This is a genomic window from uncultured Marinobacter sp. (assembly GCF_913055835.1).
GTDB lineage: Bacteria > Pseudomonadota > Gammaproteobacteria > Pseudomonadales > Oleiphilaceae > Marinobacter.
On record NZ_CAJXKQ010000014.1, the window covers coordinates 1 to 57,671 of the forward strand.

General features: G+C 57.9%; 53 protein-coding genes (1 of these 53 running past the window's edge). 16 read left to right on the forward strand and 37 right to left on the reverse strand.

What is annotated here, in order from left to right; translation table 11 throughout:
- The 3 genes from QZ534_RS09515 to cysM all read right to left on the reverse strand — a co-directional run.
- Positions 1-991 (reverse strand): HD domain-containing protein (locus QZ534_RS09515; RefSeq protein ID WP_296934005.1); only part of this gene is annotated, 991 nt, incomplete at its 3' end.
- A 57-nt stretch (positions 992-1,048) separates the two neighbouring features.
- Positions 1,049-2,398: a 23S rRNA (uracil(1939)-C(5))-methyltransferase RlmD gene (gene rlmD / locus QZ534_RS09520; RefSeq protein ID WP_296934007.1), complete on the reverse strand. Its 1,350-nt coding sequence runs from the start codon at positions 2,396-2,398 to the stop codon at positions 1,049-1,051.
- 26 nt (positions 2,399-2,424) lie between these two features.
- Positions 2,425-3,318 (reverse strand): cysteine synthase CysM, encoded by an 894-nt coding sequence (gene cysM, locus QZ534_RS09525; protein WP_296934009.1) that lies wholly within the window; start codon positions 3,316-3,318, stop codon positions 2,425-2,427.
- 225 nt (positions 3,319-3,543) lie between these two features.
- On the opposite strand from cysM, the gene QZ534_RS09530 reads away from it, so the two are divergent.
- On the forward strand, positions 3,544-6,417 hold the full coding sequence (locus QZ534_RS09530) for an ATP-binding protein (protein WP_296934011.1): 2,874 nt from the start codon (positions 3,544-3,546) through the stop codon (positions 6,415-6,417).
- 12 nt (positions 6,418-6,429) lie between these two features.
- Here QZ534_RS09530 and pdxJ read toward each other — a convergent pair whose 3' ends face one another.
- From pdxJ to rpoE, 13 genes are all read right to left on the reverse strand, one after another.
- A complete protein-coding gene (pdxJ, locus tag QZ534_RS09535; protein WP_296934013.1) occupies positions 6,430-7,170 on the reverse strand; it encodes a pyridoxine 5'-phosphate synthase in 741 nt (246 codons plus the stop codon).
- Positions 7,160-7,888 carry a DNA repair protein RecO gene (gene recO / locus QZ534_RS09540; protein ID WP_296934015.1) on the reverse strand — a complete coding sequence of 243 codons (729 nt, stop codon included), beginning with the start codon at positions 7,886-7,888 and terminating at the stop codon, positions 7,160-7,162. The genes pdxJ and recO overlap by 11 nt, the downstream gene beginning before the upstream one ends.
- Positions 7,889-7,895: 7 nt before the next feature.
- Positions 7,896-8,813, reverse strand: a complete 918-nt coding sequence (gene era / locus QZ534_RS09545) for a GTPase Era (RefSeq protein WP_296934017.1) — start codon at positions 8,811-8,813, stop codon at positions 7,896-7,898.
- Complete coding sequence (rnc, locus tag QZ534_RS09550; RefSeq protein ID WP_148608060.1) at positions 8,813-9,502, reverse strand: ribonuclease III; 690 nt, start codon at positions 9,500-9,502, stop codon at positions 8,813-8,815. The genes era and rnc overlap by 1 nt, the downstream gene beginning before the upstream one ends.
- On the reverse strand, positions 9,499-9,888 hold the full coding sequence (locus QZ534_RS09555; protein WP_296934021.1) for a DUF4845 domain-containing protein: 390 nt from the start codon (positions 9,886-9,888) through the stop codon (positions 9,499-9,501). Before QZ534_RS09555 ends, rnc begins: the two co-directional genes overlap by 4 nt.
- Positions 9,889-9,914: 26 nt before the next feature.
- Positions 9,915-10,721: a signal peptidase I gene (gene lepB, locus QZ534_RS09560; RefSeq protein ID WP_296934022.1), complete on the reverse strand. Its 807-nt coding sequence runs from the start codon at positions 10,719-10,721 to the stop codon at positions 9,915-9,917.
- A gap of 12 nt (positions 10,722-10,733) precedes the next feature.
- Entirely contained in the window at positions 10,734-12,536 is a 1,803-nt protein-coding gene (lepA, locus tag QZ534_RS09565) for a translation elongation factor 4 (RefSeq protein WP_296934024.1), read from the reverse strand.
- 104 nt (positions 12,537-12,640) lie between these two features.
- Positions 12,641-15,367, reverse strand: coding sequence for an EAL domain-containing protein (locus QZ534_RS09570; RefSeq protein WP_296934026.1), 2,727 nt, complete (start codon positions 15,365-15,367; stop codon positions 12,641-12,643).
- Positions 15,368-15,494: 127 nt separating this feature from the next.
- Entirely contained in the window at positions 15,495-16,919 is a 1,425-nt protein-coding gene (locus QZ534_RS09575) for a DegQ family serine endoprotease (RefSeq protein ID WP_296934123.1), read from the reverse strand.
- A gap of 136 nt (positions 16,920-17,055) precedes the next feature.
- Positions 17,056-17,505 carry a SoxR reducing system RseC family protein gene (locus tag QZ534_RS09580; RefSeq protein WP_296934027.1) on the reverse strand — a complete coding sequence of 150 codons (450 nt, stop codon included), beginning with the start codon at positions 17,503-17,505 and terminating at the stop codon, positions 17,056-17,058.
- Positions 17,502-18,476 carry a MucB/RseB C-terminal domain-containing protein gene (locus QZ534_RS09585; protein ID WP_296934124.1) on the reverse strand — a complete coding sequence of 325 codons (975 nt, stop codon included), beginning with the start codon at positions 18,474-18,476 and terminating at the stop codon, positions 17,502-17,504. The genes QZ534_RS09580 and QZ534_RS09585 overlap by 4 nt, the downstream gene beginning before the upstream one ends.
- 65 nt (positions 18,477-18,541) lie before the next feature.
- Complete coding sequence (locus tag QZ534_RS09590) at positions 18,542-19,102, reverse strand: sigma-E factor negative regulatory protein (protein ID WP_296934029.1); 561 nt, start codon at positions 19,100-19,102, stop codon at positions 18,542-18,544.
- Between the two features lie 15 nt (positions 19,103-19,117).
- The gene (rpoE, locus tag QZ534_RS09595) at positions 19,118-19,804 is read right to left on the reverse strand and encodes an RNA polymerase sigma factor RpoE (protein ID WP_296934031.1); all 687 of its coding nucleotides are present in this window, start codon (positions 19,802-19,804) and stop codon (positions 19,118-19,120) included.
- Between the two features lie 134 nt (positions 19,805-19,938).
- Between rpoE and nadB the strand changes: the two genes are divergently transcribed.
- The 5 genes from nadB to QZ534_RS09620 all read left to right on the forward strand — a co-directional run bounded on the left by nadB (position 19,939) and on the right by QZ534_RS09620 (position 24,279).
- Complete coding sequence (gene nadB / locus QZ534_RS09600) at positions 19,939-21,543, forward strand: L-aspartate oxidase (protein WP_296934032.1); 1,605 nt, start codon at positions 19,939-19,941, stop codon at positions 21,541-21,543.
- A 40-nt stretch (positions 21,544-21,583) separates the two neighbouring features.
- Complete coding sequence (locus QZ534_RS09605) at positions 21,584-21,856, forward strand: succinate dehydrogenase assembly factor 2 (RefSeq protein ID WP_296934033.1); 273 nt, start codon at positions 21,584-21,586, stop codon at positions 21,854-21,856.
- Complete coding sequence (locus tag QZ534_RS09610) at positions 21,840-22,304, forward strand: hypothetical protein (protein ID WP_296934035.1); 465 nt, start codon at positions 21,840-21,842, stop codon at positions 22,302-22,304. The genes QZ534_RS09605 and QZ534_RS09610 overlap by 17 nt, the downstream gene beginning before the upstream one ends.
- A 21-nt stretch (positions 22,305-22,325) precedes the next feature.
- Positions 22,326-23,321 (forward strand): folate-binding protein, encoded by a 996-nt coding sequence (locus QZ534_RS09615; protein ID WP_296934037.1) that lies wholly within the window; start codon positions 22,326-22,328, stop codon positions 23,319-23,321.
- Positions 23,322-23,445: 124 nt separating this feature from the next.
- Positions 23,446-24,279, forward strand: a complete 834-nt coding sequence (locus tag QZ534_RS09620; RefSeq protein ID WP_296934038.1) for an HDOD domain-containing protein — start codon at positions 23,446-23,448, stop codon at positions 24,277-24,279.
- 164 nt (positions 24,280-24,443) lie between these two features.
- Here the strand turns inward: QZ534_RS09620 and ung are convergent, their stop codons facing one another.
- The 13 genes from ung to ffh form a co-directional block, all read right to left on the reverse strand.
- Positions 24,444-25,178, reverse strand: a complete 735-nt coding sequence (gene ung, locus QZ534_RS09625) for a uracil-DNA glycosylase (RefSeq protein WP_296934039.1) — start codon at positions 25,176-25,178, stop codon at positions 24,444-24,446.
- A 3-nt stretch (positions 25,179-25,181) separates the two neighbouring features.
- On the reverse strand, positions 25,182-26,717 hold the full coding sequence (gene lysS, locus QZ534_RS09630) for a lysine--tRNA ligase (RefSeq protein ID WP_296934040.1): 1,536 nt from the start codon (positions 26,715-26,717) through the stop codon (positions 25,182-25,184).
- 51 nt (positions 26,718-26,768) lie between these two features.
- Positions 26,769-27,864, reverse strand: a protein-coding gene (gene prfB / locus QZ534_RS09635; protein ID WP_099045589.1) for a peptide chain release factor 2 whose coding sequence is annotated in 2 segments (ribosomal slippage) — positions 26,769-27,791 and positions 27,793-27,864 — 1,095 coding nt in all. Because the reading frame shifts where the segments join, the coding sequence is not laid out codon by codon here.
- A 457-nt stretch (positions 27,865-28,321) separates the two neighbouring features.
- Complete coding sequence (gene recJ / locus QZ534_RS09640) at positions 28,322-30,055, reverse strand: single-stranded-DNA-specific exonuclease RecJ (RefSeq protein ID WP_296934041.1); 1,734 nt, start codon at positions 30,053-30,055, stop codon at positions 28,322-28,324.
- 6 nt (positions 30,056-30,061) lie between these two features.
- Positions 30,062-31,462 (reverse strand): threonine synthase, encoded by a 1,401-nt coding sequence (gene thrC, locus QZ534_RS09645; protein ID WP_296934042.1) that lies wholly within the window; start codon positions 31,460-31,462, stop codon positions 30,062-30,064.
- A gap of 11 nt (positions 31,463-31,473) precedes the next feature.
- Positions 31,474-32,775, reverse strand: coding sequence for a homoserine dehydrogenase (locus tag QZ534_RS09650; RefSeq protein WP_296934043.1), 1,302 nt, complete (start codon positions 32,773-32,775; stop codon positions 31,474-31,476).
- A 145-nt stretch (positions 32,776-32,920) separates the two neighbouring features.
- Positions 32,921-33,652: a DsbC family protein gene (locus QZ534_RS09655; RefSeq protein ID WP_296934044.1), complete on the reverse strand. Its 732-nt coding sequence runs from the start codon at positions 33,650-33,652 to the stop codon at positions 32,921-32,923.
- Between the two features lie 128 nt (positions 33,653-33,780).
- The gene (xerD, locus tag QZ534_RS09660; protein WP_296934045.1) at positions 33,781-34,683 is read right to left on the reverse strand and encodes a site-specific tyrosine recombinase XerD; all 903 of its coding nucleotides are present in this window, start codon (positions 34,681-34,683) and stop codon (positions 33,781-33,783) included.
- A 109-nt stretch (positions 34,684-34,792) separates the two neighbouring features.
- The gene (gene rplS / locus QZ534_RS09665) at positions 34,793-35,149 is read right to left on the reverse strand and encodes a 50S ribosomal protein L19 (RefSeq protein ID WP_048495327.1); all 357 of its coding nucleotides are present in this window, start codon (positions 35,147-35,149) and stop codon (positions 34,793-34,795) included.
- Positions 35,150-35,186: 37 nt separating this feature from the next.
- Positions 35,187-35,933 (reverse strand): tRNA (guanosine(37)-N1)-methyltransferase TrmD, encoded by a 747-nt coding sequence (trmD, locus tag QZ534_RS09670; RefSeq protein ID WP_296934046.1) that lies wholly within the window; start codon positions 35,931-35,933, stop codon positions 35,187-35,189.
- A 3-nt stretch (positions 35,934-35,936) separates the two neighbouring features.
- The gene (gene rimM, locus QZ534_RS09675; protein ID WP_296934047.1) at positions 35,937-36,464 is read right to left on the reverse strand and encodes a ribosome maturation factor RimM; all 528 of its coding nucleotides are present in this window, start codon (positions 36,462-36,464) and stop codon (positions 35,937-35,939) included.
- A gap of 27 nt (positions 36,465-36,491) precedes the next feature.
- Positions 36,492-36,731, reverse strand: a complete 240-nt coding sequence (gene rpsP / locus QZ534_RS09680) for a 30S ribosomal protein S16 (protein WP_069184097.1) — start codon at positions 36,729-36,731, stop codon at positions 36,492-36,494.
- A 163-nt stretch (positions 36,732-36,894) separates the two neighbouring features.
- Complete coding sequence (gene ffh, locus QZ534_RS09685) at positions 36,895-38,286, reverse strand: signal recognition particle protein (RefSeq protein WP_296934048.1); 1,392 nt, start codon at positions 38,284-38,286, stop codon at positions 36,895-36,897.
- 182 nt (positions 38,287-38,468) lie between these two features.
- Here ffh and ccsA point away from each other — a divergent pair, with 182 nt between their 5' ends.
- The 5 genes from ccsA (at position 38,469) to QZ534_RS09710 (ending at position 44,596) form a co-directional block, all read left to right on the forward strand.
- A complete protein-coding gene (gene ccsA / locus QZ534_RS09690) occupies positions 38,469-39,275 on the forward strand; it encodes a cytochrome c biogenesis protein CcsA (RefSeq protein WP_296934049.1) in 807 nt (268 codons plus the stop codon).
- Positions 39,276-39,362: 87 nt separating this feature from the next.
- Positions 39,363-40,649: an HlyC/CorC family transporter gene (locus QZ534_RS09695; protein ID WP_296934050.1), complete on the forward strand. Its 1,287-nt coding sequence runs from the start codon at positions 39,363-39,365 to the stop codon at positions 40,647-40,649.
- 159 nt (positions 40,650-40,808) lie between these two features.
- Positions 40,809-41,411 (forward strand): Yip1 family protein, encoded by a 603-nt coding sequence (locus tag QZ534_RS09700; RefSeq protein ID WP_296934051.1) that lies wholly within the window; start codon positions 40,809-40,811, stop codon positions 41,409-41,411.
- Positions 41,412-41,606: 195 nt separating this feature from the next.
- The gene (locus QZ534_RS09705) at positions 41,607-43,838 is read left to right on the forward strand and encodes a DUF1631 domain-containing protein (protein ID WP_296934052.1); all 2,232 of its coding nucleotides are present in this window, start codon (positions 41,607-41,609) and stop codon (positions 43,836-43,838) included.
- Between the two features lie 5 nt (positions 43,839-43,843).
- Positions 43,844-44,596 carry an energy transducer TonB gene (locus tag QZ534_RS09710; protein ID WP_296934053.1) on the forward strand — a complete coding sequence of 251 codons (753 nt, stop codon included), beginning with the start codon at positions 43,844-43,846 and terminating at the stop codon, positions 44,594-44,596.
- Between the two features lie 12 nt (positions 44,597-44,608).
- Here the strand turns inward: QZ534_RS09710 and grxD are convergent, their stop codons facing one another.
- On the reverse strand, positions 44,609-44,935 hold the full coding sequence (gene grxD / locus QZ534_RS09715) for a Grx4 family monothiol glutaredoxin (RefSeq protein WP_008176261.1): 327 nt from the start codon (positions 44,933-44,935) through the stop codon (positions 44,609-44,611).
- Between the two features lie 237 nt (positions 44,936-45,172).
- Between grxD and argF the strand changes: the two genes are divergently transcribed.
- A complete protein-coding gene (gene argF, locus QZ534_RS09720; protein ID WP_296934054.1) occupies positions 45,173-46,087 on the forward strand; it encodes an ornithine carbamoyltransferase in 915 nt (304 codons plus the stop codon).
- A gap of 4 nt (positions 46,088-46,091) precedes the next feature.
- Positions 46,092-47,165, forward strand: coding sequence for an ABC transporter ATP-binding protein (locus QZ534_RS09725; protein ID WP_296934055.1), 1,074 nt, complete (start codon positions 46,092-46,094; stop codon positions 47,163-47,165).
- Between the two features lie 2 nt (positions 47,166-47,167).
- Here QZ534_RS09725 and glpK read toward each other — a convergent pair whose 3' ends face one another.
- The 3 genes from glpK to QZ534_RS09740 all read right to left on the reverse strand — a co-directional run bounded on the left by glpK (position 47,168) and on the right by QZ534_RS09740 (position 51,283).
- Complete coding sequence (gene glpK, locus QZ534_RS09730) at positions 47,168-48,646, reverse strand: glycerol kinase GlpK (RefSeq protein ID WP_296934056.1); 1,479 nt, start codon at positions 48,644-48,646, stop codon at positions 47,168-47,170.
- A gap of 257 nt (positions 48,647-48,903) precedes the next feature.
- On the reverse strand, positions 48,904-50,538 hold the full coding sequence (locus QZ534_RS09735) for an ATP-binding protein (RefSeq protein ID WP_366935816.1): 1,635 nt from the start codon (positions 50,536-50,538) through the stop codon (positions 48,904-48,906).
- 7 nt (positions 50,539-50,545) lie between these two features.
- Positions 50,546-51,283 (reverse strand): response regulator, encoded by a 738-nt coding sequence (locus QZ534_RS09740; RefSeq protein ID WP_088829104.1) that lies wholly within the window; start codon positions 51,281-51,283, stop codon positions 50,546-50,548.
- A 247-nt stretch (positions 51,284-51,530) separates the two neighbouring features.
- Here QZ534_RS09740 and QZ534_RS09745 point away from each other — a divergent pair, with 247 nt between their 5' ends.
- Together QZ534_RS09745 and QZ534_RS09750 are read left to right on the forward strand one after the other, a co-directional pair.
- Entirely contained in the window at positions 51,531-52,292 is a 762-nt protein-coding gene (locus QZ534_RS09745) for a GNAT family N-acyltransferase (RefSeq protein ID WP_296934058.1), read from the forward strand.
- 17 nt (positions 52,293-52,309) lie between these two features.
- Positions 52,310-53,170: a 1-acyl-sn-glycerol-3-phosphate acyltransferase gene (locus tag QZ534_RS09750; protein WP_296934059.1), complete on the forward strand. Its 861-nt coding sequence runs from the start codon at positions 52,310-52,312 to the stop codon at positions 53,168-53,170.
- On the opposite strand, the gene QZ534_RS09755 is transcribed toward QZ534_RS09750, so the two are convergent.
- The 4 genes from QZ534_RS09755 to QZ534_RS09770 form a co-directional block, all read right to left on the reverse strand.
- Positions 53,088-53,558, reverse strand: coding sequence for a peptidylprolyl isomerase (locus tag QZ534_RS09755; protein ID WP_008176279.1), 471 nt, complete (start codon positions 53,556-53,558; stop codon positions 53,088-53,090). The genes QZ534_RS09750 and QZ534_RS09755 overlap by 83 nt on opposite strands.
- Entirely contained in the window at positions 53,558-55,768 is a 2,211-nt protein-coding gene (locus QZ534_RS09760; RefSeq protein ID WP_296934062.1) for an acetyl-CoA hydrolase/transferase C-terminal domain-containing protein, read from the reverse strand. Before QZ534_RS09760 ends, QZ534_RS09755 begins: the two co-directional genes overlap by 1 nt.
- A 133-nt stretch (positions 55,769-55,901) precedes the next feature.
- Positions 55,902-56,225: a hypothetical protein gene (locus QZ534_RS09765; protein WP_296934063.1), complete on the reverse strand. Its 324-nt coding sequence runs from the start codon at positions 56,223-56,225 to the stop codon at positions 55,902-55,904.
- A gap of 224 nt (positions 56,226-56,449) precedes the next feature.
- The gene (locus QZ534_RS09770; RefSeq protein WP_296934064.1) at positions 56,450-57,487 is read right to left on the reverse strand and encodes an NADP(H)-dependent aldo-keto reductase; all 1,038 of its coding nucleotides are present in this window, start codon (positions 57,485-57,487) and stop codon (positions 56,450-56,452) included.
- 114 nt (positions 57,488-57,601) lie between these two features.
- On the opposite strand from QZ534_RS09770, the gene QZ534_RS09775 reads away from it, so the two are divergent.
- A protein-coding gene (locus QZ534_RS09775; RefSeq protein WP_296934066.1) for a glycosyltransferase family 1 protein crosses the window boundary here: on the forward strand, positions 57,602-57,671 show its start. It continues 1,151 nt past the right edge of the window; the window shows 70 of its 1,221 coding nt (coding positions 1-70); the start codon lies at positions 57,602-57,604; its stop codon lies off the right edge, out of view.

Here is a 57,671-nt window from a genome sequence, read left to right on the forward strand (position 1 = left end):
AACCGTTTTCCTTGGGGTTGGCTATGTAGTCGTCGAATTCGTTCGGAATATGGCGCCATAACGTGTGGACGATACCCAGGGCGGCGTAACAGTCGCGCACTTCCGGGACCAGAATTCTCACAGCACGGACATCGTAGACCTGGGAGAAATCGATGCCCTTGCGCCGCATTTTCCGCCAGATACTGTAGATGTGCTTGGCGCGGCCGGATAGCTCACCTTCAATGCCGTAGGCTTTCAATTCGGTCTGCAGGGTTTCAATGACCCGCTTGATGTAGCTGTCGCGGTCCAGGCGTTTTTCGTCCAGCAGCTTGGCAATCTTTTTATAGGCGGACTCATGCAGGTAGCGGAAGGAAAGATCCTCCAGCTCCCACTTGATATGACCAATGCCAAGCCGATGGGCCAGAGGCGCATAAATGTCGAACACTTCCCGGGCCACACGCATGCGCTTTTCTTCCGGAGCGTCCTTGACCGCCCGAATGGCGCAGGTCCGCTCGGCCAGCTTGATCAGGGCAACCCGGACGTCGTCAATCATGGTGACGAGCATCTTGCGGACGTTGTCCAGCTGGCCTTCGCTCTGCCCGAGGACGTTCCCTTTCAGCGGGTGGTGGATGGACGAAATCGCCGCCATCTGCTGCACCCCGTTGATCAGGCCCGCCACCTCGTCGCCAAACTCCTTGCGGATCGTCTCCAGCGGAACGCGCTCTTCACGTACTGCCCGGTAAAGAATCGCTGCCACCAGGCTGGCCTGATCCAGGTGCAGCTCCGCCAGCACCTGGGCCATTTCAATGCCGATCCGGAAGCTGCTGGAACCGGGGGCCCACTGCCGATCCTGCCGGAACGCCTGGAGATCGATCTCCGCCGCCTTTTCGCAGGCCTGCCGGAACTGGTCCGGGTCTTCCAGGTGGGTCTGCGAGGCTATCTGCTGTACCCAGCCCTCGATATCCACCTGGCCATCGCCGGTCATTGCGTAGTCTTCGCGAACTTTTACCATATCAGTCTTGTTATTCCTGATGGTTTCCGCAGCCATCCCTGACTGCCCACAACATCGTCAGCCGGAATCCCGCTCGAACAGGGCGATGGATTCCACATGAGTGGTGTGGGGAAACATATCCATCACACCCGCGCGCACCAGGCGATAGCCGTTGCGCACCATAACGCCTGCATCACGTGCCAAGGTGGCCGGGTTACAGGAGACATAAACGATCTTCCGCGCACCGAAGGCGGTGAGGTACTTGCAGATTTCCTCGGCACCGGAGCGAGGCGGATCGATCAGGATCTTGTCGAACCCTTCCTTCGCCCAACTCTGGCCGGTGAAATCCCCGTGCAGATCGGCACCGTGAAAATCGACATTATCCAGGCCATTCAGTTCCGCATTTTCCCGACCGCGGACGACCATGGTCTCATCACCTTCCACGCCAACAACCTGTCCTCCCCTCCGGGCCAGGGGCAGCGTAAAGTTGCCCAGACCGCAGAATAGATCCAGCACGCGCTCACCCGGCTGGATATCCAGCCATTCCACGGCCCTGTGTACCATCGCCCGGTTAATGCCTGCATTGACCTGGGTAAAGTCCATGGGATGAAATTTCATGGTCAGGTCGAATTCTTCCAGCCTGTAGCTCAGCCGCTCATCATCCCAACCAGAGGATTCCGGCCATATCCGATGCACCGTATCGGGGCCTTTTGGCTGCAGGTAGATATGCAAATCGTGGGCCTGGCCAAAGGCAATAAGCTTTTCCCGGTCACCGTCCGACAGGTCATCCATGTTCCGGAACACCATCACGGCTACATCGTCGCCACAGGCAACTTCTACCTGGGCAATCCGGCTATACGCGTCCAGATCATGCAGCATGTTGCGCAGGGGCAATATGCGCTCACCAATGCGAGGATCCAGTACCACGCAACGATCAATGTCGGTCAGGAAACTGTTGCGCTTTTCCCGGAAGCCGACCAGAACCGACTCCCGGGCCTTAACGTAACGAACGCCCAAACGAGCCTTGCGACGATAACCAAGGCTCTCCTCGGAGCGCAGTGGCTCAATCCACTCCTCAGGCTCAATGCCCCCAAAATGGGCAAAATGCTCCCGCAGGGTGTTCTCCTTGAACGCGATCTGGGCATCCCCGCTCATATGCTGGAGGCTACAGCCACCGCACAGGTCGGCAAATTCGCAGGGTGGCGTCTGCCGTTCCGGCACGGCTTCCAGAACCTCTTCGGCGCGCAATTCGTCGAACTTGCTTCGGCTGGACACCACTTTCGCCATGACCGTTTCGCCCGGCAAGGCACCATCTACAAACTGGGTCTTGCCATCCTGACGGGCGATGCCCCGGCCGTCGTGGCTCAAGGTCTCAATCTCACAGCGCACGGGCTCTTTTGGAAGAACCTTCCTGCGTCGTCTGCTCATACCAGGGTCTCTCGATAGAATCGTGTTCAGGCGCCGGGGAATACACCGGTGGAAAGATAGCGGTCGCCGCGGTCACAGATAATGGCCACGATGATGGCGTTTTCAACCTGCTCCGAGAGTTTGAGCGCCGCCGCAATCGAACCGCCGGAGGAAACGCCACAGAAAATGCCTTCCTCGGAAGCCAGGGCCCTCATGGTGTTCTCGGCCTCTTCCTGACCGATATCCAATACCTCGTCTACCCGGGCGGCATCGTAAATTTTCGGCAGGTAGGCTTCGGGCCAGCGCCGGATCCCGGGTATAGCCGCACCCTCTTTGGGCTGGAGCCCGATAATACGAATATCCGGATTGCGCTCCTTGAGGTAACGGGACACGCCCATGATAGTGCCAGTCGTACCCATGGAGCTGACAAAGTGGGTAACGCGTCCCCCGGTCTGTTCCCAGATCTCGGGACCGGTCGTGCGATAGTGCGCCAATGGGTTGTCCTGGTTGCTGAACTGGTCCAACACCCTGCCCTTGCCCTCCGCTTGCATCTTGAGCGCCAGGTCCCGGGCGGTTTCCATGCCCTCTTCCTTGGTGACCGTGACAATCTCCGCACCGTAGGCGCGCATGGATGCCCGACGCTCCTCACTCATGTTCGCGGGCATGATCAGCACCATGCGGTAACCCTTGATCGCAGCCGCCATGGCCAGGGCAATACCGGTGTTGCCGCTGGTCGCCTCAATCAGGGTGTCGCCCGGTTTGATATCGCCCCGACGCTCCGCCTCCTGGATCATGCTGATGGCCGGGCGGTCCTTCACCGAGCCTGCGGGATTATTCCCCTCCAGCTTGGCCAGAATCACGTTACTCGTCTCACCGGGGAGTCGCTGCAGGCGAACCAGAGGGGTGTGCCCGACATAATCTTCAATGGTGGGAAAATGCATATGATAACCCTGTGGTACACTTTTGGCTTCGCATGATACGCGTTATCGCCCCGGTCTCCCAATACAGCTTCTCGCTATATCCATGACCGGCGGCTATATCCGACACGGGATTTTCCGGCACGGCCGGGACTGATACCACAGTTATCCCGTTCCGGATCAGCTATTCTTAACACGGACGTTTTCCGCCCTGCGGTGCGGACAAAAGCAATAATTCAGGAACACGGTATGCGACGTTGGGGCATTCGCAAGAAAGTTTTGGTGGTCACGCTGGTTCCCACCCTGCTGACGACCCTGATGCTGGGGCTGTTCTTCACCTACAGCTGGGTTAACAATATAGAAAGCCTGCTGAAGGATCGGGGCGAATCACTTTCCCGCCAGCTCGCTGCCGGTTCCGAGTATGGCCTGTTTACCGCCAACCGCAGCCTGCTCAGCAGCCTCTCCAATGCCCTGCTGGAAGAGCAGGACGTGCGCTCGATTACCTTCTTTGGCAGCGACGGCTCACGCCTTCTCCATACCGGGCCGGGAAGCTCCGAAACCGTGCAGTCCGGAGAGCTCACAGCCGAACACGCAACCCGGATTTCCAGGGAGAACAGTACCCGCTTCATCACCCCCGTTTTTCTCCAGGACCTGATGATCGAGAGCATGCTCGACCCGGATGCCCGCCAGTCCATGTCGAACCTGCGGGAGCCTCTGGGCTGGGTAGTTGTGGAAATGTCCCACATCCGCACCGAAAAGGAGACCTACAAAGCCCTGCTGATCTCCCTGCTGCTGATTCTCGGCGGCGTCATTCTCAGCATGGCCATTGCACTGCGCCTGAGCCGCGCGTTCACCAGCCCGGTATTCGAACTCAACGAGGCGGTTGCCAGGCTCAAGGAAGGCAAGCTGGATACCCGGGTCTACACCGGCGCCGGGCCGGAATTCGAACAGCTGGAATCCGGGCTCAACGCCATGGCCGAGGAACTGAGCAAAGCCCAGGCAGAAATGCAGCAGAACATCGACCAGGCCACTGAAGATCTCCGGGAAACCCTGGAGACCATCGAAATCCAGAACATTGAGCTGGATTTCGCCCGGAAAGAGGCGCTGGAGGCCAGCAGGATAAAGTCCGAGTTCCTGGCCAACATGTCCCACGAAATCCGCACCCCGCTGAACGGCATCATCGGCTTCACCGAACTGCTCCTGAAAAGCCCCCTGCCAAGGCAACAGCGGGATCACCTGAGCACCATCAGGAAATCATCGGAGATCCTGCTCACCATCATCAACGACATCCTGGACTTCTCGAAGATTGAGGCCGGAAAGCTGATCCTCGACCGTGTGCCCTTCCAGTTGCGGGATATTGTCGAGGAAGTCATGGTTATGCTGGCGCCGGCTGCCCATGCCAAAAACCTGGACCTGGTGCCTCTGGTCTACAACGATGTGCCGGATAACATTATGGGTGACCCCTTGCGGGTGAAACAGGTGATCACCAACCTGGTCAACAACGCCATCAAGTTCACCCAGACCGGCGAAGTGGTGCTACGGGCGAGCCTGGAAGAGGAAGAGACCGATAACAACCGGGTAACTCTGCGCCTTAGCATTACGGATTCCGGGGTGGGCCTCTCCCGGGCCCAGCAGCAATCCCTGTTCAATGCCTTCAGCCAGGCTGACGCATCCACGGCCCGGCAATACGGTGGCACAGGACTCGGACTGGCCATCTCGAAGCGGCTGGTCGAGGAGATGGGCGGCAAGATCGGGCTCGAAAGCGAACTGGGCAAGGGCTCGACCTTCTGGTTTACCCTCACTTCGGAACTTGCCACCACCGGTGAGGCCATCGCCCCCCGGGATGCCCTGCGGGGCGAACGGGTCATCTACCTGGAACAGCAGAAAACCACCGGCCTGGCCGTAGAACACCTGTTGCGGGACTGGGGCATGGTGGTGGACCGGGTGGCCTCACCCGGTGCACTGCAGGAACAGATCGAGGAAGCCCAGAAAAGCCAGGCCGGGTATGCCGTGGCTATTGTCGGCATTACCCGGCACCTGCTCAATTCAAGCCAGTACTGCAGCCTTGTCCGTACCCTGGAGATCGAACGGGATTGCAGGACACTCTTGCTGACCCCCACCCTCGAAACCCACGACACACCACTTTCGGGGCTCGCCAGCGGCCATCTCACCAAACCGGTGTGTCGCGATTCCCTGTACGATGAGCTTCTGCTGCTGGTGCACGGTATCAATTCCAGCGGGCGTGCCCCCGAATACGAAATTTCAGCCAACCGCGTGACCACCACCAATGTCCCCCGGGTACTGGCAGTGGATGACAATGACGCCAACCTGAAGCTTGTTATGACACTGCTGGAAGACTGCCAACTGGAAGCTGAAGGCGCTTCCAGCGGCTTTGAAGCCCTGAGCAAGGCCAGACAGAAACCCTTCGATCTGGTGTTCATGGATCTGCAGATGCCCGGCATGGACGGCGTGGAAACGACTGCCAGGCTGAGAGAAATGGATACCGGTAACCACCGGACTCCGATCATTGCCCTCACCGCCCATGCTCTGGCGGACGAGCAGGAACGGCTGACCAAACAAGGCTTCGATGGCTACATGCCCAAACCCATCAGCAGTGGTCAGCTGACCGAAATCATCCATGAGTACACGGGTTATGTCTGCCCGAAGAACGGTGGCAGCGGCCGCCTTCCCGTGCCGGAAGTCCGCGACACACGCCGGGCCCTGCGGCCGTCAACGCGAAAAATGCAGCAGGACTGTGTCAGCGTGGACGAGAGCATTCAACTGGCCGCAGGCAAGGCGGATCTTGCGGAAGAACTGTTCAGCATGCTGCTGGAACAGGTCCACGTGGATCGGCAGCGCGTTCCGGACCTGTGGAGCAACGACAGTATGGATGAGCTTCTGGAGTGTGTTCACAAACTCCACGGCGCTACCCGCTACTGCGGCGTACCGGAACTGCGGGCCGCAGCCAACCATCTGGAAACAGCGATCAAGTGCGCTGCCCCGGACCTGGAGCACCAGAAAGACCAGCTACTCTCGGCAATGGAGCGCCTACAGATCTGGAGCGACCAGACCGATTGGCAACAGCTGTTCCGGGAACGCCACGAGGCCGCCGAAACGACCTGAGGCGGCGTCGAGTCAGGCCCGACCCCGGGCCTGATCAACTATGATTTTCATATCCCGGACCGCTTCTTTCAGACCGGTAAAAACGGCGCGGGCGATAATGGCATGGCCGATATTCAGTTCGTTGATGCCATGAATCGCCGCTACCCGCTCGGTGTTGTGATAGTGCAGGCCGTGGCCGGCATTGACGATAAGCCCTTTCTTGCGGGCATAGGCCACCGCGTCGGCAATGGTCTTGAATGCGGCATTCTCAGCCTCTGGCGTTTCGGCTTCCGCATACTCTCCAGTGTGCAGCTCCACTACCGGCGCACCGCAACGAACTGCGGCATCAATCTGGGCCGGGTCCGGATCAATAAACAATGAAACTTCCGCACCAATCCGGGCGAGACGCTCACAGGCTTTGGCCACGCGGGATTCCTGCCCCTCCACATCCAGACCGCCCTCGGTGGTCAATTCCTCACGCTTCTCCGGCACAAGGCAGACGCATTCCGGCCGCACCTGCTCGGCAAATGCCAGCATGGCATCGGTAACCGCCATCTCCAGGTTCATCTTGGTCTGGAGCACTTCCTTGAGTAACAGCACATCCCGATCCTGGATATGACGCCGGTCTTCCCTGGGATGGATCGTAATGCCATCTGCCCCGGCTTCCTCGGCCATCAGTGCGGCCTGAACCGGATCCGGATATCGGGTCCCCCTCGCCTGACGGAGGGTGGCCACGTGATCAATGTTGACGCCAAGCAGTACTCTAGGATTCATGGGATTCTCCCCGGAGGTGAGTGAAAAGGCTGCGACTGTTCAGGGGACGCCCCTGCAGAAGATAATCGATCAGTACCCGCATGACCCGCTTCGCCAGCCGCCGACAGCGGTCCGATTGAAAGTTATCCCGGGCCAGATCCAATAAGACGTCACCCGGCAGACTCCGAAGGCGCACGCCGGGCGACAGCCCGGACACAATGCCCTGCTCCGGATCATAACAATACTCCCGGTTGGGCTCGACGGATTGTCCGGTATCAGTGGCAAGATCCCAGGCGAAGTCGTAGCCCAGGGCGGAGGCAAAGGCGAGCTCGAAACGCCGCAGCACAGGCTCCACATCCGTTGTGTCGGACAACTGCCGAATCGCATCGATATAGGCCGCAAAGAGCGTCGGATGGGGGTCAGCAGCGGGCAGAACCCGCTGTAGCAGTTCGTTCAGATAAAGGCCACTGTAAAGGGCCACTGTTCGGGTAAGCCCGGGACCCGTTCGCACATCGACCTGGGTAAGGGTTTTCAGGTCGCCCCGACCGGCCCAGTCCACCACCAGGGGCTGGAAGGGCTGTAGCTGGGCTTTCAGGGGGCTTTTGGCGCTGTTGGCACCCCGGGCGATGACGGTCATCCTGCCATGGTTCAGGGAAAACAGATCCACCATGAGACTGGTTTCCCGCCAAGGCCGGCGGTGAAGGACATAAGCGGGTTCCTGCAGCTCAGGCCCCTTCATAGACGCCTCAGAGGTCGTTCATGCCCAGGCTCTTCAGGGCCCGATCGCTGTCTGCCCAGCCGCGCTTCACCTTGACCCAGAGCCTCAACATGATCTTGCTGTCGAACAGTCGCTCCATATCCGTGCGCGCCTCCTGACCGATACGGCGCATCCGCTCGCCTTTCTCGCCGATGATGATCTTCTTCTGGCCTTCACGCTCGACCAGGATCAGGGCGGAAATGTGCAGGGTCTTGCCCTCGCGCTTGAACTCCTCGATCTCCACGGCAACCGAGTAAGGCAACTCGGCTCCCAACTGGCGGGTGATCTTTTCCCGGACAATCTCCGAGGCCAGGAAACGTTCACTGCGGTCGGTGATCTGATCATCCGGGTAGAAGTGGATACTCTCCGGCAGGTAACGCCCCACCGCCTCCTCCAGAGGCTCAAGATTGGTCTCTTTCAGGGCTGAAAGGGGAATAATTTCGGCAAACTCGCGCTTTTTCGAGAGCATATCCAGATGCGGCAGCAGGCTTTCCCGCTTTTCGATCTTGTCGACCTTGTTCACCGCCAGGATCACAGGGCATTTCAGGCGACTGAGTTTCTCCAGCACCATCTCATCCGCGGTAGTCCAGGCCAGCTGGTCCACCACAAACACCACCACATCGACATCAATGAGCGCCGACGTGGCCGCCTTGTTCATGTAGCGGTTAATGGCACGGGGCTCCTCCTCGTGCATGCCTGGTGTGTCCACATAGATCGCCTGCACCGGCCCCACGGTCTTGATACCCAACACCTGATGACGGGTGGTCTGCGGCTTGCGGGAAGTGATGCTCAGCTTCTGCCCGAGGATATGGTTCAGCAACGTGGACTTGCCCACATTCGGGCGACCGACGATGGCCACAAATCCGCAGCGACTGTCCGGGTTTTCCGGACGAGTGATATCTTTCATTACTGGTTCTCCACGCCCAGTTCTTTCAGGGCGTTACGGGCTGCCTGCTGCTCGGCCACCCGGCGGCTACTGCCAGTCCCGGTGGTCTTTCGGTCCAGCGACGGCAGCGCACAGGATACATGGAATGTCTGGTTGTGGGCCTCGCCGTCCACGGAAATGACGTCATAGCGTGGAAGCGGAAACTGGCGGGACTGAAGGTATTCCTGCAAACGGGTCTTGGGATCTTTCTGGGTATCCTGGAGATCAAGCTTCTCCAACCGATGCTCGAACCAGCGCAACACCTGCTCCCTGCAGGTATGAAAGTCACTGTCGAGATAGATCGCACCGATGATGGACTCCACCGCATCGGCCAGGATGGATTCCCGACGGAACCCGCCGCTTTTCAGTTCGCCAGAGCCCAGGCGAAGGTAACTTCCAAGCTGGAACTCGCGACCGATCTCGGCGAGCGTCACGCCCTTTACCATGCGGGCCCGCAGACGGCTCAGCTGGCCTTCACGGGCTTTTTCGAAGTGCAGAAACAAATACTCGGCAATAACCATGTTCACGATGGAGTCGCCGAGAAATTCCAGGCGTTCGTTATTCTGGTTTCCGTAGCTCCGGTGAGTGAGTGCCAGCAAAAGTCGCTCCGGCGATTTGAACTGATAGCCGATGCGCCGCTGTAACTGATCCAGGTCCGGTTGTGAACTCACTTGCCCTTCATCTCATAGGTGTGTTTGAAGTGAACTACCGTATCCACATTGCTGAACAGGTTGTTGCGCACTTCGTAATCAACGTTGATGACGACCAGATCGCCGTCTTTATCGACCGAAATATTCTTGGCATCGAAACCCCGGACATTGTTCACACTGAGCCGCTTGTTAATCAGTGTGCGGACCTGGGCAGGCCCCATCTGGGAGAGACCCTCTGTGCCATCAAGACTTTCCAGCGCCTCCTGAATGGTGATGTCATCCAGGTAGGCCGGGCCCAGCTTGATCACCAGCGTCAGCAGACCACCAAAAAACAGCACCATAACCATCATGGTCAATGCCGAGGCACCCCGCTGACGGCCCATGCCGGAAAGATTGTTTTTCTTCATTATGACTGCGCTCCAGATAGTCCGAATTACTCGATTCCGCCCACACGATCAAAGGATGGCAGACTGGTAAGGGATTTCCAGTGCATCCAGATAGCAAAGGCCTTGCCCACCACCAGCTCGTCCGGGACCGTGCCCCAGTAGCGGCTGTCATTACTGTTGTCGCGATTGTCACCCATGACAAAATAATGGCCCTCCGGCACCAGCCACTCACCCTCGCCACTGCCACCGGACCGACCCATGGTCAGGAAAATGTCGTGCTCGACTTCACCCAGATCTTCACGGCGCAACTCCATGGGCGGCAGTCTCGCGATAAATCGCGTTTCGACCTTCTCACCATTGATGAACAGCTGCTTGTCACGGTAACGGATGTGATCGCCCGGCAGACCGATCACCCGCTTGATGTAGTTGGTCTGGCCATCTTCCGGGTAGCGGAACACCATCACATCTCCCCGCTGGGGATCGCCAACCGGGATCACCTTGGTGCCGGCCACAGGCAATCTCAATCCGTAGGCGTATTTGTTCACCAGAATGAAGTCGCCCACCTCGAGGGTGGGTAGCATGGACCCGGAGGGAATCTGGAACGGCTCCACCAGGAAGGAGCGCAGAACCAGCACAATCGCCAACACCGGGAAAAACGAGCGGCTCAGGTCGACCAGGTAGGGTTCTTTCGGTTCCTCGGACTCCGCGGATGAGCCAGCACCCGTTTCTCCGGCAGCACCACTGGCACGGTAGGCAGCAAGACGACGCTCACGAAGAAACAGCTTGTCCGCCAGCCAGATCAGACCCGTCGCAAAGGTCAGTACTACCAGTACCAGGGGAAAATCGATATCCATCCAGGAGGCCTTTTATTTATCCACTTTCAATACGGCAAGAAACGCTTCCTGAGGCACCTCGACATTACCCAGCTGCTTCATACGCTTTTTACCTTCTTTCTGCTTCTGCAGCAGTTTCTTCTTCCGGCTGACATCACCACCGTAACACTTGGCGGTTACGTTCTTGCGTAACGCCTTGACGGTAACCCGCGACACCACCTGGTTGCCGATGGCGGCCTGAATGGCGATATCGAACATCTGCCGCGGAATCAGTTCTTTCATCTTCTCGATCAACTGGCGACCTTTGTGATGGGCCTGCTCCTTGTGCACGATCAGGGCCAGGGCATCAACGCGCTCACCGTTGATCAGCACATCCAGCCGCACCAGATTGGCGGTCTGGAAGCGGGTAAAATGATAATCCAGAGAGGCGAAGCCGCGGCTGGCCGACTTGATCCGGTCGAAGAAGTCCATCACCACTTCGGCCATGGGCAGCTCATAGGTGAGCTGTACCTGGGTCGTCATGAAGTGCATGTTCTTCTGCACGCCACGCTTTTCCTCGCACAACGCAATCACGTTACCGATATGCTCCTGGGGCACCAGGATATTCGCTTCCACAATCGGCTCACGCATTTCCTCAATGGAACCAATATCCGGAAGCCGGGACGGGTTGTCTACCGACAGGGTCTCACCCTGCTTGGTAACCACCTCATAGATCACCGTGGGCGCCGTGGTGATCAGGTCGATGTCGTATTCCCGTTCCAGCCGCTCCTGGATAATCTCCATGTGCAGCATGCCGAGGAAGCCACAGCGGAAACCGAAGCCAAGGGCATCGGAGTTCTCCGGCTCGAAAAACAGCGAGGCATCGTTCAGGGTGAGCTTTTCCAGAGCATCCCGGAAATCGTTGTAGTCATCGGCACTGACCGGGAACAGCCCCGCATAAACCTGGGGCTTGACCTTCTTGAACCCGGGAAGCATGGGCGTCTGCTCGGCGAATTTCTGATGCACGATGGTGTCGCCAACGGGTGCGCCATGAATATCCTTGATTCCCGCCACCACGAAACCGACATCGCCGGCTTCGAGCATGTCGGTGTCTTTCGGCTTGGGATTGAATATACCGACCTTGTCGGCGTTCCAGGCTTTACCGGTGGACTTTATGACAATCTTGTCGCCCTTTTTCAGGGTACCTTCGGTCACCCGCACCAGAGACACAACGCCCAGATAGTTGTCGAACCAGGAATCGATAATCAGCGCCTGCAGGGGCGCACTGCGGTCACCCTTGGGTGGCGGGATCTTCCTGATCAGATCTTCCAGCACGTCCTCAACACCCATGCCGCTCTTGGCGCTGCAGCGCACCGCATCCGAGGCTTCAATACCGATGATATCCTCGATTTCCGCCGCTACCCGCTCCGGCTCGGCCTGGGGCAGATCCATCTTGTTCAGAACCGGCACCACTTCCAGCCCCTGTTCGATGGCGGTGTAGCAGTTGGCCACGGACTGAGCCTCAACGCCCTGCCCGGCATCCACCACCAGCAAGGCGCCTTCGCAGGCATAGAGCGACCGGGAAACCTCGTAGGAAAAATCCACATGACCCGGGGTGTCGATGAAGTTCAGCTTGTACTCCTGACCGTCACGGGCTTTGTAATTCAGCGTGACACTCTGGGCCTTGATGGTAATCCCTCGCTCACGTTCGAGATCCATGGAGTCCAGGACCTGCTCGGCCATTTCACGGTCGGTCAGGCCACCGCAGACCTGTATGAAACGGTCTGCCAGCGTGGATTTGCCATGGTCAATGTGGGCGATGATGGAAAAGTTACGGATTCGGCTCAGTTCAGTCACAGACGATGAATACTCAGTTAAGACGAAGGATTGAGCCCGGAGGGGCCGCTACCGGGATCCGGGAACGGCGTGATTTTACCGGTTACCGGCCGCCATTGCCATGATCAGGAAATCAGCGGCCTTTCGTATTGCCGGATCAGGAAACCAATTAGGGCATCCTCGTCCAGCGGATAGCTGAACAGGTTGCCCTGGCACTGGGCACAGCCATGGGTTTTGAGGAAGCTCAGCTGCTGCGGGGTTTCCACACCCTCTGCAACCACTGTGAGGTGCAGCTTGCGGGCCAGGGCAATGACTGCGGAGGCAACATCGGTGGCACTGACATTGTAAGGAATATCCCGAATGAACCGGTGATCGATCTTGATCACATCCAGAGGCAGCTGTTGCAGCGAGACCAGAGAACAGGAACCGGTCCCAAAATCATCGAGAATCAGACAGACCCCCAAATCATGGAGCGACACCAGCAACTCCCGGAGCATTCGAGGATCTTCGTTGAGCAATTCCGCCGGCATTTCCAGCTCCAGGCGCTCGGGCGAGACACCGGTTTCGGTGATGACCTGGCGAATCATATCCAGGAAGCCGGAATCGGTCAGCTGGCGAACCGACAGATTCACTGCCATTTTCAGGGATTCGAAACCGGCCCGTTCCAGGGCCTGAACCTGAATACAGGCCTGTCTCAGCGCCCATTCACCGAGGCGGACAATCAGGCCCGTCTCCTCGGCAAGACCGATGAACTGCTGGGCAGAGACAAGGCCTTTCTCGGGATGATGCCAGCGCAGGAACGCCTCGACCCCGATGACCCGCTCGCTGGCCAGATCAATCTTCGGCTGGTAATGCAGGACGAAGCGATCGCCATCGAGGGCCGTGGCCAACTCCTCCTGCTGCAGAAGCCGTCGCGCCGCCTTGATATTCATCGCCGGCGTAAAGAACTGGAAGGTATTGCGACCCAGCTCCTTGGCACGATACATGGCCAGATCGGCATACTTCATCAGGGTACCGGCATCCTCGCTGTCGTGGGGGATCATGGTAATGCCGATACTGACCGTGATACCGACTTCGTGATCATTCAGCCGGATTCGTTGGCACAGGCTGCGCAGGATTGTCTCTGCCACCTTGCTGGCGGCGTCCGAATCACTGATCCGTGACAACAGCACCACGAATTCATCGCCCCCGAGCCTGGCAACCGAATCCTCTTCCCGGACGCAACCCACCAGCCACTGGGCCACCTGGCGAAGGAGCTCATCCCCGGAATCATGACCCAGGGTATCGTTGATCCGCTTGAACCCGTCCAGGTCCAGGAACATGAGGGCGGCCGGCTCACCACTCCGGCGGCTGCGGCTGACCACATGATTGAGGCGATCCCGGAACAGTTGCCGGTTCGCCAGCCCTGTGAGCGGATCGTAGAATGCCAAGCGGTGCAGTTCGGACTGGGCCGCCTTGAGCTGAGTCAGATCCCGCAGACTGAGCACAACCCCATTAACACCGGGCACCGACAGCATTGCGGTAAAGGTGCCTTCCATATCCCGCCACTGCCCGCCGGCATCGCGGATACGGACCCGGATCACAGGCATCTGCTTACCCGGGGACTGAACGGAATCGTCAAAGCCTTTCTGCAACTGGGGCCAGTCGTCGCCGTGAACCAGTTCCTCAAAGTCGAGAGACTGAACCTGGTCCGGTTCAAAACCAAGAATATCGAGGCTGGACGGGCTGGCGTACAAGGCCTGCCCGGCACGGTCCATCACCAGAGTGACGTTGGCAGCGCCCTCGGTAATTGCCCGATAGCGCCCGGCACTGATCTGTGCCATCAGGCGTGACCGGATGAGAGCAAGCACGAACAGGAACAGCAGGACACTGATGACCAGTCCGCTACCCAGAACAATCGGGGGACGCGGATCGGATGCCAGAAAATCAAAGGCAGGCGTGGAACGGGTCTGTAACAGCCAATCGCGACCACCGTGACTGATGGTCTGGCTCATCTGGAAACTGAATTCGTTATCGAGGGACCCCAGATTTGAGCCGTACATCAGGTTCTGCCGATCAACCACTCCGGCATCGTAGATCCGGACATCAAGAAACGGCGAGATCAGGCCGACGATGCCGTCAATGAGGTTGTTCATCCGGAAGGCACTGAACACGTAGCCTGCCAGCATCATGCGGCGCTCGGCCCGTATCTCGGGCACGGTCCCGCCCTGGTACACCGGGTAGTACATCAGGAAACTTGCCTGGTCTTCACCAAGCTCTTCCTGAACCAGCACCACCTTGGCAGTCACCGTGGGGATGGCATCATCACGGGCCTGCTCCATGGCACGACGATGGATGGGGTCGCTGAACGCATCGTAGCCGAGGGCCCGACGATTGCGCTCAGTGCCCGGCTCCAGATAAACCATGGGGTAGTAATAGGGGCCACTGCCCAGCGGGTTCACCAGATAATTGTGCACACCTTCTGCCCGGACGGAGGCAATATGATCGGCCATCTGGCGGACACCGATACGGCGAACATAACCAATGCCCTGAATCCCGGGGTAGTAACGGTTGATATCCACCTTATCAACGTATTCGCGCCACTGGTCACGGGACACGTCTCCTGTCACCGCAAACAGACCGGCACTACCAGCCAGCACCTGCTCATAGTTCAGCAGACGTTCTTCAATGGCGGATTTGAGTTGCAGGGACTGGGTTCGAAAACGGGCTTCCGTACGGTCTTCAACCAGGCGGATGGACACCTGCCAAAGCAGCAAGGTGACAGCGATGGCAACGGCGAAAATCAGCCAGGCGACCCAGGCGTTGCGAAATTCCAGTAACTTGCGAAGAGAGAGTTCCTGTCTGTTCATCATCGGGCTGGTCCGTTCCATGGCCACTCATTTTTATTGGAACGCTGAGTATAACAAATGCCCCCGCAGGTGTCGTTTCCAACACCTGCAGGGGCATTCCTGTCCGATGATCCGGCTCAGCAGCCGGGTATCAGGGTTTCATCACCAGATACAACGCCCGTCCCTGGCGAACCACCCGGACCGATACCGCCTTGCCCTCAGGCAGTGACCGCACAGCTTCGCGGAATTCCTGTACAGAAGTCACTTTCTGGCGGTTGATTTCAGTGATCACGTCACCCGCACGAATGCCGGCATCAGCCGCGGCACCCCGCGCAACATTATTGACCACAACGCCGCCTTCAACGCCCATGGAGTCGGCCATATCCGCAGGCAGTGGCTCAACCATCATGCCCAGGGGCGCTGACGCGGGACCACCGCTGTCGCTGGAAGGCGCTGCAGCTTGCTGGCTTCCCTCCTCGGGCAGGCGGCCAATTTCAACCTGAAGCTCAATTTCCTCACCACCGCGAAGAACCCTCAGCTCGGCAGTTTCACCGACCGGAGTACGACCGACCATGGGCGGCAGGTCAGAGGAAAGCTGCACCTCGTCGCCGTCATAGCTGAGGACGATATCGCCTGCCTGCAGCCCGGCTGCCTGCGCCGGCGAATCGGCCATCACCTCGGCAATCAATGCACCGCGTGGACGCTTCAGACCAAAGGATTCGGCCAGATCACGATTGACTTCCTGAATCAGTACGCCGAGCCAGCCACGGGACACCGATCCCTTGTCCCGCAACTGACGGAAGACATTCATGGCGTCGTCGATGGGAATCGCAAACGAGACCCCCATGAAGCCACCAGAGCGGGTGTAGATCTGGGAGTTGATACCCACGACCTCACCATCCAGGTTAAACAGAGGGCCACCGGAGTTACCCGGGTTAATCGCCACATCGGTCTGAATAAAGGGGACGTAATTTTCTGATGGCAGCGAGCGACCCAAGGCGCTGACGATCCCGGCGGTTACCGTATAATCAAAGCCGAACGGCGAGCCAATGGCGAAGACCCATTCACCCACTTTCAGATCCCGGGACTGGCCTACCTTCACGACTGGCAGATCATCCCCATTTTCTATCTTCAGCACGGCCATGTCGGACCGTGGATCGGTTCCAACCAGGGTTGCAGGCAGTTCGCGGCGGTCGTTCAGGCGTACGATGATCTCATCAGCGCCTTCAACCACATGGTTGTTGGTCAGTACGTAGCCGTCCGACGATACGATAAACCCGGAGCCCATGGAGCGACGCGGCTGCGAGTTACCCGGTCCGCCACCAAACGGAGACTGGGGGCCGCGGAAGAAATCCTGGAAAAATTCGGGCAGTTGTTCGAGCTGCCGCTCATCAAACGGCATTCCGGGAGAGCGGGAATTTCCGCGCCGGGGTTCGGTTGTTGTGCTGATGTTCACCACAGCACCCGCATTCTCCTCCACCAGCTCGGTAAAATCCGGCAAACTGCGGGCCGCACTGACCTGACTCCAGACCATCAACAGCATGGCGGAGAATACGAGAAACAAAACGGCTGGCATCCTTGCGGCTTTCAAATTCCGTGGCGGTTGGGCAACGGCTGTTGCACTCGACATGTGGTACCCCCTGTTGTTCTCAACATATAGGCTTAAATTTGAGGTTCACCCCATCGATTTTCAACTTACAAAACCGTAGGGTTTACAGACAGTTTTCAGAGGCAATCCGGTTTACCCGGACCAATCGGGGCTCATAATCCTTACCGCCGGCGCGTTGCAGTTTCTGCCCTGCGAAAAAACCCAGCGCCAGACCGGCGATAGCGGACAGCATCGCTGTGCCATCGTGCCCTCCAGACAGGTGGTGCCCGAGAATACTTGCAACCACCATCAGGATAAGCGGTAAGGCATAGACCAGCAGAGAAGCGCCCAGCAACGCTTGTTCGTCAATACCGATGGTGACCTCATCCCCGACCCTGGCGTTGATCGAGTTTGCCACCAGAATCTGGTTGGCGCGCCCACCAGACGCCGCCGCAAGGACTTTCTGGCCGCAGCCATTGCGGGCAGCGCAACTCTGACAGGCACTGGTTCGAATGGTCTGAACCCAGACCCGGTCGCCCTTGAGCGCAACTACCTTTCCGGTTTCGGTAATCACGAGTCACCCGCACCCAGTGCCAATGTGTCCTCAATCCGGACCGACTCTGCCACCTGGCGAGCTGTTTGTGGCGGCAGTTCACCCACAACCGTGATCAGGAAGGCATTGCCCCCCTCCTTCACCTGATGCATGTAAATCGTTGTGGCGCCGATCTTGGAGGCACCCGTAGGCATCTGTACTGGACCAGCAGGTTCAACGAACACCGAGAAAGCTGCCAAACCATCAGAGAAGGCAATGGCCTGGCCCTTGCCGGAGCGCGGCGCCGCGGCAGGTACGAACCCTTCCGGACGCCAGCCAAGCTGCCAACCGTTCATGCGCTGGACCACGGATGCCTGGGGATCGGGCCCGCCCAGCGTTCTGGAGATTTCCCGACCCTGGGTGCGAATCTCAAATTCGCTGTCGGGAATGTCCTCGCCAATGTGCAGACTGGTGAACTGGAACTGCTCAAGCACCTCGCCCTCAGCGTTCCTGACATGGCTCTTTACCAACAGCCCCGTGGATTTTTCCAGCCAGAGCCGATGACTATAACGGTCGGTATCTTTGGCGCTCAGCGCCACCGAAACCACATCGTATCCTGCGACCCGGTCCTCCCCTTTCATTTCTGCCCGGTACCACCGGCTAACCGGCATCAGCTGGCTGGTAAACGCTTCGGCAAACGGCCCCGAGGGAATTACCTGATCGAGTTTCACGCGGCCTGTTTCCGGAAGCACGCAGACCACATTCATGCCCTTGCGAACGATCTCGCCGCTGCCGCCATCCTGGAGCACCAGCCGCTCCTCAACAACACCATCAGTGTAGCGATGCGCAATCTGCATGGAATGCACACTCTCGCCTCGAGCGTAAACAAAAACGCCTCGATAACTGGTCATGTTCAGGGCCGGCCCGAGCCTTTCAAGCCAGACCGATGCCTCATCTTCGTCCGCAGCAGCCGTAAGCGATCCAGCGAGCGCAAGCAGACTACCAACGAGCAATGCAAGCGCACGGCTCCGAACTGAATTAATGAAGGCTCGAGGCATAATGACACTCACTCCGCGATTCAGTAGCCGGCACCGTTGGCGCTGACCAGTCGCGCATAGCCGACGGCACCCCGCCCGGCACCGACACTGTTATGCTGAGCATGTTCCAGCAGGTAGCGACTCATATATTCCCACTGCTCCTCATCAAGGCCCTGCAGGGCAATCTCCCTGACTGGCTGGTCCTGAACAGACGTTTCCGGTGCGGCGGCTGTCACGGACTGAACCGGACCGGCACCAGACGAATCCCAGCCGGCACCGGCACCAAAGCCAACCAGTAGCGCCATGGTAACCATCGCGACCGCCGGCCAGTGCCATCGGCCCGACTGCCTATCCTGAATGGCAGGCTCTGGCCGGACTGCCCCGGAGCCGCGGCCATCGAGCAATTCACGCACGGCAACACTCACATCCATTCCATGGGCCGGCGAGTGACCGTCATGCATCAGGTCCCGCACATCCTGCCAACGCTGCCACTGGGCTCGTACTTCGTCCTGGCTATCATGTGAGAGCAGGCGACGCACCGATAGTTCGTCGGCTTCGTCGTCCATCATCGCGGACAATGTTTCTCTGAGACGATCATCCATGGGATGCAACCTCAATTACGTCACGGAGTGATTGAGTAAAGGTCCAAGATGCTTATCAACCGCATCCCGGGCCCTGAATATTCGTGAACGGACGGTACCGATCGGACACTCGAGAATCCCTGCGATGTCCTCATAGCTCAGGCCATCGTATTCTCTGAGCAGAAAGGCAGAACGCAGCTCCTCGGGAAGCTGGGCAATCGCCCTGTTCAGTTCTTTCTGGAGCTGTTCCCGTTGCAGAAGCCGTTCCGGCGATGCAGTGTCCCGTAGCCGGGAGCCGTCATCAAAATTCTCCGCCTCCGCCGAATCGGCACTGCCCTGCGGGCGCCGCCCCCGGGATTCCAGATAATTCTTCGCGGTATTCACGGCAATCCGGTAAAGCCACGTATAAAAGGCGCTGTCGCCCCTGAAACGCTCTATCGCCCTGAACGCCTTGACGAAGGTTTCCTGGGTCAGATCCATGACTTCCTGACTGTCGTAGACGTAACGGCTTATAATAGAGGCGACCCTGGACTGGTACTTGACCACCAGAAGATCGAAGGCGGCGCGATCGCCATTGCGGACCTTGCGGACCAATTGCAGATCCGTCTGGCTATCCGAATGTTCGCCTTGACGTTTCTCTGTATCCGGAGTCATGGACTGGTTGCCGGGGTTCCCTGATTTGATGGCCAGCTGTCCGGCCTGTACCAAGTTGCGCTGCGTCATTGATGCTATCCGGCGTCCGTTAATGAAACGGGCTCGGCCACCTGTAGGGCGGCTCACCCTGTCAGGCCAAATAGACAGCAAGCGTAAAGTTTAGTTCAATACACGTCCACATTATGGCCTGCGATAACGACCCGATGCCACAGTCCTTCGAATACGATGTTCTCATTATCGGCAGCGGAGCTGCCGGCCTCACCGTCGCCCTCAATCTGCCAGAGCATCTGAAAGTCTGCGTGGTGAGCAAGGCCCAGATCAGCAGTGGCGCAACCCTCTGGGCGCAAGGAGGGATCGCTGCGGTTCTCGATGATCAGGACTCCACCGAAAACCACATCACCGACACTCTGAACGCTGGCGCAGGCCTATGCCATGAGGATGCCGTGCGCTTCACCGTGGAGCACGGCAAGGAGAGCATTGACTGGCTGATCGATTCCGGCGTTGATTTTACCCGGGACCGCGATGAGCATTACCACCTGACGCGGGAAGGCGGGCACAGCCACCGGCGCATCATTCACGCAGCCGATGCCACCGGCCATGCGGTTTCAACGACTCTGACGTCCCAGGCAGAAGCACGCCCAAACATCGAGCTCATGTCCGGTCGTGTGGCGGTGGACCTGATCACCAATCGCAAACTGTCCCTGCCGGGAAATCGATGTGTCGGTGCCTACATCCTGAATCTTGAAGACAACCACGTGGAGCTGTTCCGGGCACGATTCACGGTGATTGCTACCGGTGGCGCGTCCAAGGCATACCGCTACACAACCAATCCGGATGGGGCGTCCGGCGATGGCATCGCCATGGCATGGCGTGCGGGCTGCCGGGTGGCGAACATGGAATTCAACCAGTTCCACCCGACCTGCCTGTATCACCCCCATGCGAAATCCTTCCTGATCACGGAAGCCGTGCGCGGGGAAGGTGGCTTGCTGAAGTTGCCGGATGGGTCCCGGTTCATGGACCGCTTTGACGAGCGCGGCGAACTGGCGCCCCGGGATATCGTTGCCCGGGCCATTGACCATGAAATGAAGCGCCTGGGTGCTGATCATCTGTACCTGGATATCAGTCACAAGCCCGCCGATTTTATCAAGCACCACTTCCCCACCATCTACGAGAAGTGCCTGGGCTTTGGCATTGATATCACCCGAGAGCCCATTCCTGTGGTGCCTGCCGCCCACTATACCTGTGGCGGCGTCATGAGTGACGAGCGGGCCAGGACCGATGTCAATCAGCTCTATGTGGTGGGCGAAGCCGCCTTCACCGGCCTCCATGGTGCCAACCGCATGGCCAGCAACTCCCTGCTTGAATGCCTCGTATACGGACGCGCTGCGGCGGCAGATATTGCTCGCCGGGAAGCCGACATTCCACCACCGCCGGAAGCCCCGGACTGGGACGAAAGCCAGGTCCGGGATTCAGATGAAGACGTGGTTATCTCCCACAACTGGGACGAGCTGCGACATTTCATGTGGGACTACGTGGGCATTGTGCGGACCACCAAGCGCCTGCAGCGGGCCAAACACAGGGTGGACCTGCTGTCTGCCGAGATCGGAGAGTTCTACAGCAATTACCGTGTCACCAACGACCTGCTGGAACTTCGTAACCTGGTCACCGTATCAGACCTGATCATCTGTTCGGCACTGCAACGCAGGGAAAGCCGCGGATTACACTACACGCTGGATTATCCCGGCCTGCTCAATGAGGTCCGTGATACCGTTCTGGTCCCCACGACCTACCGAACGCTCGCGCCCTGAACCAACGCCGACTGTTACACACGATTCAATGGAAAACACTATGTCAGAGACACCCGAATCGACCGAAAAAGCAGAATTCAACCGCCTGTGGTGGCACAGCCGCCGCGGGATGCTGGAGCTGGACAACCTCCTGATTCCATTCATGGAAGAGGCCTACCGCGATCTCGATGCCGAGGATCAGGCCCGCTACAAGAAGCTGCTTACCTGCGAGGACAACGACATGTTCGAGTGGTTCATGCAGCGCAGCCGTCCGGCAGATCCGGACCTTCAACGCATGGTCGACATTATCCTCAGACGTGTCCAACCGGATTGAGCTGACGCTCACCCCCTCCCTGCAGGTTGGCATTCTGGCAGTGCTGCCCTGGATGTTGCTGTTGGCGTTCGTGCTGATTGCGGCGTTGGCCGGCAAGGTCTGGCTACTCGTTGCAGCACCGATTGCACTGGGCGGCGCCGCGCTTGAGTACCGGGCCAGCGGGCTTCTCCTGGGAGGCCGCTCCGTCAATGGCCTTCTGATCGACCAGGGTGAAATGTACGCCAGATTTGAAGACCACCGGCAGGTGCAGGTGCTTCCGCTGGCGTCCAGCCGGATCTGGTCGGGACTGGCACTCTTGAAACTGCGGCCGGCAGGCACAAGATTCCAGTCTTACACCACAATACTGCTGGCGCCGTCACCCGGCAGGCCGGGTAACGTTTCGGCAGAGGATTTCCGTCGCCTGAGGGTCTGGCTCAGACTGGGCCGATCCGGGCAACCATCCACCTGATTCACCGATCTGGAGCACACCATGACCGACACAGACTCTTCTGTATCAGCCATTGCAGACTATCCGCTGGCCAACAGTGGCTGGGCGGTCCTCGACGACCGGGTGGTAGTGCGTATCAGTGGCCCCGGCACCGACAAGTTCCTTCAGGGCCAGTTCAGCCAGAACCTGGACGAGGTAACCCCGGATCGCTCGCCGCGAGCGGCTGCAGCGACTCCCAAAGGGCGTGCCTACTGCCTTACCCGCATGGTTCGGGCCGGTGAAGATATCCTGATGGACTTTCCTTCCGAGCTGGCTGACGACATCATCAGCCACTTGCGCAAATACCTGATGCTGTTTCGTGGAACGACCATGGAGCTGGCCCAGGAAACCAGGATTGTCGGGATTCTGGGTAATGAGCTGGCCGAAAAGCTCGCCGAAAATGCACTGGAAAGCCTCAAGGAACCAGGTGACTCCTGTGCACTCCGTGACGGCATCCTCGTGAAAACCCAGTCGACAGCAGAGGGCACTGCCCGCTATGAGTTCTGGCAAACACAAGACAGTGAAATAGTACTTCCCGCCAGCGCCCGGATACCAGTGACAGACTGGCAGGCCTCCGAGATTGCTGCGGGAGTCGCCTCACTCACCGCCGCCACCCAGGAATCCTTCGTACCACAGATGCTGAACTGGCAACACGTGGGCGGCGTGCATTTCAAAAAGGGTTGCTACACGGGCCAGGAAGTGATTGCCCGGATGCATTTCCTCGGGCAATTGAAAAAGAGCCTGTTCCGTTTCCGTATTGAACAGGCAGAAAACCTGCCAATTCCCGGAAGCGCATTGCTGGCAGGCGAACGTTCAGTGGGAGAGGTTGTGAACTCGGTAAAATATCGTGACGGCAGCGTAGAGCTACTCGCTGTTGTGCGCCACGATGCCGCCGATAGCCCTCTGCATCCGGATGGCATGCCGGAGGCGGCGCTGATGCCAATGCCACTGCCCTACCCGGTGCCCGAAAGGGAAAAAAGCGCACAATCAGATACATAAGTTGACAGGCAAACGCGCCAGAATTTGCTATTTTGCTATGCAGTAGCTCACATATTTGATTGTTCGGACCGTGGCTCAGTTACTCTGGCCACCTATGAACTCTTTAAGCGGACCTTTATTGACCATGTCGAATATTGTTGAAACCATCAAAGCCGATCTCAACGCAGCCATCGATAACGACAAGCTGGTGCTCCCCACCCTTCCGGAGGTAGCCCTTCAGGTCAGAGACATTGCGCAATCCGAGGATTCTTCAATAGCCGATCTGGTCAAGGTCATCAGCAATGACACGGCCCTCTCCGCGCGCATCATCCGGGTAACCAACAGCCCGCTGTTCCGGGGCAGCCGCGCCATAGAAAACCTGAACATGGCGGTAAGCCGCCTGGGCATGGCCTACACCAGTAACCTGGCCATGGGCCTGGCCATGGAGCAGATGTTCCAGGCTACCTCGGACATGATCGACAAGCGCATGCGGGCCACCTGGCAGACCAGCACTGAAGTGGCCGGTGTCTGCCATGTTCTGGCGCAACACTACACCAAACTCAAACCTGACCAGGCCACGCTTGCAGGCCTCGTACACCTGATCGGTGTGCTGCCGATCCTGCGCTATGTGGAAGACCAGGATATCCAGATCAGCAGCATTATGCTGGACAACGTTGTGGATGAACTGCACCCGAAGATCGGGGCGACCATTCTCAAGAAGTGGGATTTCCCGAAGGAGCTCCAGAATGTGCCCCTGGAATACGCCAACTTCAACCGTGAGGTGCCGGCGGCGGACTATGCGGATCTGGTGATGGTGGCTAATCTGCAGCTGGTTGCGGGTTCGGAGCATCCGTGGACTGAGATGGACTGGACAAAGATTTCGGCGTTTGATCGTCTTGGGTTGGATCCGAATGTCGACATGAGCGAGGAAGAGGATCTGAACGCTCAGATGGAAGCGGCTATGGCGCTGCTTCAGTAATACCCTGTACTTCTTGCCCCCTCGCTTTTTGGTGGCTGGCGCGGGGGAGGTGAGTCTTTCCCTCGGGAAAAGAACTCGCTGCGCTCAGACACCTTTTCCTGTCGGGAAAGACTCACCGCCCCCACACCGATCGAACCTTGGAAGGGCACTTCTTACCTGCCCTTTCAGCTTTTCTTGTATCTCTCGATTAGCTCAGCTTTGCTGGGCAGCGCCCAATTCACCGTGGGCTTGCCCTGCTGCTGAAGCCAGTCGTTCGCCTTTGAGAAGTGCTTGCAACCGAAGAAGCCCCGGTAAGCGCTCAGTGGCGAGGGATGGGGGCCGTCGAGAACCAGATGTTTGTTGCGGTCGATGTGCTGGCCTTTCTTTTTGGCGTAGCTGCCCCAGAGCAGGAAGACGACGCCTTCCCGTTCGCGGTTGATGGTTTCGATGACTTTGTCGGTGAAGGTTTCCCAGCCTTTGCCCTGATGAGCGCCGGCCTGGCCCTGTACGACGGTTAGGACGCTATTGAGCAGCAATACGCCCTGTTCGGCCCAGGGTTGCAGGCAGCCGTGGTCCGGGGGGGCGATACCCAGGTCGTCCTGGATTTCCTTGAAGATGTTCACCAGCGAGGGCGGGATAGCCACGTTCGGGCGCACGGAGAAGCACAGGCCATGGGCCTGGCCCGGGCCGTGGTAGGGGTCTTGCCCCAGGATGACCACCCTTACGTTTTCCAGCGGGGTGCTGTTGAGGGCGTTGAAGCAGTGCTGGCTGGCGGGGAACAGGACTTTGCCGGCCTGCTCCTCAGCGGCGAGGAAATCCGCCAAACCTTCCATGTAGGACTGGCGGAACTCTTCCGCGAGGTGTTCTTTCCAGCCCCGGTCGGGCCTGAGCTGGCTGGCCAGTACCTCAACCGGGCTCATGGATTACTCCTCGTCTTTGCGGCTGTCGGCCTTGTGCTCCGGGCGCATGGCCGGGAACAGGATGACGTCGCGGATGGACGCTGAATTGGTCAGCAGCATAGCCAGGCGGTCAATACCAATGCCTTCACCGGCGGTAGGCGGCAGGCCGTATTCCAGGGCCATCACGTAGTCTTCGTCGTAGAACATGGCCTCGTCGTCGCCGGCGTCTTTCTCCGCCACCTGGGCCTGGAAGCGCTCGGCCTGGTCTTCGGCGTCGTTCAGCTCGGAGAATCCGTTGGCGATTTCGCGGCCGCCCACGAAGAACTCGAAGCGTTCGGTGACGAACGGATTGCTGTCTTTGCAGCGAGCCAGGGGCGACACTTCTTTCGGGTACTCGGTGATAAACGTCGGTTGCATCAGGCGATGCTCTGCCGTCGCCTCGAAAATCTCGATCTGGACCTTGCCCAGGCCCCAACCATCCTTGAGATGAATGCCAAGGTCTTTCGCAACCTGGCGGGCACTGGCATCGTCTGCCAGCTGCTCGGGCTTGATGTCCGGGTTGTAGCGCAGGATGGCGTCAACCACGGTCAGACGCTCAAAGGTTTTGCCGAAATCGTACTCGATGGTTTCTTCGCTGCCATCCGCCAGGGTGCGGCTGTTGACCACCGTGGTGGTGCCCAGCACTTTCTGGGTAATGGTGCGCAGCATGTCCTCGGTCAGATCCATCAGGTCGTTGTAGTCTGCGTAGGCCTGGTAGAACTCGACCATGGTAAATTCCGGGTTATGACGGGTGGAAAGCCCCTCATTGCGGAAGTTCCGGTTGATCTCGAATACCCGCTCGAACCCGCCAACCACCAGGCGCTTCAGGAACAGCTCCGGGGCAATCCGCAGGTACATGTCGATGCCCAGGGCGTTATGATGGGTCACGAAGGGGCGCGCGGTGGCGCCGCCGGGGATCACCTGCAGCATCGGGGTTTCCACTTCCATGAAGTCCCGGTCGGTGAAGTACTGGCGCATGGCGCTGATGATCTTCGAGCGCGCATAAAACACCCGACGGCTGTCCTCGTTGACCATCAGGTCAACATAACGATGGCGGTAGCGGGCTTCGGTATCGGTCAGGCCCTTGTGCTTCTCGGGCAGCGGACGCAGGGACTTGGTGAGCAACACATACTCATCCATGGTCACGTAGAGGTCGCCCTTGCCCGATTTGGACAGGGTGCCACGCACACCTACGATGTCTCCCAGATCCCAGTGTTTGGTATCTTTCTGAACATCCTTGGAGGCATAGATCTGGATCCGGCCGGTCATGTCCTGAACCACTTTGAATGCCTTGCGATCGAGCATCATGCGGCCGGCAATGGCCACCTTGATACCGAGGGACTCCAGCTCTTCCTTGGATTTATCACCATACTTCGCCTGCAGCTCGGCGGCGGTGGCGTCACGACGGAAGTCGTTCGGGAAGGCATTGCCCTGGTCGCGCATCTCTGACAGCTTGGCGCGGCGCTCGGCAATCAGCTTGTTGTCCTCATGCTGTGCGGCATTCTGGGTTTGATCAGTCATTTTGGCTCACTAGAAATCGGGTTGTCCGGGTTAGCGTGGCAAAGGCGCTGGTTACAGCGCCATCTTCAGGCTGGCTTCGATGAACTTGTCAATGTCACCGTCCAGCACCGACTGGGTGTTACTGGTTTCTACCTTGGTGCGCAGATCCTTGATACGGCTGTCATCCAGAACGTAGGAGCGGATCTGGCTGCCCCAACCGATATCGGCCTTGGCGTCCTCGGCTTTCTGCTTCTCGGCGTTGCGCTCCTGCATCTCACGCTCAAACAGCTTCGCTTTCAGCTGCTTCATGGCCTGATCCTTGTTCTGGTGCTGGCTTCGGCCAGCCTGACAGGCCACAACAATACCGGTGGGGTTGTGAGTCAGACGTACCGCCGACTCGGTCCGGTTAACGTGCTGACCACCGGCGCCGGACGCACGGTACACATCCACCCGAAGATCCGCCGGGTTGATTTCAATTTCGAAGCTGTCATCCACTTCCGGTGACACGAACACGGAAGAGAACGAGGTGTGGCGGCGATTGCCGGAATCGAACGGGGACTTACGCACCAGCCGGTGAACGCCGGTTTCGGTACGCAACCAGCCATAGGCATAGTCGCCCTGGATGTGAATGGTGGCACTCTTGATGCCGGCCACTTCACCTTCCATCAGCTCGACAATCTCGGCCTTGAAGCCCCGGCGCTCGGCCCAGCGCAGATACATGCGCAGCAGCATGTTGGCCCAGTCCTGTGCTTCGGTACCGCCGGAGCCGGCCTGGATGTCAAGATAGGCATTGTTGGCGTCCATTTCACCGGAGAACATGCGGCGGAATTCGAGTTTCTCGAGCTCTTTATCCAGGCCCTCAAGATCGGACTCGATCTCGGCAACAGTGCCCTCGTCCTCTTCTTCTGCGGCAATATCCAGCAGGCCTTCGGCGTCTTCCAGGCCTGAGGTGAGGTTGTCGATGGTCTTGACGATCAGTTCAAGGTCCGCGCGCTCTTTGCCCAGAGCCTGTGCCCGCTCCGGGTCGTCCCAGACGCTTGGCTGCTCCAGTTCGCGCTCAACTTCGATCAGTCGCTCACTACGCTGATCGTAGTCAAAGATACCCCCTGAGCGCTTCAGTGCGCTCACGAAGCTCTTTAATCTTCGTCACAATGGGATTAATTTCCATGAAACCCTTACTCGCTCTAGAAAATGGAGAGTAAAAACAGAGGCGGGATTCTACCGGAAATCCGTTTGTAAATCAGCCTGTGGGTTTCCGCAGCGGGTTAGGTTCTGACCTATGCTTGTGGGTTTTTAGGATTGTGTGCTGAGGGGCTGGCTCCGCGGAGGGGTGAGGTTTTCTTTCGTAAAAAGAACTCGCTGCGCTCAGACACCTTTTTACTGCAGAAAACCTCACCCCACCACGCAGCCGAGAGACATCCCTGCTGGCCGCCACGACGCCTGGGCTTGAATGCACAGGCCGCGTTACTTATTGTTGAAGTTAATCTCACCATAGCCTGATCGGCCGGGGGCCGGGGGTGCTTTTTCTGCCGGGAAAAGGTGTCTGAGCGCAGCGAGTTCTTTTCCCAGAAGAAAAAGCACCCCCGGCTCGCGGCCAGCCACCAGAACTAGCCGGCCCCGAGGAATTAAGAGAGCGGCTCCAGATAATCCACCAGCAACTGCAGATTGGTCCGCCCTCGGAAGGTATTGGCATCCGGCTTGTACACCACCCGGGCACCGGTTTGGGTGTAATCAGGCACTTCCGGCCCGGTATTGAAGGCAATGCCGTCGATGATGCCGCCGCCCTCAACCGGTTGCAGAACCAGCTTCAGATGGTTTTCACCGACGATTCGCTGACTCACCACCCGAAACTCGCCATCGAACAACGGCTCCGGGAAATGCTGACCCCAGGGGCCAGCCCGCTTGAGCAGTGCGGCGGTGTCCAGGGAAAGTTCGTCCACCCCCAGAGGGCCGTCGGTGGTGATCGCAGCCTCCAGGTCTTCGGCGGAGGCGCTGTCGCGGACGGCCCGGTCGAAGGCTTCGGAGAAGGCATCCAGATCCGCTTTGGCCAGGGTCATGCCGGCAGCCATGGCGTGGCCGCCGAACTTCTTCAGCATGCCAGGATGGCGTGAATCGACAACGGCGAGTACATCACGGATATGCAAACCCGGGATGGACCGGGCAGACCCTTTGATGTCCTCGCCATTATCGTCCGGCGCAAAGGCAATGGTGGGCCTGTGGGTCTGTTCCCGAATCCGGGCGGCAAGGATGCCGATGACGCCCTGATGCCAGTCTCGATCAAACAGGGCCAGCCCCCAGGGCAGCCCCTCAAGATCCAGGGACATGGAGGCCAGCAGGTCCTGGGCCTGGGCTTTCATGTCTTTCTCGATAGTTCGGCGTTCCCGGTTGAAGGTATCCAGCTCCCGGGCCAGGCGCCGTGCCTCATCTGGGCTGTCGGCCAGCAGGCAGGCAATGCCGATGCTCATATCATCCAGCCTCCCGGCGGCATTCAGGCGGGGCCCGACCACAAATCCGAGGTCGGTTGAGCTGATTGCCGTGCGGTCCCGGCCCGCCACTTCCAGCAGCGCCAGGATGCCGGGTCGCGCCTCGCCCTGCCTGATCCGGCGCAGGCCCTGCTCGACAAAGATCCGGTTGTTGTGATCCAGGGGGACAACATCGGCCACCGTGCCGAGCGCTACAAGGTCCAGCAGGCTGCCCAGATTGGGCTCGGGCTCCGGCAGACGATTGGTTTCCCGAAGCTGCTTGCGCAACGCGGTGAGGACATAAAACATCACGCCAACGCCAGCGGCGTTCTTGCTCAGGAACGGGCAGCCCGGCTGGTTGGGGTTAACGATGGCGTCCGCATCCGGGAGCTCCTCGCCGGCCAGGTGATGATCGGTCACCACCACCTTGACGCCAAGTTCCTTGGCGGCTCGAACGCCCTCAATAGCGGATATGCCGTTATCGACGGTAACCATCAGGTCGGGAAGCTGACCTTCATCGCGCAAGCGCTCAATAATACCCGGCGTCAGGCCGTAGCCGTCGGCAAAACGGCTGGGGACGCGAAAATCGATGCTCTGAAGCCCCAGCATTGACAGGCCAAGCATGGCGACGGCAGTGCTGGTGGCACCATCGGCGTCAAAATCGCCGAGTACAAGCACCCGCTGTTGCTGCTCGATCGCTTCCGCAAGAAGTTCGACTGCCCGGTCGATGCCACGAAGTGACATGGGGGATGCCAGGTGTTTCAGCGTGTAGCTGAGCTGCTCATCGGAAGTAACGCCACGGGCGGCGTAAAGGCGACGAAGTAAGGGAGGCAGGTTTTCCCCCCAGTCCGGGAACATCTCGGGCTGGGGGCGACGCAGGATCTTTTTTGGTGTCATACCCGATCAGGCGTTTTTCCAGTGCTTGGCGATAAATTCCTGAACACCGGCAATGTTGTTGTCCAGCACCGTGTAACGTTCTTCCCGCTCGAACAGGTCGGCCATATGGGCCGGCAGAGGCGGCTCGACGCTGACGCCGGACTCGGCAACGGCATCCGGGAACTTGGCCGGGTGGGCTGTACCCAGGGTGATCATTGGCACCGCCGGATCGCGGCGACAGGTCCTCGCGGCCCGAACGCCAATGGCGGTGTGCGGGTCCAGCAGATACTCGTTCTGCTCGTACACCTCGCGAATGGTGTCACAAGTTGTCTTATCGTCCACGGCGTCACTGTCGAACAGCTTGCGGGCATGCTTCCAGCGATAGTCCTCGATGCTGACCGGGCCCTTGGCCGCGTTTTCCAACAGGGATTTTACCGCCAGACCGTCGCGGCCGTGCAGGTCGAACAGCAGGCGCTCGAAGTTGCTGGACACCATGACGTCCATGCTTGGGGAGAGCGTATGCTCAAGCTGATGCTGCTCGTATTTGTTGCCGCTCATGAACCGGTGCAGGATGTCGTTGCGATTGGTGGCGATCACCAGCTGGGAGATCGGCAACCCCATTTTCTTCGCCAGATAGCCGGCAAAGATGTCCCCGAAGTTACCGGTGGGCACTGAGAACGCCATGCTGCGATCTGGACCGCCCAGGGCCAGTGAAGCGTGGAAGTAGTACACAATCTGGGCCATGATCCGCGCCCAGTTGATGGAGTTCACTGCTGCCAGCTGGGTTTTTCCGCCCATGAAGGACTGGTTACCGAAGCTCTCCTTCACCATGCGCTGACAATCATCGAAGTTGCCACGCACCGCAATGTTATGGATGTTGTCACCCTGAACGGTGGTCATCTGCCGGCGCTGCACCTCGGATACCCGCTGGTAAGGATGCAGGATGAAGATGTCCACATGCTCGCAACGTCGGCAGCCTTCAATGGCGGCCGACCCGGTATCACCGGAAGTGGCGCCCATAATCACCACGTGTTGTTTGCGCTTTTCCAACACATAGTCCAGCAGGCGACCCAGCAGTTGCAGGGCAAAATCCTTGAACGCCAGCGTGGGACCGCGGAACAGCTCCATGACCCATTCGTTGGTATCCAGCTGAACCAGCGGCGCGACCGCCTTATGGGCGAACACGGCGTAGGTTTCGTCCAGCATCTTGCGGAAATGGTCCGCCGGGATGGCATCGTCCACGAACGGATGCATGACGTTGAAGGCCAGCTCACTGTAGGACAGCCCACGCCAGCTGCGGATTTCCTCGAGGCTGAAATGCGGCAGGGATTCGGGCACATAGAGCCCGCCATCTGTCGCCAAGCCCGTTAGCAAAACATCCTCAAAACCCAGTGCGGGGGCTTCACCCCGCGTACTGATGTATCTCACGTTCGTACCTGTCAGTTGAAGTTTTCAGCGCGGATGCGGACAACCTGGCCATCGGTATCGGACAGGGCTTCCAGCTCTTCAATCGCACGGTTAATCTGCCGCTCCTGAACGGTGTGGGTCAGGATGATCACCGGAATACGACCGTCTTTCAGCTCTGACTCTTTCTGCATGATCGACTCGATATTGATGCCATGCTCGCTTAGGATGGAGGCAATCTTTGCCAGCACACCCGGACGATCCAGAGCGGTAATGCGCAGGTAATAGGCAGACTGGATGTCCTCCATGGACAACACATCCAGCTCTTCCATGGCATCCGGTGAGAAACCAAGGTATGGCACACGCAGGTTGCTTTCTGTTGCTACGGCACGCGCAACATCAACGATATCCGCGATAACCGCAGAGGCGGTGGCCTCATCCCCTGCGCCGGGGCCGTAATACATGGTCTGGCCAACGGCATCGCCATCCACCAGGACCGCATTTAGCACCCCATCAACCTGGGCAATCAAATGGCTCTGGGGCACGAGGGTGGGGTGAACGCGAAGTTCAATGCCATCATCCCGACGACGGGCAATGCCAAGATGTTTGATGCGATACCCTAACAGCTCCGCGTGGGAAATATCATAAGGCGTGATTTTCGAAATGCCTTCTGTGAAGCCCTTTTCGAATTGCAGGGGCACACCAAAGCCGGCGGACGCCAGGATGGTGAGTTTGTGGGCGGCATCAATGCCTTCCACATCAAAGGTCGGATCTGCTTCAGCGTACCCCAGGTCTTGGGCTTCCTTGAGCACTTCGGAAAATTCCCGACCAGCACGCATCTCAGTCAGAATGTAGTTACCGGTGCCGTTGATAATACCGGCAATCCAGTCGATGCGGTTTGCCGCCATGCCTTCACGTACGGCCTTGATGACCGGAATACCACCGGCAACTCCCGCCTCATAGGCCACCACAACGCCGGCTTTCTCTGCCGCTTCGAAAATTTCGTTGCCGTGGACAGCGATCAGGGCCTTGTTGGCGGTAACCACATGCTTGCCATTGCGGATAGCCGCAAGCACCAGCTCCCGAGCTGCGTCATAGCCACCAATCAATTCGACCACGATATCGACACCGGGATCGTTCACCACGTCGTAAATGTCGGTGCTGAAGGGCACATCGCCAAGATCCATATCCTCGCGCGCCCGCCTACTGGCAATCCGGGTAATTCGGATATTGCACCCTGCCCGGCCGGCAATCAGCCTGGCGTTGCGGGTCAAGACATTAAAGGTACCGCCGCCGACGGTTCCCAATCCGCAGATTCCGACACTGACGTCTTTCAAACTCTCACCTCTGATCCCGAAGGGGTGCTGATGAATTATGTTAGGCGGGCATAGTATACCGATTCAGGCCTCACTGAATAAGCCCTGAATCGGATCCACAGAAAATACCGTCCACTGCAGCCCGGACGACCGGTCCGGGATGCTATCAGAGCAAACCGAGCCCTTCGGCCAGACGCTGCGCCGGGACATAGCCACGAACCATGTTACCGTCTTCCAGCACGATGGCGGGCGTGCCGGTTACACCAACCCGACCACCCAACTCAAACTGCTCACGCACCGGATTTTCACAGCTTGCGTCGGCAACCTTTCGGCCGGCCTTGGCTGCGTCCATGGCCGCCTGTTGATCGTCAGCGCACCAGACCGACTCGTATTTTCTGAAAGACGCAGTATTGGGACCGGACCGCGGGAAGGCGTAGTAATTGACGGTAATCCCGTAGTCGTTAAGCTGGGGCACTTCATCATGAAGCTTCCGGCAATAAGGACAGTCGATATCAGTGAACACACTCACGACGGCCTTTTCGTTTTGCGCAGGAAAGCTGATCACCCCCTCATCACCATAGTCCGCCATCATTTCGCGACGGGCCTCAGTGCGGGCGGCCTCGGTGACATTGGCAATGCCCTGATCAGTGATCTTCAGAAGATCACCCGTCATCAAATACTGGCCATCCTCGGTTGCATAGATCGTCTCGCCATTGTTGCTCTGAACTTCATAGAGCCCTTTTGCCTCTGACTCCTTTACCGACATCACCTGAAGGCCCGGGACCGCCTCGGTCAGGCGCTCGGAAATTCGATCTTCAACCTCACCGGCACTGGCACTCGCCATAACGAGTGAGCCAAAACCGAAGGCAAGCGCCACAACCGTATGTTTCATATTCATTCTGACAAACAACCTTTTTCAGAGATCAGTTACAAACCCGGGCAGTATTGGCACAGGCCGGGAATCAATTCAATGCGACAAGAACAAAAAAGGAAAGTTCACCTCCGCCAGCGCAAGCAGCAGCTCCATCATCCCCTGGGATGATGGGCCTGATGAAGCGACTGGAGCCGTTGGCGGGCCACATGGGTATATATCTGGGTCGTTGACAGGTCGGAGTGCCCCAGAAGCATCTGGACAACGCGCAGATCCGCGCCATGATTGAGCAGGTGCGTGGCAAACGCGTGCCGGAGTGTATGGGGAGACAGGTGTTTGCGGATACCCACTCGCAAGGCGTAATGCTTGATGCGGTGCCAGAATGTCTGACGGGTCATCGCCGCCGCGCGACTGCCGGGGAACAGCGCATCGCAGGAGCGGCCTTTCAGAAGCTCCGACCGGCCCTCCTTCATGTACTGCAGCAGCCAGTCAACCGCCTCCTCCCCGAGGGGCACGAGCCGTTCCTTGTCACCCTTGCCAGTTATCCGAACCACGCCCTGGCGCAGATTTACCTGGTCAACCCGGAGCTCTGTCAGCTCGGAGACTCTCAGCCCACAACCATAGAGTATCTCGAGCATGGCCTTGTCCCGAAGCTCGATGGCAATGCCGGGATCCGGCTCGGAAAGCAGCGCATCCACTTCGTCTTCCGTAAGAGAATCCGGAAGACGCCGGGGCAGCCTCGGACTGTCGATTCGCAAGGTCGGGTCTTCAGCAATCAGCCCTTCGCGCAGCAAAAACCGGTAAAACCGTCGAAGTCCGGACAACCGCCTGGCCGCCGTGGAGCTCTTTACCCCTTCCGCCAGCCCACGCGACATCCACGCCAGAAGATCGGTTCGGCGAACCTCGGTCAGTGCCGGCTTGCCAGGCTGGCTCTCCAGCCACTCCGACAATCGAGACAAATCACTCCGGTAGGCTTGCCGAGTCTTCTCGCCAAGCCCGTCCTCCAGCCAGATGGCATCGACAAACCGGACAATTACAGACTCATCTTCAGCTCTCATGGCAAGCCCCCAGGCTGCGAACGTCTCACGACAAGCATACCGGAACCTCAGACACAAAAAAGGCAGCCCATGGCTGCCTTTTTCTGCCTGCTGTTCAGCCCTTGGCTGATCAGCCCAGCTTTTCCTTGATACGAGCCGCCTTACCAGACAGGTCGCGCAGGTAGTAAAGCTTGGCCTGACGAACGTCGCCACGACGCTTCACACTGATGCTGTCGATCAGCTTGGAGAAGCTCTGGAAGGTACGCTCAACACCAACACCGTAAGAAATCTTACGCACGGTGAAAGAGGAGTTCATGCCGCGGTTGCGCTTTCCGATGACAACACCCTCGAACGCCTGAAGACGCTCACGGTTACCCTCGGTTACGCGAACCTGAACCACCACGGTATCGCCCGGCGCAAATGCGGGGATTTCCTTGGTCATCTGTTCTGCTTCAAGTTGACTGATGATGTTGTTCTTGCCGCTCATCGTAATGCTCCTGATACCCAATCTGTTAATGCCCTGATCATTCAGAGGCACCCGGTTCGTTCAAAATCTCTTCCAGCAGCTCACGCTCTTCGTCCGTAAATACCCGCTTTTCCAGCAGGTCGGGGCGTCGCTCCCGGGTTCGCCTCAGCGACTGCTTAAGCCGCCAACGCCGGATCTGATCATGGTGACCGCCCAATAAAACATCCGGCACCGCCTGACCTTCGTAAACTTCGGGCCGGGTGTAGTGCGGACAATCCAGCAAACCGTCGGCGAAAGAATCCTGCTCTGCCGACTGCGCATGACCCAGCGCTCCGGGGATGAGGCGCGTAACCGCATCAATGACAGCCATCGCTGCCAATTCGCCACCGGAAAGCACAAAATCACCCAGTGACACTTCCCGATCGACTTCCGTCGCTATCAGGCGTTCATCAACGCCTTCGTAACGGCCTGCCACCAGAATCAGTTGCCGCTCGGCAGCAAGTGACTCGACAACAGACTGATCCAGCGTCTCGCCCTGGGGCGACAGGTAAACCACACAGGGGTTTCCGGGCGCTGCTTCCCGTGCCGCATGGATTGCGTCCCGGAGAGGCTGAATTTTCATCAGCATGCCCGGGCCACCACCATAGGGCCGGTCGTCTACCGTGCGATGCCGGTCGTGGGTATACTCACGGGGATTCCAGCTCCGGAACGTCAGAAGACCATCCCGGACTGCCCTTCCCGTAATACCGTAGTCCGTTACCGCACTGAACATTTCCGGGAACAGACTGACTGCGCCAATCCACACCTGTCAGAACTCCGGATCCCAGTCCACCACCATGCGTTTTGAGTCCAGATCAATGTTCTGAACCACTTCGCCGGGCAGATAAGGAATCAGACGCTCACGCTGATCGATGGAACCTGCCGCAGCCTGCACCACCAGAACATCGTTGGATCCGGTTTCCATAAGATGGTGCACTTTACCAAGGCACTCATCATCGACCGTATACACATCAAGCCCTTCCAGCTGAAACCAGTAGAACTCCCCTTCTGGAAGCTCCGGCAACTCAGCCGTGGAAACCCTGACTTCAGCACCACAGTACGTGCGGGCCAGATCACGGTCGTTAATACCTTTCAGCCTGACAACGATCCCCTGCCCCTGGCGGCGACCTTCCTCAAGCTTGGCCGGAATACGCTTACCATCCAGATCAAGCGTCCAATCGGGATAGTTGAGTATTCCTTCCTTGGGGTCTGTGTAGGAGAAAACTTTAAGCCACCCCTTGACCCCAAATACCGAGGTAATCCGGCCGATCACAGTTTCCTGCGAATTCTGTGTCATGCCATAAACCCCGGCGTCAGTACTGTCTTACTCAGCAGCCTTCAGCAGCTGGGCAACGCGCTCGCTGGTCTGAGCACCCTGGCCAAGCCAGAACTCGACACGATCACGATCAACACGCAGACGCTCTTCCTGGCCCCGGGCAACCGGGTTGAAGAAACCAACGCGCTCAATAAAACGACCGTCGCGGGATTTGCGGCTGTCGGTGACTGTCAGATGGTAGAACGGGCGCTTCTTGGAGCCGCCACGAGCCAAACGGATTGTTACCATTTAACCAATATCCTGTTCTGTTGTACGAACTTTGTACGATTCACGCCTGCCGGAGACCAGCTGACGCGAAGACCCATACTCGAAAGGGGCGCTATTCTATGCTAAAAAAGCGCCGAAGAAAACAGCAAAACCAGTTGTTTCCCCGTTTTCCATGTAAGGCTTTTTACATACGGCCAAACGGAGGCATACCACCGCCTCCACCGCCGCCAGGGGGCATCATGCCACCCATGCCGCGCATCATATTCGCCATGCCACCTTTCTTGCCAAACTTTTTCATCATCTTCTGCATTTGCTTGTGCTGCTTCAGCAGACGATTCACGTCCTGGATCTGGGTTCCCGAACCCGTGGCAATCCGGCGCTTGCGGGAATTGTTAATCACATCCGGGTAGCGGCGTTCTTTGGGCGTCATCGAACAGATGATGGCTTCCATCTGCCCCATGGACTTATCGTTCACCTGTTGCTGCGCCATCTGGGCCATCTGCCCCATGCCCGGCAGCTTGTCGAGCAGGCCACCAATGCCGCCCATGTTCTTCATTTGCTGCAGCTGATCCCGAAAGTCCTCCAGGTCAAAACTCTTGCCCTTCTTGATTTTCTTGGTGAGCTTCTGCGCTTTCTTCTGGTCAAGCTTGCGCTCTGCCTCTTCGATCAGCGAGAGCACATCGCCCATACCCAGGATGCGGGATGCAACCCGATCCGGGTAGAACGGCTCAAGGGCGTCTGACTTTTCACCAACACCCAGGAACTTGATTGGCTTGCCGGTGATGTGGCGAACAGACAGGGCGGCACCGCCACGGGCATCGCCATCGGTCTTGGTCAGCACCACACCCGTCAGTGGCAGGGCATCGTTAAACGCCTTGGCGGTATTGGCCGCATCCTGACCGGTCATGGCGTCAACCACGAACAGGGTCTCAACCGGTTTCACCGCTTTATGCAGCCTACCAATCTCACCCATCATCTGTTCATCAACGTGCAGTCGGCCGGCGGTATCAAGAATCACCACATCAATGTGCTTCTTCCGGGCTGCAGCGATGGCACCTTCGGCGATATCGACGGGGTCCTGATCGGCGCTGCTCGGGAAGAATTCGACACCCACCTCGCCAGCGAGGGTTTCCAACTGACGAATCGCCGCCGGACGGTAGACATCTGCGCTGACTACCAGCACGGATTTTTTCTGCCGTTCTTTAAGGAAGCGGGAAAGCTTGGCTACAGTCGTGGTCTTACCTGCACCCTGCAGACCTGCCATCATAACCACGGCCGGCGGCTGGACGCTCAGGTTAAGGGACTCGTTGCCCTCGCCCATCACCCTCTCCAGCTCTTGCTGGACTACCTTCACGAAGACCTGGCCAGGTGTCAGGCTACGCTGCACTTCCTGACCAATGGCCCGCTTGCGGACGCCCTCAACAAAGTCCTTCACTACCGGCAATGCGACATCCGCCTCCAGCAGCGCCATCCGCACTTCCCGGAGAGTGTCCTTTATATTGTCATCAGTGAGGCGCGCCTGGCCGGAAATCTTGCGCAGACTGCCGGAAAGTCGGTCTTGGAGGTTCTCAAACATGTTGCTCTTCCGTACCCCGGATAAATTGAGTGCGTGAATCGACAGAGCCTGCGTCGACTCCTTGATTCCAGTTGCATAATCGCGACATTATAACCAGACTATCGCCCTGAAACGACCAGCCCGGTCAAATCGGCCCAAACCGGCGCCGATCCTCAGTCAGAACAGTGGTTAATAAGGAAGTCATGGGAACGCTGATTCTCGCGGTCACCTCTCTTTTTCTTTACAGCGTTGGTACCGCGCTGCAAGCCCTGCATTTCAGGGGCCGGGTTCAGAGCAATATTGCCATTACCACCCTGATTGGCGTTCTCGCACTGACCAGCCATGGACTTCTCATCGGCCAGACGGTCCACCATGACGGCGGTTTCGACTTCAGTTTTTTCAAAAGCTCAGTCCTTATTTCCTGGCTGATCGTGTTCCTGCTGCTAGGCCTGAACCTTAAAAAGCCAGTCCAGAGCCTGTTCCTTGGCGTCTACCCCCTGGCCGGCCTTACCATCATCCTTGCCCTGGTTGTCCATGGACCTTCGAGACTGGTGTCGGAGCAAAGCTATGGCATGCTCTCCCATATCGCGCTTTCGGTAACAGCCTACAGTCTCTTCACCCTGGCGGCCATCCAGGCGGTTCTTCTTTACTTCCAGAATCGCCAACTGAAGCACAATTACAACAGCTTGCTGGTTCGCAATCTGCCGCCATTGCAGACCATGGAATCGCTACTGTTTGAAATGGTATGGGCCGGCGTAGTGATGCTGATTCTGGCCATCGTGACTGGCGCCCTCTTTATAGAAGATCTTTTTGCCCAGAACCTCGCTCACAAGACCTTGTTCTCCATCCTCTCTCTGCTGGTTTTCGTAGCGCTGCTTATTGGCCGTTACACCAAGGGCTGGCGTGGAATCACCGCGAGCCGGTGGACCCTCGCAGGCTGCGCGCTGCTGATGCTGGCCTTCTACGGCAGCAAGTTTGTGCTGGAACTGATTTTCCAGCGCGGCGGCTGACCCGCCTTGAACTCCTGGTAATCTCTTGACACAACGCTTGCCAAAACCCTATTTTCGCTACTTGTCAGCAATATAAGGACACCTCTTTTGAACGAAACATCGCTTACCGCGCTGTTTATTCTGCTGGTCGGACTGATCCTTCTCTCCGGTTTCTTCTCGAGCTCCGAAACCGGAATGATGTCCCTCAACCGATATCGTCTCAAACACATGGCCAAAACCGGCCATAAAGGTGCAAAGCGTGCCCAGGGTCTGCTGCAACGCACTGATCAGCTGATCGGCGTCATCCTGATTGGCAACAACTTCGTCAACATCTTTGCTTCGTCGATCGCGACTGTCATAGCCATTCGTGTGTGGGGCGATGCCGGCATCGCGATCGCCACCATCCTGCTGACGATCGTTATCCTGATCTTCGCAGAAGTCACTCCGAAAACCCTCGCGGCGCTGTTTCCCGAGAAAATCGCATTCCCCGCCAGTTACATACTTGGCCCCCTGCTGAAGATTCTTTATCCCATTGTGTGGTCCGTAAACCTTTTTACCAGCGGCATACTCAAGCTGCTGGGCGTTTCCGCCGCAGATGCTGCCAACGACCACCTGAGTCGCGAAGAACTCCGGACCCTGGTAAACGAGGCCGGGGCCCTGATTCCAGCCAAACACAAGGACATGCTTGTCAGCATTCTGGATCTGGAAAAAGTTACCGTGAATGACATCATGGTGCCCCGCAATGAAGTGGTCGGTATCGATCTGGAGGACGACACCGACACAATCCTGCGTCAATTGCGCAGCAGCCAGCACACCCGGCTTCCGGTCTACAAGGGTGACATCAATAACATTCAGGGCATACTGCACCTGCGCAGCGCTTCGAAACTGCTCCAGCAGGAGGAAATCAACAAGGCCATGATCATGCAGCTTTGCCAGGAACCCTACTTCATTCCGGAAAGCACACCCCTGAACACCCAACTGATCAATTTCCAGAAGGGCCGCCGCAGATTTGGCGTGGTTGTAGACGAATATGGTGACGTTCTGGGCCTCGCCACCCTCGAAGACATACTTGAAGAAATCGTCGGCGACTTCACGACGGATTATGCCGCCACCAGCCCCGACATTATTCCCCAGGATAACGGCACCTTTATCATTGACGGCACCTCTGCCGTGCGAACTATCAACAAGGCGCTCGGCTGGAAGCTCCCCACCGACGGGCCGAAAACCCTCAATGGCCTGATTACAGAAACCCTTGAGAACATTCCCGACACCAACGTGTGCCTGAAAGTGGATGGTCATCGGGTCGAGGTGCTGCAAATCAAAGACAACGTTGTTAAAGCAGCTATCGTGCATCCGAAAAAGCGAAAAAAGCGTTCACTTTCGCTCAAGCAATAAAATCCGATATCACCCACCGAGACTGGCGCTATAGACCCTCCGGTTATAGCGCCTCCCGTTCTTGAAAGATCAAAATTTAACCGCCAGCTTGACCCCCGCTGATCCCCCACCAAGACTGAAGGAGCGTGCGAAACAAAAACAATCAAAAGGAATACGTCCATGAGTCTGACACACACGTTTGGCCTGCTCGCCCATCCTGACCAGGAGTGGGAGGCGATTCGTAACGAATCCGAATCCGTCACGAAGCTGTATGCCGGTCACATTCTGCTGCTGGCACTGATTCCGGCTGTTGCCGGCTTCGTCGGAACTACTCAGGTAGGCTGGCAGATTGGAGATGGCCAGATCACCAAACTGTCTGTAACCAGCGCACTCCAGCTGTCCGTCCTTTTCTATGGGGCAATGCTTGCGGGGATCTTCGTACTCGGCAAGTTCATCGATTTCTTCGCCGCCACTTACGACGCGGAGGAACGGACACCCAGAGGTGTTGCGCTTGCCGCCTATACGGCGACCCCCATTTTCCTGATTGGCGTTATCGCCGCTTATCCGAACATCTGGGTGAACATGCTGGCAGGCCTGGTGGCCGTGGCCTACGCGGTCTACCTACTTTATGAGGGCCTCCCTATCCTGATGAAGATTCCGGCGGACAAGGGTTTCATGTTCGCCTCGGCAGTCCTGACAGTGGGCCTGGTTATGTTTGTCGCACTGCTTGCCATCAGCGTCGTGATCTGGAGCATGGGTATCGGTCCGGTTTATGTAAGCTGAACGCACATTATTCGGCAAGTCAGTAACCTGCATGAGGGTGCCAGTTGGGCACCCCATGTTTTTTTGAATTTGCTCCCAGGTTAGCGTTTGGTCATGTTAACTTTAGCTAAAATGCGGTAAATTTAACCAATAACGAGAATTCAAGGATTACCCGCTCGGTCATGTATCCGGTTGAGGCGTAAACAGGAGTCTGCCATGAACAAGCAGTCCGGCATACATTACCTCCGCGAGCACAGGGAAGCCGGAAGTAACAGACCGGTTCCTGCGGAGGTCACCCGCATCCGGGACACTGTTGTCGCCGGACTCGGTGATTTGCTGCAGGGCGCCTTCGACGCCGTCGACGATTCACTGTTCGAATTGGCCAACAATGCCCGCAGCAATAATGAACAGAACCGGTATTTCGAAGCGATGCGTGAAATACGCATCAAACGGAAGGGCGTAGAGCGGCACTTTCAGAACACCGTTGCGCAATACTTCGCCAACCCACCGCATACCGGCCCGCTTCAGGAAGAAAACCTGAGCAAGCAGGCCAGCGCAGACACTCTATCCCTGGTTGGCAATGACGATCTTGAAGAGCAGGTCGCGCTCAACGCCATGATCACCAAGGCGAAAGCGCACTTTCAGGGGCCTCTGCTTCAACTCCAGACTCGTTTCAGCCAGGTTTATCCGGAAGCCACCGACGAATCACCAGTGAATCCGATGGCCCCGGAGCACCTTTGCAGCGCTTTCACCGAGGCCATCCAGGCCCTGGAAATCCAGATTCGGGAACGCCTGATCCTGCTGAAACAGTTTGACCGCTATGTTGTCTCCAACCTGGGCATGCTGCTGGACGAAGCCAATCGCATACTGATCCAGGCAGGTATCATTCCGAACTTCCGTTATCACGGTAAAGCCGGCCAGCAGCATGAGTCCCCCGGAACACAGACCACGGGTTCGGGTAAGGGCGAGCCCGGCAAAACAGACACAGGCTCTCCGGAGGCCAACAGAGAATCTGCAGGCAGCAGCGCCGTCTTCGAGCAGATTCGCCAGATGCTCGCATTACAAAGGGCCAACGCAGGCATACCTCCACGAGCATCCGACCCAGCGGTGAGGGTTATTGCGGACTCTGAACTGGCAAGCCTCCTCAATGCGTTGCCACTTGCCGCTCCTGCTTGGCAGAACCAGAGTGACCTGAGTGATGGCGAGCCGGTAAGTGTCGACTTGAGCCGGCTGGTGCACCAGCTTCTCCAGGAGGAGGCTGACCAAGGTGATGGGCGACAACCCGCACTGAACGAGGTAGATGAAGACCTGATCAACCTCGTCTCTATGCTTTTTGAATTCATCCTTGACGACTACAACCTCTCGGCACCAGTACAGGTTCTCATCAGTCGACTGCAGATCCCGATCCTGAAGGTCGTCATTCGGGACAAGAGCTTTTTCAGTCGGGCGACCCATCCAGCTCGCCGGCTACTCAACTCGCTCGCCCGAGCAGGAATTGGCTGGAGTAATAGTGACGAGAAGTCAAAGGATAAGCTGTACGGCCAGATCCACAACATAGTGCAACGTATTCTGAATGAATTTGATGGCGACGTTTCACTGTTTGAAAGACTCAACCAAGAGTTCGAAGAGTTTCTTGAGCGCGAAAACCGTAAGGCATCACTTGTTGAGCAGCGTACCCGGGAGTCAGAAAGAGGCCGAATCAAGTCTCAGGCTGCGCAACAAACTGTCGACAACCTTCTGAAAGAGAAGGTGTCGCGCTACAAGATGCCGCAACCGGTACACGATATTCTTATGAACGGTTGGAGCCGCGTCCTTTTTCTTGCCTACCTCCGCGACGATGTTGAGCATCGTTGGAATTCGACAGTAAAAGTTGTTGATGATCTCATATGGTGCTTACACCCCCATCAGGAGGATGATGAGAGGGACCAATGGGTGCGGGTGGTTCCAAGCCTGCTGAAGTCACTTAGGTCAGGCCTTGAAGAAGTTTCCTACAATTCGTCAAAGCTTGATGAAATGATGGGACAACTGAAGCACGAGCTTGCCGAAGCTTTCCGAACCAATGCAGTGATTGAGCCGCGCCAAGATGCGGCACCTGTATCTGGGGAGGATGGAGAAAACCAGGCCCATAAACAAACCAGTAAACAGCAAGAACTGGAAGACGCGGCCGTGTCTGAATATGTTGCTCAGATAGATAGCCTTCAGATCGGCAACTGGGTCGAGTTCCGCCTCGTCAACGGTGCCAGCTTCCGGTGCAAGCTCTCCGCCATCATTGACGAAGCAGACTGTTTCGTCTTTGTGAACCGGATGGGACTGAAGGTTATTGAGAAAACCCGAATTGAACTGGCCCATGAAATGCGACGTGGTCGGCTGACCCTGCTTGAGCAAGGCGCGCTGATCGACCGGGCCCTGGATGCAGTCGTCGGCACACTGCGGAGCAAAACCGCCTGACGCCAATGCCTGAAAAAAGCAGTCCTGATGCCCTGCCGGCCACGTACCGGCTGGGGCTTGCAGTATCGCTGGCACTCTTCCTCCACACGCTGTTGCTCTCAGGCATCCCCACACCCATGGAAGAACAGACGGCCTCGCACAGAGAGAGCCTCCGTTTCGAGCTGGTGCCCCCTGGCGTACCTGCAAATGTCGCCACCGCATCTGAAACCCCAAGCCCGAATCAGGACGCACCACGAATTCCGCGTTTTGAAGTAGATCCCCCTGCCCCCGAATCCCCACCGGAGCCGGAGATTGTCACCAGCCGTCAGTCGGAAACCGCGACACCGAGTGAGCAAACCAATACCAGCGTGCGGGAAAGCGAAACTGCACAGTCAAGCATCAGCACCTCTGCGGGAGCGGAACCAGAACGGCCTCCTGAACCCCAGGAAGAGAATGTTACCCGAATAACAGAGTCACCGGCTGAACTGGACCCTTACGTGGTCAAGCTGGCCATCCACCTGGCCCGGGAACTGGAGAAACTGAGAGTACCGGCGATGAGGGAACTGACCAAAACAGTGGTCATGGAAGTGGAACTGCAACTACTCGGAAATGGCGCCCTGACACGGGCAAGAGTACTGAGATCAACGGGTATCAAGAATATTGACGAGGCGGCGTATCGGGCTGCCCTGGCGGCCAGCCCCTACCCCCAACCGCCGCGCGAGGGCGGCAGCCGAAACCGCTTCGAGGTCGAACTGCAATTCACCCCGAAACGACTCTGACCAGCGGCAATCTCAGGCTTCTGCCTGCTTCGCGGCCTCTTTCACAAGCTTGGCCAGTTCGCCGCTCTCGGACATTTCAAGAACGATGTCGCAACCGCCAACCAGCTCACCGTTGATATAGAGCTGGGGATAGGTCGGCCAGCTGGAATATACCTTCAAAGCCTCACGAAGCTCCTGGTTATCCAGGATATTCACAAAGGCAAAGCGCTCACCGCACGCCATTACAGCCTGTACGGTTTTGGCAGAGAAACCACACTGGGGTGCCTGGGGGCTACCCTTCATGTACAGGATGATCGGGTTTTCTTCGAGCTGGCTTTTAATGGTTTCATTGATATCCATGAACATTCACCTCTGTTGGAACAGTCTTGCCACACGGCAATTTTCTTGCCGCTATTGTACACGGGTGCCGAACCCCTCACCAAACACCCTGATTTGACCTCGCGCAACACTGGCAGTTCCAGCCCCGTTACAGCGTTGTCATACCTGCTCCGAAGGGCTAGACTTGATGCCCCATTTTTCAGCCAACGTTCAGGCAATCCCGCCAGCTGCGGGGTTCGTTGAGATAAGGGCCATTGCATGGCGGCAAGACATTTTCTGACATTGAATGACATGACAACCACCGAGCTTGAAAGCCTGGTTGATCATGCCTCGGCATTGCGCAACGAATGGCGGCAAGGCAAGGTTCGGGACTCCCTGAAAAACCGGGTTCTGGCGATGATTTTCGAGAAATCCTCTACACGAACCAGGGTTTCTTTTGAAGCCGGCATGGCCCAGCTCGGTGGCTCCGCAATGTTCCTGTCACCCAGGGACACCCAGCTTGGCCGCGGCGAACCGATTGAAGACTCCGCCATTGTTATCTCCAGCATGGTGGACGCCGTGATGATCCGCACCTTTGCTCATGAAACCGTGGAGCGCTTCGCTGCTGCATCCAGGGTGCCAGTGATCAACGCCCTGACCGACGATTTCCATCCCTGCCAGCTGTTGGCCGACATGCAGACCTACCGAGAGCACCGGGGCAGCATTCGTGGCGCCACGGTGGCCTGGATCGGCGACGGCAACAACATGTGCCACTCGTACATCAATGCCGCCGCCCAGTTTGATTTCAACCTGAACATTGCATGCCCCGAAGGCTACGAACCGGCCGAATCAATGATCAAAGGTCACGAAGACAGGGTCAACGTGGTTCGGGATCCGGCAGAGGCAGCCCGCAACGCCCAACTTCTGGTGACGGATGTCTGGGCCTCCATGGGGCAGGAAGACGAACAGAAGGCCCGTGAAAAAGCGTTCCGTGGCTACCAGATCAACCCGGAGCTCCTTGCTCTGGCCGACAAGGACGCGCTCTTCATGCACTGTCTGCCTGCCCACCGTGGCGAGGAAATCTCGGCAGATATGATGGAGCATCCCGCCTCCGTAGTCTGGGACGAGGCTGAGAACCGCCTGCATGCACAGAAGGCACTGCTCGAATTTCTCATCCTGAACCGGCTGGACTGACTTCATGAGCATAACCGCGCAATCTCCGGCAGACTGGCTGCTTGAAGTCAACAACCTGTCCTGTGGCTACGGCGGGGATTCCGTGGTCAAGGATGTCAGCTTTGCCTTGAGCCATGGCGATATCGGTTGCCTTCTCGGCCCCAGCGGCTGCGGTAAAAGCACCATACTGCGTGCCCTCGCCGGCTTTCTGCCGCTGAGCGGCGGCGAAATCTGCCTTCAGTCCCAGGCCATCAGCCTGCCCGGGCGAACCCTGCCCCCGGAAAAACGGCGGATCGGCATGGTATTCCAGGATTACGCCCTGTTTCCGCACCTGACCATTGCCGACAACGTGGGGTTTGGCCTGCGCAATCTGAACAGAGCGGAAAAACGCCAGAAGGTCATGGAGCTGCTTAACGTCGTGCACCTGCAGGACCTGGCCGACAACTACCCCCATGAATTGTCCGGCGGCCAGCAGCAACGGGTCGCTCTGGCCCGCGCCCTGGCACCCGAGCCCACCTTGATCCTCCTGGATGAGCCGTTTTCCAATCTTGACGCAGATTTGCGCCGGCGGCTAAGCCTGGATGTTCGTGACATCCTCAAGACACTGGGCATCAGCGCCATCCTGGTTACCCACGACCAGCAGGAAGCTTTCGCCATGTGCGATCAGGTCGCGGTGTTACGGGATGGCAGGATCCAGCAGTGGGATGTTCCCTACAACCTGTACCATGAACCGGCGAATCGTTTCGTTGCGAGCTTCGTGGGCCAGGGCGGATTTATCCCCGGCACGGCCCTTGGGCCGGACACCATTGAATCCGAGCTGGGGGTTATCCATGGAAACCGGGCCTACAAATGGGAGCCCGGCACCCTGGTGGACGTCCTGATTCGCCCCGACGATATCGTTCATGACCCCGACTCGGAACTGCAACCAAAGGTGGTTGAGAAAACCTTTGCCGGCACTTCGACCCTGTACCGTTTCCGGTGTTCCGAGGATACGGAGTTCGAAGCCCTGTTCCGAAGCCATTTGGATTTCAATCTGGGCGAGCATGTTCCGGTGCGGGTCGAGGCGGATCACCTGATTGCCTTCGAGCGCACCGCCTGACGCTAGTTGTTGCACACGCGTTCAACGGCATCCAACCAGCCAGCGTATAATGACTCCCGCAAGGCCGGGCGCATCTCCGGATGGAACTGGCGCTCGCATTCCCACAGCCCCGAAATCTGCTCAAGACTTTCGAAAACTCCGGTCTGGAGCCCCGCCAGATAGGCCGCTCCGAGCGCCGTTGTTTCCGTGACCCGGGGCCGGTCAACCGTGACATTCAGGATGTCGGCAAGGAACTGCATCACCCAGTCGTTCACGACCATACCGCCGTCCACGCGCAGCGATTCAAGCCGGGCGCCGTCGTTCTGTATCGCCCGCACCAGATCCTTGGTCTGATAGCAGACGGACTGCAGACCGGCGGTCACAATCTCGCCGATTCCCGTATCCCGGGTCAGGCCCATGATTGCGCCGCGGGCATGAGGATCCCAGTGAGGCGCCCCCAGGCCAGTAAACGCGGGAACCAGATACACCGGATTATCGACTCCGACTGCCTCCGCGTGAGCTGACGATTCATTGGCGTGGGCGATCAGCTTGAGCCCATCCCGCAGCCACTGCATGGCAGCACCAGCGACAAAAATACTACCCTCCACCGCGTAACAGGGCTTTCCGTCCAAACGATAGGCCATGGTGGTCAGCAACCGGTTTTCGGAGCGCACCGCCTGATCACCGGTGTTGAGCATAAGGAAGCAGCCGGTACCATAGGTACTCTTGGCCATGCCCGGGCGAAAGCAGGCCTGCCCCACCAGAGCGGCGTGTTGATCCCCTGCAATCCCGGCAATCATGACCGCGCCCAACCAACGCGCTTCGGCGGTACCATAATCTGCCGCGCTGTCCAAAACCTCGGGCAACAGGGCCCGGGGCACTCGAAACAGGCTCAGGAGGTCGTCGTCCCATTCCTGCCTGTGAATATTGAATAGAGCGGTTCTTGAGGCATTGGTGGCATCGGTATAGTGGGATTTACCATCGGTCAGGTTCCAGAGCAGCCAGCTGTCCACGGTCCCGAAAGCCAGCTCACCAGATTCAGCCCGGCTGCGGGCGCCCTCCACGTTATCCAGGATCCAGGCTATCTTGGTGGCCGAGAAGTAAGGATCAATCAACAGCCCGGTACGCTCGACAACCATGTCCTCATGACCGTCAGATTTCAGTTTGGTACACCAGGACGCCGTTCGACGATCCTGCCAGACAATGGCGTGGTAGATCGGCTCGCCGGTTACCCTGTCCCAGATCACCGTCGTTTCACGCTGGTTGGTGATGCCAATGCCCGCCAGATCCGAGGCCTCAATGCCCGCTTTGTCGAGAACGCCGCGACAGACAGCAAGAGTGCTGTCCCAGATTTCCCGGGCATCGTGCTCTACCCAGCCGTCTTTCGGGAAATACTGGTGAAATTCCTGCTGGTCGGTGGCAACGCTGTTTCCCGTGTGGTCGAAAACAATGGCTCGGGAACTGGTTGTGCCCTGGTCTATGGCGAGCAGATAACGGGTCATGGATGGCCTCCTGTTGTTTTCTGAGATTCTAACAGCAGAGCAGCCGGGAAAGGGTGATCGACACGGAATTTGGGAAAGGGCATAAAAAAAGGGCCGGAAAACCGGCCCTCAAATGACGAATGAAACAAGGAAAGTTCGTAAGAACTACAACCTCAAAAGTCATCCCTTACGCTGTTTATTATTTACCGGGCAGCGCGGAACTTCAGTAGTGCTTGTGTAGTCGCTGTGTTACATCAGGTGAGGTGATGAGTACTGCTTCACACAATTGAGTCAACAGGCTTTTTCCTGGGCCAGACCAGGCTGAATTTCGCGCCGCCAAGTGTGTCGCTCCTGCTGACGAAAGCGTGCCCTCCGTGCCAGTAGAGAATCCGACGGACAATAGACAAACCGAGGCCATAGCCGCCGGAAGTGCGGGTACGGCTGTCATCCAGGCGGGCAAACGCGGTAAATACTTTCTCCCAATCCTGTTCCGGAATACCGGGGCCATCGTCTTCGACGTCTATGCGGCAGTTGTCCTCATCAAAGTGGCAACTTACCAACACCTTGCCCGCAGCGTAGCGACCGGCGTTGCCCACCAGATTCTGGATCGCCCGATGCAGGTAGCGGGGCTCAATATCTGACAACGCCCAGCGCTCGGAGTTTTCATCAATATTACCTTCAATACTCAACTCCGGCCGAACCATCTGTTGCTCGGAAACCACCTGACGAACGATATCGGTGACCGAGTTTTCCTGAAGGGAGAATACCGGGCCACCCTGCTCCAGCCGGGCATAGGTCAGAATCTCGTCGATCAACTCGTCCAGCTCCTGGATATCGCCATCGATGCCATCCAGCTGTTTCTGGAGCGCGGCCTGGTCCTGGCAGTCCTCAATCATCTGGACTCCAAAGCGGATCCGGGCCACCGGAGTGCGTAATTCGTGGGAAACGGCATGGATCATTTCCCGCTGCACCTGCACCAGGCGCTGAATGTGTTCGGCCATCCCATTGAAAGATGAAGCAAGTCGGGTAACCAAGGTTCCTTCACCCGTCTGAACCCGGGCGCCCATTTCACCACGGGCGATTCGAACCGCTACGGACTCAACGGTTCTGAGATTGCTGTCGACTTCCCGGAGCGCAAGGAAAAGAGCAACGGCCAGCACGCCACCCAGCACCAGAACCAGCAGCAGAACCACCGGCCAGGCCCACGCATTAAACGCAGCCGGCATATCAATCCGGTACAGCTCGCCATCGGATAACTGAACGATCACCCGGCCGCAACCGTCCGATTTGTTGGTGTAAAAGGCAAGACCACGATCGGCGACCTGAGCGAGAACGTCAGAGTCCGGCAGCATAGCGGCATCGTCCAGCGGGTGAACTTCAACATCGAGAGACCGGGCCATCTGAGAAGCAACATTGAGACGGTCATCCGCCGGGGCTGAATCAAGATGCCACCGAAAGATCAGCCCAATGGTTTCTGACACGTCCCGATAGGGCTCGTTCAGGCGGAGCTGCAAAACTTCTCCGGCAAGCCCGGTTACCAGAACCCGATACCCCACATCACTCTCGATACCAACCACCTGGCCATAACCAAGCCTCTCCAATGCCACCGGGGAAAGATTGAACCGTGAAGGGGGCCCCACGCGGAGATCCACTGTCGAGGTCAGCCAATGGTACTGTTGTATTGGTGCCGGCGCAGCCGCCAGCCAGCGCATCAGGGGCTCCGGAAAGCGTTCGTGCCAGAATTGTGAGCGCACCGTGTTGATCCCGGTAAACAGCAGAACGCAGAACAGAACAACCAACGCTGTCAGGCCGGCTAGGCGGGCATAGAGCTTGAGGAAGAACTTCAGGGGCATGGTACCAACCCTGGCATGGAACACCGGTGTGCGGGCGAGGGGCACACCGGCTCCAAACACTGAATCGTCAGGCTTCCTTTACGAACAGGTAGCCTTTGCTGCGAACGGTCTTGATGCGCCGCGGATGGATGGGGTCATCGCCAATTTTGGGGCGAATCCGGGACACGCGAACATCAATGGAGCGATCCTGGCCATCGTACTCAATCCCGCGCAAAGCGGTGAAGATTTCTTCCCGGCTGAGAACACGGCCGGCGTTGCTGGCCAGTAACCAGAGCAGATCGAATTCGGCACTGGTCAGGTCGATGCTTTCATCATTCAGCCAGGCTTCGCGCATGGAGCGATCAACAACCAGATCGTTGAACTGGAGACGCACAGGTTCTTCGCCACTCGCTTCGTCACCGGCTCCCTGGCCCGTCTCGGTAACCCGGCGCAGCATGGCGCGTATGCGTGCCAGCAATACCCGAGGCTTGACCGGCTTGCCAATGTAATCGTCCGCGCCCATTTCCAGACCGAGTACCTGGTCCAGATCATCGGTACGGGCGGTCAGCATGATGATCGGGCCGGAATAGAAGGGACGCACCCGGCGGCAAATGGACAACCCGTCTTCACCCGGCAACATCAGATCCAGCACTACCAGATCGGGCTGCTCGTTGCGGATCCGCTCTACCGCAGGACCACCGTGAGTTTCCAGGGAGACAGTCAACCCGTTGCTTTCAAGGTATTCGCGGGTAAGCTCTGCCAACCGCTCGTCGTCCTCGACAATCAGAATTCGCCAACTTTCGTTTGTCTGTTCCACGCCATCCATCTCTGGTTTTGTTATTCCGGTTTCAGGTCATTCTGTGTACCTGACAATACAGGCAACCTGCTGTAACAGCAATTATACATGCTATTCAGAAATATACATGGAACCGCTGCTTCGTTACACCCTGTGACACAGCTCCCGCAACCGCCAACTCATTCCCTGGTGTCACAGACACGTCACCTCTTGGTCACCGATGTGTCATACCGGCTTCATAGGCTTGTCGGGAAATGGAAACAAAAGAGACGACGCCATGACCACACAAATCGCGAAAGCCCGCCGCAGCGCCCGTCGCCTGAAAACCGGCTTGACCCGGTGCCCGCAGCAGGTGGAGGCGGCCCAGCGACTGCGTTACCGGGTATTCTCCGAAGAGTATGGCAGCGACCTGGGCGCACCCACGCCTGGTATCGATGCTGATGAGTTCGACACCGTATGTGACCACCTGATCGTGACCGACCTGGATTCCGGCGAACTGATAGCGACCACGCGAATCCTGCACCAGGCAGACACAAAAGCCGTTGGCGGTTTTTACTCTGCCGGCGAGTTTGATCTGAGCAGCCTGGAAAAACTTCCCGGCACTATCGCCGAACTTGGCCGCACCTGTGTTCACCCGGACTACCGCAACGGTGCCACCATCAGCCTGCTCTGGTCGGCAGTGGCCGAGTACCTGGTTGAACGGGGCGTTGATTACATGATCGGCTGCGCCAGCATCGGCATGTCGGACGGAGGGCTGAAAGCCTGGCGCATCGCCCGCCACCTCCAGAACGAGTATCTGGCCGATGCGGATTTTCTGGTCAAACCGCTCCGGGAAATGCCGCACCTGACCCACACCCGGGACAACGATCGCCCGGTAGACGTCCCTGCCCTGATCCGTGCCTATATGCGCCTGGGCGCCCGGGTCTGCGGCGAACCCTGCTGGGATCCGGATTTTCGCTGTGCTGACCTGCTGGTCTTGCTGGAAGTCAGCAAACTGGCCGGACGCTACAGCCGGCATTTCATGCGCACGGCGTCCTGAAACAGGGAGTCTGGGAGATGAGCTGGCTGAGACTCTGCGTTCGAATCACGACCTTTATGGTTTTTTTGGCAGCCACCACGATGCTGGCCGCCGGTTTGCGGATCACTGAAGCGGTTACACGCAAAGCCATCGATCGGACACCCTGGGCCAGATTCTGTTTCCGATGGGCCTGCCGGTGCCTGGGACTGGATATACACCAGCACGGATCACCTTCCGACGATACCGTTCTGTTCGTCAGCAACCACATCAGTTGGTCAGATATTCCGATTCTGGGAAGCCTGGCACCGATCCGGTTCCTGTCGAAAGCGGAGGTCGGCCAGTGGCCGGCCATAGGCTGGCTGGCGCGACAGGCCGGCACACTTTTCATACGGCGGGGAGGCGGACAGGCCCGCCGCGTTCGGAACCAGATTGTCGAGAATTTACAGGCCGGAGAGAATGTCCTGGTATACCCGGAGGGAACCACCAGTGCAGGTCTGACCGTATTGCCGTTCCACGGTCTTTTGCTCAAGGCCGCGCCGGAAAGCAGAACGCCAGTTCAGCCAGTGACCATCGCCTACCGCAGAAACGGGCGACCTGATTACCTGGCGCCCTTTATTGGTGACGATGAGTTCCACTGCCATCTGCTGAGAATGCTCAGAGAGCCCTCTGCCCGGGTAGACGTTGTCTTCCACGCACCGGTGTCTGCGTCGGATCAGCCCCCAACCGGTGAGATTGCCGCCCGACTGCGAGAAATCGTTCTCGACGGCCTGGCGCGGATATACAGCGGCGAGTACGACGGGCGGGCATCAGATCTTCTCAGAACAGGGGACGCCCCTGGGCTACCTCGTCTTCCGTCGCTTCGCGGCGGCCAACGATCTCCAGATCAAAGTACAGGGTAAAACCCGCCAGCGGATGATTGGCATCCACCTTAACCAGGTTGCCGTCGATCCCGACAACCTGCACGATCTGCGCTTCATCGCCGGTGTTGGTCTGGAACTTCATGCCAATCTGCAGGTTTTCGATGCCCTCAAACAGCGAGCGAGGCACCTTGCGCACCAGTTCCGGCTTGTGCTCGCCATACGCCATGGCCGGTGGCACCGTCACCTCAAGGCAATCCCCGACATTGCGGTCTTTCACCGCCTGCTGAATCCCTTCAATAATCTCCGGGCTGCCGTAGACGAAGTGCAGAGGCTCACTGCCTTCAGAAGTATCAACCAGCTCGCCGATCTTGTTTTTCAGTACGTAGTGGACGGTAAAAACGTCGGGTCTTGCTTGTGAAGCTGTCATCAGGTTTTCGAGTTTCCTGTATCCGGTGGTGTTTCGAGCTGCTGCAAGCCATGAATAACCAGTCGCTGATCGAGCTTGTCCCGCAATCCTGAAGGGTTACTCAGACCCATGCGTTCAAGCAGGGCCCGGTAACGGCCTTCGTCATCCCGGGCCCGGAGAGCCTGCAACAGAGTCGACAGTTTACCACGGCGAGTGGCCGTTGCGGCCTTGAGCCCCTTAAGGGCTTTCCCCAACGTCAGTTCCTCATCGGTAAAATCCCTGCCAAACGGGAACGGCGGGAACAGGCTGGCATCTCCCGCTACCTCGACGGCACGCCTGATTGCTTGCGGCGTGTTGTTACACCAGTCGGCAGGTAGCCGGAACCCAGGATCCACCTTTCCTGCCTTCTGGGCTTTTTTCAGAAGCTCCTGCTGGAACCGGGAGTCGGCGATGCGGATCAGCCGGAGGAATACCTGCTCGTCTGACTGCCCTCTCAGGTCGGCAATGCCGTATTCGGTAATCACAATATCCCGCAGGTGGCGAGGAATGGTGCAATGACCATAATTGAAGACAATATTGGAGAGCACCTTGCCATGGGATGAGCGGGTGCTGCGCAGCGACAGAATGGAACGGGCGCCCGGCAGCTCATGGGCCATGGCAACAAAGTTGTACTGGCCACCAACACCACTCACTACCCGCCCATCATCAAGGCCATCCGATACCCCCGCACCATTGAGGGTGTACATCATTGCCGAGTTAATGAAGCGACCATGAACGCGCTGCGCGGCTTTCAGCTTCTGGTCGCCAAACGGGTGATCATACAGGTGGTTGATGAAGTTCACGCTGGTCATGCAGATTTTTGCACGCTGCTCGTCGGTCAGCTCTCTGAGGTACTGGTAGAACTGCTCGGGGCCAACGTAAAAACCGCCGTGCATTGCGATACCGCCAGTCAGCCTCTCCCCGAGAATCAGGGTTTCGATGGCCTGGCGGGCCTCTGGATTGTCCAGGTCGCCCTCCACCGACTGATCACCGACGCGCAGCCGGCCTCCCTTGAATTCGACAGCCTCTCTGAAAATGCCATGCCGAACCAGCCAATGGACATCTCTTGCCCGCAGCGGGCTATCAATCAGCTTCTCCCGGCGTAAAACATCCAGGGTGGCGAGCGAAACCTCCCCGCTGATATCACCACGGTTGATCAGCGTCTGAAGACCGGCGTGATCGTAAACCTCGCGGGTGAGGATGCCCTCCTGCATCAGGTACAGAAAACCATCCACCATCATTTCACTGCAGCCATACAGGCCCTGTTCGAAGGGCCCTGTGCCGCCATCTTCCCTGACCACAGGAAAGTTCTGGTCAACGTTCAGATGATCAAACACTTTTCGCCAGGCATCGTTGTGACTGTGACGAAGTATGGCGCTCTGGACCAGAGCAGCACCCAGTGAGCCGATGCCAACCTGAAGGGTACCGCCATCCTTCAACAAGGTGCTGGCATAGAACCCGATCATGTGATCTTCCGGGCTGACCGACATCTGGGGGGCTGAAAACAGCGGGTAATCGCTGGAGGGCTGTTCCAGCAGCACATCGAACCGATCTGCCTCAATGGCCGCATGGTGTCCGAACCAGGGCAGGTTCTGGTTCATCTCCGCCACCAGAGCAACCGGTGTGCCGGCTGCTTCCCGCTCCCGCAATAGAGGAATCAGGTCCAGCGTCAGGTCGGGATTGCAACTCAGGCTGACTTGCCCGGGCTGCCCATGCGCTTCACCCGGCGATACCATCTGCGCGACCACGTTGACCCCAACACCCATAAGGTCCCGAACGGCATGGGTGTAGTTGGTACAGACATAATGCCGCTGCTGGGAACGATTGTTAAGGTAACTGCCGGCTTTGAAGAAGAACTCCGAGACCTGGACATTTGGGGGAAGGCGATTGGAGGAGACATCGCGGGCATAGGCCAGTTCGGGAATCCGGCCATAGAGGCGCTCTACAAATGGCCCCATGAAGCGCTTCTCAAGCGAGGAGCCGCCCTTTGGCGCCAGGAGCGACAGAGCTGTGACAATATGCAGACGGATTTCCGGATCGTCCTTGGCCCGCTGGTACAGCGCATTAACAAAACGCACCGGTTTGCCGAGCCCAAGCGGCAAACCCAGCGTGATTTCCTTGCCAACCCGGCGAATCACCTCATCAACACAGGCGTTCACATCATTCGATAACTGCCCTCTATCACCCGCCATTACCAAGCTCCTTATCGGCTAATGCTAACGGGGATGATCACACGAGCATCGGGCACAGACAATGCGCCAGATCATGATTCTGCGGTTTGAAGGGCTTCGGGGAGTCAGGAGATGGAAGAAAGGCGAGAGGGTTTCAGAAGTTCCACTTCAGGTTCAGACAGGCACCCTCGTTCAGAAGGGCAATGCCATGGTCGGCTTGCGCTGGATCCGACGCATACTGCTTGCCGGAACTCTTCGACCGGGTCAGTGAAAGGCTGAGCAGGCGAGAGCCGATTTCGGTGAATGCCTCGGAGCTGTCTTCTTCATAGTCGCCGGAAACCCGTTCCTGAATTTCGAAGATCTGCTCGCTGGTTGTCGTGCTCTCGACCTGCTCGAATACGCGCTCGGATGCCTCGGCGCGAACGACGAATGCAACGAGATTGAGAGCGAGTAATGCGACGAAGATGCGAATAATCATGACACTGCCTGAGACCTTTTTTCCGACACGGGAGTCTACGGATACCTTAGGCTTAAGTCTAATGATTAAGGGCCGGAAAGATGTGAATTTGCACACAAAGGCGTCGACTTTTTGTCACGGGATCATCATGTTTTTGTCAATTTATGATCCCCAATATTTCACATTGTAACTGTGCTTCCGGCCAGCGCCTGCTGACCGGAGAACCAAACCAAAATCCGGCGGATTCAGGGGCAGGGATAGGTGAATTCCTGATGGATAGACTCGATGGCCTCCAGCACCTCAGGGCTCAGGGTCACCTGCGCAGACCCGATGTTTTCCCGTAACTGCTCCATGGACGTCGCACCAATGATGTTGCTGGTTACGAAACTGCGGCTGTTTACATAAGCCAGCGCCATCTGGACCGGAGACAATTCGTGTTGCTGAGCCAGATCAACGTAGGCCCGGGTTGCATCCATGCCTCTGCCGCTCGTATAGCGGCTGAACCGCTCGTAGAGGGTCATTCTGGCCTTCTCCGGCCACTTGCCGCCCAGGTATTTACCAGACAACATGCCGAACGCCAGCGGCGAATACGCCAGCAAACCGGCCTGCTCCCGATGCGCTATCTCCGCCATCCCCACCTCGAACGAGCGGTTCAGGAGGTTATAGGGATTCTGGATACTGGCGACCCTGGGCCAGCCCTTCTCGCCTGCCAGGCGGAGGTACTCCATGGTGCCCCACGGCGTCTCATTGGACAGCCCGATGTGCCGCACCTTGCCAGAGCGCACAAGTTCATCCAGCGCCTCGAGTGTCTCCTCGATGGGCGTGAAGGATTCCTCCGGGTTGTGCTCATAGCCGAGCTTGCCGAAAAAGTTCGTGCTGCGATCCGGCCAGTGCACCTGGTAGAGGTCGATGTAATCCGTCTGCAGGCGCTTCAGGCTGGCGTCGCAGGCCTCCAGAATGTGGTCGCGGGTCAGTCTCGGACCATTACGCAGGTACTTCAGGCCATTGCCCGGTCCTGCCACTTTGGAAGCAATCACCAGGTCGTCGCGCTTGCCCCGACTGGAAAGCCAGTTCCCCAGATAGGTCTCGGTCAGCCCCTGGGTTTCCGCCCGTGGCGGCACGGGATACATCTCTGCAGCATCGATAAAGTTGATGCCCTCGTTCACTGCGTAATCCAGCTGCTCAAACGCTTCCTTCTCGGTGTTCTGTTCGCCCCAGGTCATGGTACCCAGGCAAATCAGGGTAACGTCGAGATCCGTCTTGCCAAGCTTTCTCGTTTGCATATCGTCTCCGATTCGGTTCGGTTAACGGGTAAAGGGAATGTCACGGGAGTGTCGCATAACTGTCATGCCAGCTTTTCATAGTAGAGGCATGTCAAAGGAAGCACAGGAAACACCGTGACCGAGACCACGAAGGCCAACCGGCGTCAACAACACATTACCATTGTTTCGGAGACTTTTCCGCCGG

Coding starts and splice junctions, on each gene's coding strand:
- rlmD (WP_296934007.1), bottom strand. CDS start 2,398: ATGAGCAGACGACGCAGGAAGGTTCTTCCAAAAGAGCCCGTGCGCTGT.
- cysM (WP_296934009.1), bottom strand. CDS start 3,318: ATGCATTTTCCCACCATTGAAGATTATGTCGGGCACACCCCTCTGGTT.
- QZ534_RS09530 (WP_296934011.1), top strand. CDS start 3,544: ATGCGACGTTGGGGCATTCGCAAGAAAGTTTTGGTGGTCACGCTGGTT.
- pdxJ (WP_296934013.1), bottom strand. CDS start 7,170: ATGAATCCTAGAGTACTGCTTGGCGTCAACATTGATCACGTGGCCACC.
- recO (WP_296934015.1), bottom strand. CDS start 7,888: ATGAAGGGGCCTGAGCTGCAGGAACCCGCTTATGTCCTTCACCGCCGG.
- era (WP_296934017.1), bottom strand. CDS start 8,813: ATGAAAGATATCACTCGTCCGGAAAACCCGGACAGTCGCTGCGGATTT.
- QZ534_RS09555 (WP_296934021.1), bottom strand. CDS start 9,888: ATGAAGAAAAACAATCTTTCCGGCATGGGCCGTCAGCGGGGTGCCTCG.
- lepB (WP_296934022.1), bottom strand. CDS start 10,721: ATGGATATCGATTTTCCCCTGGTACTGGTAGTACTGACCTTTGCGACG.
- QZ534_RS09570 (WP_296934026.1), bottom strand. CDS start 15,367: ATGATGAACAGACAGGAACTCTCTCTTCGCAAGTTACTGGAATTTCGC.
- QZ534_RS09575 (WP_296934123.1), bottom strand. CDS start 16,919: ATGCCAGCCGTTTTGTTTCTCGTATTCTCCGCCATGCTGTTGATGGTC.
- QZ534_RS09590 (WP_296934029.1), bottom strand. CDS start 19,102: ATGGATGATCGTCTCAGAGAAACATTGTCCGCGATGATGGACGACGAA.
- rpoE (WP_296934031.1), bottom strand. CDS start 19,804: ATGACGCAGCGCAACTTGGTACAGGCCGGACAGCTGGCCATCAAATCA.
- nadB (WP_296934032.1), top strand. CDS start 19,939: ATGCCACAGTCCTTCGAATACGATGTTCTCATTATCGGCAGCGGAGCT.
- QZ534_RS09605 (WP_296934033.1), top strand. CDS start 21,584: ATGTCAGAGACACCCGAATCGACCGAAAAAGCAGAATTCAACCGCCTG.
- QZ534_RS09615 (WP_296934037.1), top strand. CDS start 22,326: ATGACCGACACAGACTCTTCTGTATCAGCCATTGCAGACTATCCGCTG.
- QZ534_RS09620 (WP_296934038.1), top strand. CDS start 23,446: ATGTCGAATATTGTTGAAACCATCAAAGCCGATCTCAACGCAGCCATC.
- ung (WP_296934039.1), bottom strand. CDS start 25,178: ATGAGCCCGGTTGAGGTACTGGCCAGCCAGCTCAGGCCCGACCGGGGC.
- lysS (WP_296934040.1), bottom strand. CDS start 26,717: ATGACTGATCAAACCCAGAATGCCGCACAGCATGAGGACAACAAGCTG.
- recJ (WP_296934041.1), bottom strand. CDS start 30,055: ATGACACCAAAAAAGATCCTGCGTCGCCCCCAGCCCGAGATGTTCCCG.
- QZ534_RS09655 (WP_296934044.1), bottom strand. CDS start 33,652: ATGAATATGAAACATACGGTTGTGGCGCTTGCCTTCGGTTTTGGCTCA.
- xerD (WP_296934045.1), bottom strand. CDS start 34,683: ATGAGAGCTGAAGATGAGTCTGTAATTGTCCGGTTTGTCGATGCCATC.
- rplS (WP_048495327.1), bottom strand. CDS start 35,149: ATGAGCGGCAAGAACAACATCATCAGTCAACTTGAAGCAGAACAGATG.
- rimM (WP_296934047.1), bottom strand. CDS start 36,464: ATGACACAGAATTCGCAGGAAACTGTGATCGGCCGGATTACCTCGGTA.
- rpsP (WP_069184097.1), bottom strand. CDS start 36,731: ATGGTAACAATCCGTTTGGCTCGTGGCGGCTCCAAGAAGCGCCCGTTC.
- ffh (WP_296934048.1), bottom strand. CDS start 38,286: ATGTTTGAGAACCTCCAAGACCGACTTTCCGGCAGTCTGCGCAAGATT.
- ccsA (WP_296934049.1), top strand. CDS start 38,469: ATGGGAACGCTGATTCTCGCGGTCACCTCTCTTTTTCTTTACAGCGTT.
- QZ534_RS09700 (WP_296934051.1), top strand. CDS start 40,809: ATGAGTCTGACACACACGTTTGGCCTGCTCGCCCATCCTGACCAGGAG.
- QZ534_RS09705 (WP_296934052.1), top strand. CDS start 41,607: ATGAACAAGCAGTCCGGCATACATTACCTCCGCGAGCACAGGGAAGCC.
- QZ534_RS09710 (WP_296934053.1), top strand. CDS start 43,844: ATGCCTGAAAAAAGCAGTCCTGATGCCCTGCCGGCCACGTACCGGCTG.
- grxD (WP_008176261.1), bottom strand. CDS start 44,935: ATGGATATCAATGAAACCATTAAAAGCCAGCTCGAAGAAAACCCGATC.
- argF (WP_296934054.1), top strand. CDS start 45,173: ATGGCGGCAAGACATTTTCTGACATTGAATGACATGACAACCACCGAG.
- QZ534_RS09725 (WP_296934055.1), top strand. CDS start 46,092: ATGAGCATAACCGCGCAATCTCCGGCAGACTGGCTGCTTGAAGTCAAC.
- glpK (WP_296934056.1), bottom strand. CDS start 48,646: ATGACCCGTTATCTGCTCGCCATAGACCAGGGCACAACCAGTTCCCGA.
- QZ534_RS09740 (WP_088829104.1), bottom strand. CDS start 51,283: ATGGATGGCGTGGAACAGACAAACGAAAGTTGGCGAATTCTGATTGTC.
- QZ534_RS09745 (WP_296934058.1), top strand. CDS start 51,531: ATGACCACACAAATCGCGAAAGCCCGCCGCAGCGCCCGTCGCCTGAAA.
- QZ534_RS09750 (WP_296934059.1), top strand. CDS start 52,310: ATGAGCTGGCTGAGACTCTGCGTTCGAATCACGACCTTTATGGTTTTT.
- QZ534_RS09755 (WP_008176279.1), bottom strand. CDS start 53,558: ATGACAGCTTCACAAGCAAGACCCGACGTTTTTACCGTCCACTACGTA.
- QZ534_RS09760 (WP_296934062.1), bottom strand. CDS start 55,768: ATGGCGGGTGATAGAGGGCAGTTATCGAATGATGTGAACGCCTGTGTT.
- QZ534_RS09765 (WP_296934063.1), bottom strand. CDS start 56,225: ATGATTATTCGCATCTTCGTCGCATTACTCGCTCTCAATCTCGTTGCA.
- QZ534_RS09770 (WP_296934064.1), bottom strand. CDS start 57,487: ATGCAAACGAGAAAGCTTGGCAAGACGGATCTCGACGTTACCCTGATT.